This is a genomic window from Arthrobacter sp. 05T47 (assembly GCF_056395825.1).
Genome location: NZ_JBFTKG010000032.1, coordinates 1 through 50,747 on the forward strand (window position 1 = coordinate 1; position 50,747 = coordinate 50,747).

General features: G+C 65.4%; 47 protein-coding genes and 3 pseudogenes. 32 read left to right on the forward strand and 18 right to left on the reverse strand.

The features are described 5' to 3' along the window. Positions 1 to 337: 337 nt before the first annotated feature. Both AC1DEY_RS18020 and AC1DEY_RS18025 read right to left on the reverse strand, forming a co-directional pair. Positions 338 to 562, reverse strand: a pseudogene (locus AC1DEY_RS18020) (transposase); the annotation flags it as partial. A gap of 18 nt (positions 563 to 580) precedes the next feature. Continuing rightward, the gene (locus tag AC1DEY_RS18025; RefSeq protein ID WP_476869161.1) at positions 581 to 1,981 is read right to left on the reverse strand and encodes a dihydrolipoyl dehydrogenase family protein; all 1,401 of its coding nucleotides are present in this window, start codon (positions 1,979 to 1,981) and stop codon (positions 581 to 583) included. A 597-nt stretch (positions 1,982 to 2,578) separates the two neighbouring features. Between AC1DEY_RS18025 and AC1DEY_RS18030 the strand changes: the two genes are divergently transcribed. Next, entirely contained in the window at positions 2,579 to 2,926 is a 348-nt protein-coding gene (locus tag AC1DEY_RS18030; protein ID WP_476869162.1) for a nuclear transport factor 2 family protein, read from the forward strand. Between the two features lie 334 nt (positions 2,927 to 3,260). On the opposite strand, the gene AC1DEY_RS18035 is transcribed toward AC1DEY_RS18030, so the two are convergent. Beyond that, entirely contained in the window at positions 3,261 to 4,160 is a 900-nt protein-coding gene (locus AC1DEY_RS18035) for a LysR family transcriptional regulator (protein ID WP_476869163.1), read from the reverse strand. Between the two features lie 82 nt (positions 4,161 to 4,242). Here AC1DEY_RS18035 and AC1DEY_RS18040 point away from each other — a divergent pair, with 82 nt between their 5' ends. Both AC1DEY_RS18040 and AC1DEY_RS18045 read left to right on the forward strand, forming a co-directional pair. Continuing rightward, positions 4,243 to 5,523, forward strand: a complete 1,281-nt coding sequence (locus AC1DEY_RS18040) for an MFS transporter (protein WP_476869164.1) — start codon at positions 4,243 to 4,245, stop codon at positions 5,521 to 5,523. A gap of 21 nt (positions 5,524 to 5,544) precedes the next feature. Then, positions 5,545 to 6,183, forward strand: a complete 639-nt coding sequence (locus AC1DEY_RS18045; protein WP_476869165.1) for a hypothetical protein — start codon at positions 5,545 to 5,547, stop codon at positions 6,181 to 6,183. A 98-nt stretch (positions 6,184 to 6,281) separates the two neighbouring features. On the opposite strand, the pseudogene AC1DEY_RS18050 reads toward AC1DEY_RS18045, so the two are convergent. From AC1DEY_RS18050 to AC1DEY_RS18060, 3 genes and pseudogenes are all read right to left on the reverse strand, one after another. Beyond that, positions 6,282 to 7,360, reverse strand: a pseudogene (locus AC1DEY_RS18050) (IS30 family transposase); the annotation flags it as partial. A 252-nt stretch (positions 7,361 to 7,612) separates the two neighbouring features. Beyond that, positions 7,613 to 8,449: a sulfurtransferase gene (locus tag AC1DEY_RS18055; RefSeq protein WP_476869166.1), complete on the reverse strand. Its 837-nt coding sequence runs from the start codon at positions 8,447 to 8,449 to the stop codon at positions 7,613 to 7,615. Positions 8,450 to 8,524: 75 nt separating this feature from the next. Further along, complete coding sequence (locus tag AC1DEY_RS18060) at positions 8,525 to 8,683, reverse strand: DUF1059 domain-containing protein (protein WP_162159048.1); 159 nt, start codon at positions 8,681 to 8,683, stop codon at positions 8,525 to 8,527. 62 nt (positions 8,684 to 8,745) lie between these two features. Between AC1DEY_RS18060 and AC1DEY_RS18065 the strand changes: the two genes are divergently transcribed. Further along, positions 8,746 to 9,498 carry an AfsR/SARP family transcriptional regulator gene (locus tag AC1DEY_RS18065; RefSeq protein ID WP_476869167.1) on the forward strand — a complete coding sequence of 251 codons (753 nt, stop codon included), beginning with the start codon at positions 8,746 to 8,748 and terminating at the stop codon, positions 9,496 to 9,498. A 237-nt stretch (positions 9,499 to 9,735) separates the two neighbouring features. Here AC1DEY_RS18065 and AC1DEY_RS18070 read toward each other — a convergent pair. Beyond that, positions 9,736 to 10,376: pseudogene (locus AC1DEY_RS18070) on the reverse strand (transposase); the annotation flags it as partial. Positions 10,377 to 10,923: 547 nt separating this feature from the next. Next, complete coding sequence (locus AC1DEY_RS18075; protein WP_476869168.1) at positions 10,924 to 11,583, reverse strand: TetR/AcrR family transcriptional regulator; 660 nt, start codon at positions 11,581 to 11,583, stop codon at positions 10,924 to 10,926. Positions 11,584 to 11,781: 198 nt separating this feature from the next. On the opposite strand from AC1DEY_RS18075, the gene AC1DEY_RS18080 reads away from it, so the two are divergent. Together AC1DEY_RS18080 and AC1DEY_RS18085 are read left to right on the forward strand one after the other, a co-directional pair. Continuing rightward, on the forward strand, positions 11,782 to 12,702 hold the full coding sequence (locus AC1DEY_RS18080) for a putative antibiotic biosynthesis monooxygenase (RefSeq protein WP_476869169.1): 921 nt from the start codon (positions 11,782 to 11,784) through the stop codon (positions 12,700 to 12,702). Between the two features lie 531 nt (positions 12,703 to 13,233). After that, positions 13,234 to 13,620: a hypothetical protein gene (locus AC1DEY_RS18085; RefSeq protein ID WP_476869170.1), complete on the forward strand. Its 387-nt coding sequence runs from the start codon at positions 13,234 to 13,236 to the stop codon at positions 13,618 to 13,620. A 452-nt stretch (positions 13,621 to 14,072) separates the two neighbouring features. Here the strand turns inward: AC1DEY_RS18085 and AC1DEY_RS18090 are convergent, their stop codons facing one another. After that, on the reverse strand, positions 14,073 to 14,690 hold the full coding sequence (locus tag AC1DEY_RS18090) for a TetR/AcrR family transcriptional regulator (RefSeq protein ID WP_476869171.1): 618 nt from the start codon (positions 14,688 to 14,690) through the stop codon (positions 14,073 to 14,075). 244 nt (positions 14,691 to 14,934) lie between these two features. On the opposite strand from AC1DEY_RS18090, the gene AC1DEY_RS18095 reads away from it, so the two are divergent. The 3 genes from AC1DEY_RS18095 (at position 14,935) to AC1DEY_RS18105 (ending at position 19,630) form a co-directional block, all read left to right on the forward strand. Beyond that, positions 14,935 to 18,156 (forward strand): bifunctional cytochrome P450/NADPH--P450 reductase, encoded by a 3,222-nt coding sequence (locus tag AC1DEY_RS18095; protein ID WP_476869172.1) that lies wholly within the window; start codon positions 14,935 to 14,937, stop codon positions 18,154 to 18,156. An 84-nt stretch (positions 18,157 to 18,240) separates the two neighbouring features. Further along, complete coding sequence (locus AC1DEY_RS18100; RefSeq protein ID WP_476869173.1) at positions 18,241 to 18,420, forward strand: hypothetical protein; 180 nt, start codon at positions 18,241 to 18,243, stop codon at positions 18,418 to 18,420. Between the two features lie 163 nt (positions 18,421 to 18,583). Then, positions 18,584 to 19,630, forward strand: coding sequence for a zinc-binding dehydrogenase (locus AC1DEY_RS18105; RefSeq protein WP_476869174.1), 1,047 nt, complete (start codon positions 18,584 to 18,586; stop codon positions 19,628 to 19,630). A 205-nt stretch (positions 19,631 to 19,835) separates the two neighbouring features. Here AC1DEY_RS18105 and AC1DEY_RS18110 read toward each other — a convergent pair whose 3' ends face one another. Next, positions 19,836 to 20,528 (reverse strand): TetR/AcrR family transcriptional regulator, encoded by a 693-nt coding sequence (locus AC1DEY_RS18110; RefSeq protein WP_476869175.1) that lies wholly within the window; start codon positions 20,526 to 20,528, stop codon positions 19,836 to 19,838. A 130-nt stretch (positions 20,529 to 20,658) separates the two neighbouring features. Here AC1DEY_RS18110 and AC1DEY_RS18115 point away from each other — a divergent pair, with 130 nt between their 5' ends. The 6 genes from AC1DEY_RS18115 to AC1DEY_RS18140 are packed head-to-tail and all read left to right on the forward strand — an operon-like array spanning position 20,659 to position 27,153. After that, entirely contained in the window at positions 20,659 to 21,813 is a 1,155-nt protein-coding gene (locus AC1DEY_RS18115; protein WP_476869176.1) for a VOC family protein, read from the forward strand. Beyond that, entirely contained in the window at positions 21,810 to 22,748 is a 939-nt protein-coding gene (locus AC1DEY_RS18120; protein WP_476869177.1) for a fumarylacetoacetate hydrolase family protein, read from the forward strand. Before AC1DEY_RS18115 ends, AC1DEY_RS18120 begins: the two co-directional genes overlap by 4 nt. A 5-nt stretch (positions 22,749 to 22,753) precedes the next feature. Further along, positions 22,754 to 24,643 carry an acyl-CoA synthetase gene (locus AC1DEY_RS18125; protein ID WP_476869204.1) on the forward strand — a complete coding sequence of 630 codons (1,890 nt, stop codon included), beginning with the start codon at positions 22,754 to 22,756 and terminating at the stop codon, positions 24,641 to 24,643. After that, positions 24,640 to 24,987, forward strand: a complete 348-nt coding sequence (locus tag AC1DEY_RS18130; protein ID WP_476869178.1) for a DoxX family protein — start codon at positions 24,640 to 24,642, stop codon at positions 24,985 to 24,987. The genes AC1DEY_RS18125 and AC1DEY_RS18130 overlap by 4 nt, the downstream gene beginning before the upstream one ends. Then, positions 24,984 to 26,624: a bifunctional 3-(3-hydroxy-phenyl)propionate/3-hydroxycinnamic acid hydroxylase MhpA gene (gene mhpA, locus AC1DEY_RS18135; protein WP_476869179.1), complete on the forward strand. Its 1,641-nt coding sequence runs from the start codon at positions 24,984 to 24,986 to the stop codon at positions 26,622 to 26,624. Before AC1DEY_RS18130 ends, mhpA begins: the two co-directional genes overlap by 4 nt. Next, positions 26,527 to 27,153: a malonic semialdehyde reductase gene (locus AC1DEY_RS18140; protein WP_476869180.1), complete on the forward strand. Its 627-nt coding sequence runs from the start codon at positions 26,527 to 26,529 to the stop codon at positions 27,151 to 27,153. Before mhpA ends, AC1DEY_RS18140 begins: the two co-directional genes overlap by 98 nt. A gap of 272 nt (positions 27,154 to 27,425) precedes the next feature. Here AC1DEY_RS18140 and AC1DEY_RS18145 read toward each other — a convergent pair whose 3' ends face one another. Next, positions 27,426 to 27,737, reverse strand: a complete 312-nt coding sequence (locus AC1DEY_RS18145; protein WP_476869181.1) for an MmcQ/YjbR family DNA-binding protein — start codon at positions 27,735 to 27,737, stop codon at positions 27,426 to 27,428. Positions 27,738 to 27,936: 199 nt separating this feature from the next. On the opposite strand from AC1DEY_RS18145, the gene AC1DEY_RS18150 reads away from it, so the two are divergent. Next, positions 27,937 to 29,838, forward strand: a complete 1,902-nt coding sequence (locus tag AC1DEY_RS18150; protein WP_476869182.1) for an ABC transporter ATP-binding protein — start codon at positions 27,937 to 27,939, stop codon at positions 29,836 to 29,838. Continuing rightward, positions 29,838 to 30,857, forward strand: a complete 1,020-nt coding sequence (locus tag AC1DEY_RS18155) for a CHAD domain-containing protein (RefSeq protein WP_476869183.1) — start codon at positions 29,838 to 29,840, stop codon at positions 30,855 to 30,857. The genes AC1DEY_RS18150 and AC1DEY_RS18155 overlap by 1 nt, the downstream gene beginning before the upstream one ends. A gap of 637 nt (positions 30,858 to 31,494) precedes the next feature. Here the strand turns inward: AC1DEY_RS18155 and AC1DEY_RS18160 are convergent. Continuing rightward, complete coding sequence (locus AC1DEY_RS18160) at positions 31,495 to 32,001, reverse strand: COG4315 family predicted lipoprotein (protein WP_476869184.1); 507 nt, start codon at positions 31,999 to 32,001, stop codon at positions 31,495 to 31,497. Positions 32,002 to 32,275: 274 nt separating this feature from the next. On the opposite strand from AC1DEY_RS18160, the gene AC1DEY_RS18165 reads away from it, so the two are divergent. Continuing rightward, a complete protein-coding gene (locus tag AC1DEY_RS18165; protein ID WP_476869185.1) occupies positions 32,276 to 32,725 on the forward strand; it encodes a DapH/DapD/GlmU-related protein in 450 nt (149 codons plus the stop codon). A 178-nt stretch (positions 32,726 to 32,903) separates the two neighbouring features. On the opposite strand, the gene AC1DEY_RS18170 is transcribed toward AC1DEY_RS18165, so the two are convergent. Continuing rightward, positions 32,904 to 33,185 carry a DUF3040 domain-containing protein gene (locus tag AC1DEY_RS18170; protein ID WP_476869186.1) on the reverse strand — a complete coding sequence of 94 codons (282 nt, stop codon included), beginning with the start codon at positions 33,183 to 33,185 and terminating at the stop codon, positions 32,904 to 32,906. A 525-nt stretch (positions 33,186 to 33,710) separates the two neighbouring features. Between AC1DEY_RS18170 and AC1DEY_RS18175 the strand changes: the two genes are divergently transcribed. From AC1DEY_RS18175 to AC1DEY_RS18190, 4 genes are all read left to right on the forward strand, one after another. After that, positions 33,711 to 34,196, forward strand: a complete 486-nt coding sequence (locus tag AC1DEY_RS18175; RefSeq protein WP_476869187.1) for a hypothetical protein — start codon at positions 33,711 to 33,713, stop codon at positions 34,194 to 34,196. A 1,455-nt stretch (positions 34,197 to 35,651) separates the two neighbouring features. Then, positions 35,652 to 36,152, forward strand: a complete 501-nt coding sequence (locus tag AC1DEY_RS18180; RefSeq protein WP_476869188.1) for a DUF6328 family protein — start codon at positions 35,652 to 35,654, stop codon at positions 36,150 to 36,152. After that, positions 36,149 to 36,850 carry a DUF6766 family protein gene (locus tag AC1DEY_RS18185; RefSeq protein WP_476869189.1) on the forward strand — a complete coding sequence of 234 codons (702 nt, stop codon included), beginning with the start codon at positions 36,149 to 36,151 and terminating at the stop codon, positions 36,848 to 36,850. Before AC1DEY_RS18180 ends, AC1DEY_RS18185 begins: the two co-directional genes overlap by 4 nt. 586 nt (positions 36,851 to 37,436) lie before the next feature. Beyond that, positions 37,437 to 37,583 (forward strand): lmo0937 family membrane protein, encoded by a 147-nt coding sequence (locus AC1DEY_RS18190; RefSeq protein ID WP_476869190.1) that lies wholly within the window; start codon positions 37,437 to 37,439, stop codon positions 37,581 to 37,583. A gap of 36 nt (positions 37,584 to 37,619) precedes the next feature. Here AC1DEY_RS18190 and AC1DEY_RS18195 read toward each other — a convergent pair whose 3' ends face one another. After that, positions 37,620 to 37,883 carry a DUF5808 domain-containing protein gene (locus AC1DEY_RS18195; RefSeq protein ID WP_476869191.1) on the reverse strand — a complete coding sequence of 88 codons (264 nt, stop codon included), beginning with the start codon at positions 37,881 to 37,883 and terminating at the stop codon, positions 37,620 to 37,622. Positions 37,884 to 37,986: 103 nt separating this feature from the next. On the opposite strand from AC1DEY_RS18195, the gene AC1DEY_RS18200 reads away from it, so the two are divergent. From AC1DEY_RS18200 to AC1DEY_RS18210, 3 genes are all read left to right on the forward strand, one after another. Continuing rightward, positions 37,987 to 39,756 (forward strand): alkaline phosphatase D family protein, encoded by a 1,770-nt coding sequence (locus AC1DEY_RS18200; protein WP_476869192.1) that lies wholly within the window; start codon positions 37,987 to 37,989, stop codon positions 39,754 to 39,756. 224 nt (positions 39,757 to 39,980) lie between these two features. Continuing rightward, on the forward strand, positions 39,981 to 40,343 hold the full coding sequence (locus AC1DEY_RS18205) for a DUF1206 domain-containing protein (RefSeq protein WP_476869193.1): 363 nt from the start codon (positions 39,981 to 39,983) through the stop codon (positions 40,341 to 40,343). A 6-nt stretch (positions 40,344 to 40,349) separates the two neighbouring features. Continuing rightward, entirely contained in the window at positions 40,350 to 40,805 is a 456-nt protein-coding gene (locus AC1DEY_RS18210) for a DUF1206 domain-containing protein (RefSeq protein WP_476869194.1), read from the forward strand. Positions 40,806 to 40,917: 112 nt separating this feature from the next. Here the strand turns inward: AC1DEY_RS18210 and AC1DEY_RS18215 are convergent, their stop codons facing one another. From AC1DEY_RS18215 to AC1DEY_RS18230, 4 genes are all read right to left on the reverse strand, one after another. Then, positions 40,918 to 42,051, reverse strand: coding sequence for a YihY/virulence factor BrkB family protein (locus tag AC1DEY_RS18215; protein WP_476869195.1), 1,134 nt, complete (start codon positions 42,049 to 42,051; stop codon positions 40,918 to 40,920). A 116-nt stretch (positions 42,052 to 42,167) separates the two neighbouring features. Then, a complete protein-coding gene (locus AC1DEY_RS18220) occupies positions 42,168 to 42,764 on the reverse strand; it encodes a DUF3618 domain-containing protein (protein WP_476869196.1) in 597 nt (198 codons plus the stop codon). An 18-nt stretch (positions 42,765 to 42,782) separates the two neighbouring features. Beyond that, complete coding sequence (locus AC1DEY_RS18225) at positions 42,783 to 43,196, reverse strand: phage holin family protein (protein ID WP_476869197.1); 414 nt, start codon at positions 43,194 to 43,196, stop codon at positions 42,783 to 42,785. Further along, positions 43,193 to 44,038, reverse strand: coding sequence for a hypothetical protein (locus tag AC1DEY_RS18230; RefSeq protein WP_476869198.1), 846 nt, complete (start codon positions 44,036 to 44,038; stop codon positions 43,193 to 43,195). The genes AC1DEY_RS18225 and AC1DEY_RS18230 overlap by 4 nt, the downstream gene beginning before the upstream one ends. Positions 44,039 to 44,442: 404 nt before the next feature. Here AC1DEY_RS18230 and AC1DEY_RS18235 point away from each other — a divergent pair, with 404 nt between their 5' ends. From AC1DEY_RS18235 to AC1DEY_RS18265, 7 genes are all read left to right on the forward strand, one after another. Further along, positions 44,443 to 44,778, forward strand: a complete 336-nt coding sequence (locus tag AC1DEY_RS18235; protein ID WP_476869205.1) for a MarR family transcriptional regulator — start codon at positions 44,443 to 44,445, stop codon at positions 44,776 to 44,778. Between the two features lie 266 nt (positions 44,779 to 45,044). Continuing rightward, complete coding sequence (locus tag AC1DEY_RS18240) at positions 45,045 to 45,674, forward strand: HAD family hydrolase (RefSeq protein WP_476869199.1); 630 nt, start codon at positions 45,045 to 45,047, stop codon at positions 45,672 to 45,674. Between the two features lie 535 nt (positions 45,675 to 46,209). Next, positions 46,210 to 46,347, forward strand: coding sequence for a hypothetical protein (locus tag AC1DEY_RS18245; protein ID WP_476869206.1), 138 nt, complete (start codon positions 46,210 to 46,212; stop codon positions 46,345 to 46,347). 50 nt (positions 46,348 to 46,397) lie between these two features. Further along, a complete protein-coding gene (locus AC1DEY_RS18250) occupies positions 46,398 to 46,877 on the forward strand; it encodes a Dps family protein (protein WP_476869200.1) in 480 nt (159 codons plus the stop codon). A gap of 20 nt (positions 46,878 to 46,897) precedes the next feature. Beyond that, a complete protein-coding gene (locus tag AC1DEY_RS18255) occupies positions 46,898 to 48,031 on the forward strand; it encodes an acyl-CoA dehydrogenase family protein (RefSeq protein ID WP_476869201.1) in 1,134 nt (377 codons plus the stop codon). Further along, the gene (locus tag AC1DEY_RS18260) at positions 48,025 to 49,470 is read left to right on the forward strand and encodes a PIG-L family deacetylase (protein WP_476869202.1); all 1,446 of its coding nucleotides are present in this window, start codon (positions 48,025 to 48,027) and stop codon (positions 49,468 to 49,470) included. The genes AC1DEY_RS18255 and AC1DEY_RS18260 overlap by 7 nt, the downstream gene beginning before the upstream one ends. Further along, complete coding sequence (locus tag AC1DEY_RS18265; RefSeq protein WP_476869203.1) at positions 49,467 to 50,264, forward strand: glycosyltransferase family 2 protein; 798 nt, start codon at positions 49,467 to 49,469, stop codon at positions 50,262 to 50,264. Before AC1DEY_RS18260 ends, AC1DEY_RS18265 begins: the two co-directional genes overlap by 4 nt. Positions 50,265 to 50,747: the final 483 nt, after the last annotated feature.

Genomic DNA, 50,747 nt, shown 5'->3' on the forward strand with positions numbered 1-50,747 from the left:
GGTCCCAGGGGATCGGGGATCCCCGTCCTGACCCTGGACGAGGGGCACATGGTACACCTCACGAACCCAGGGCGCCTTGCCGCAACGCTCATSGAGGCAGAGCATGAGCTCGGCAGCCTGACGGAGTGAGGTGGTCCCGCTCGTCGTTGAATTCGGTGGACCGGGTGGGCCCTAGAAACACWGGCTRACTCATGACACGGGGTCCGGTCGGGCCCCACAGCGCGCGGTCGCATGTCGGGAGTCGCGTGGGCGAACAAGCGTGTGCAGTCGGGGACGCAAAAAAGAGCCCCGGGAAATCTGAACTGGTCCCCGGAAGTTGGACTGGTTTAGATAAAGCCTAGGCCGCGAGAGCCTGAGTTCGGTATTGCACCGGGCTCAGGCCCTCGAGCTTTGTCGAGATCCGTTCGGTGTTGTACCAACGGATGTACTCGTGCAGCGCTGATTCAAGTGCATCGGTGCTGAGGAACCTGACGTGGTGGAAGAGCTCTTCCTAGAGGTGGCCAAAGAAATTCTCCATCACCGCGTTGTCATAGCAGTTGCCCTTGCGGGACATTGACTGGACCGCGCCGGCGGGCGCTGCTCAGTCCTCGAGGTAGGCCGGTGTGAACAGCAATGTCAGGCCCTCGGCCATGGTGGGGTGGGTGATGATGGCGTCGCGCACGGCGGTGTATTCGGCTCCGGCGAGCATCGCCATCTGGATCACGGCAATGGTTTCGCTGGCTTCGGTGCCCAGCAGCGCCGCACCAAGAATCCGGTTGGTGTCCTTGTCGATCACCGCCTTCCAGATCCCGTCGAGATGTCCCACGGTCCGGGCCCGGGGAATGGCCGTGACGGGCATTTTCGCGAGGCGCACGCTGTACCCGGCATCCCGGGCCTGCCGCTCGCTCAGACCCACGCGGCCCAGCTCAGGGGTGGTGAAGACGCAGTAGGGGATGAGTCGCCCGGCGGTGCTCCGCAGCTGCCCCACGCCCCGGTGGGCCTCGAGGTTGGTCTGCAGCACCCGGTAGTCGTCGTAGGAGGCATGCGTAAACTGCGGGCTGCCGGCGGCGTCCCCGGCGGCCCACACGCTCCCGGCGGTGGTGCGAAGCGAGTCGTCGACCTTGATAAATCCCCGGTCGTCGAGTTCCACGCCGGCAGCCTCGAGGTTCAGGCCGTCGGTCATGGGCCTGCGGCCTACCGCCACCAGAATGTCATCGGCATACACGGTCTCCCCCGAGGAGAGCGTGAGCATGACGGTGCCGTCGGTGGCGCGCGTGACCGCTTGCGCCCTGTCCCCGAGCCGCACGGTGATGCCGGCGCGGGTGAAGTTCTGTTCGATGGCAGCGGCGATGTCCGCGTCCTCGCGGGCCAGCAACTGGGCGCCGGACTGGACGATGGTGACTTTGACGCCGATGGTGTTGAGCAGGTCCGCGAATTCGCAGCCGACGTAGCCGCCGCCGAGGATGATGATGCTCTCCGGCAGGGATTCCAGCTCCAGCAGGGTGTTGCTGGTCTGCACGCCGGACGCCGCCAGGCCCTTGAGCGGCGGCAGCAGCGGTTCGGTGCCCAGGTTCAGCACGACGTCGGTGCCGCGCAGGGCGCGCACCCCGCCGTCGTTCAGGGTCACCTCCACAGTCCGGGGTCCGGTGAACTTCGCCTCGCCGAGGATGAAGTCCATGCCCGAACCGGTGAAGGCGGCGAACTGGCCCTTCACCATGGTCTCCACGACGTCCTCCTTGCGGTGGCGCAGCAGTTTGAGGTCCATCCGCGGATCTTTGGCCCCGGAGATGCCGAATTCAGCAGCCCTGCGGACAGCGTTCAGGACCCGGCCACTGTTGATGAGGGTCTTGGTGGGGATGCACGCCACGTTGATGCAGGTCCCGCCGATCATCGAGCGTTCCACCATCGCGACTTTCCGGCCGGATCTGGCCAGGTCCATCGCCAGGGTCTTCCCGGCCTTCCCGCCGCCGATGACGAGCAGGTCAACATCCTCTATCTCCATGCGTTCCTCCTGTAGACGGTGCCCGGACCTGGCGGCCGGGTTCGTGCCTGATTCCCTGGCCACGACCGCAATACGGCCGTCGGATTCAGGGTACCGCCGAGGGCGCGGACTCGGTCCCGCATGGCCGGACCGCTGGCGGCTCCCGCTCCCGGTGCCCGGGGTCCAGGCTATCTGGCCGCCGGGGACACGGCAGCCAGGTGCTCTGGCCGTACCGGTGTCGTGTGCTGCCGGGGTGCTGCGGCCTCACCGATCGAGAGCGCCGCCCGCTCGAGATCCGTGAAGAGTTCCGTTTCCCGCCACACCGGCATGCTCTATATAGGATCCAACGTCCGCAAAACCCCATGACCCACCCCCCGACTCGAATTTCGTACAGACCGTCCAGCTAGCGCACTACCTCTCGGACGGTGATTCGACCGTCAGTGCAAAGGACTTCCGGCAATGACCTCGTCCTTTACCCGCCGGGGCCTGGGCGGCGCTGCCGCTGGACTCTGTCCATTCCCCTGGGCCGCCGGTAGACTCCCGGCGTCAGGACACCGACCCTGACCGAGAGTCCCAGGGCCGGGCCAAACGCTGTTAATACACAGAACGGAGGGGCTCATGGCAGAGGACCAGGTCCAACGCAACCTCAAGGGCATGGACGATCTCGACTTCACCGGCTGGAACAACGCCGACTGGAACGGGGTCTTCGCCCATCACCACACCGACGACGTCCTGGTGGACTGGAAGGGCCAGCAACCCACCCACGGCATCCAGGAACACATCGACGCCATGAAGGCCTATGTCGAATCCGCCGGCGGCACCCCGCCACAGATCACGTCCCACCCGATCGCCTTCGGATCCGGCGACTGGACCTGCGTCATCGGCGAATTCGAAGGCGGCGGCCGCATGGTCACCGTCGCCAAATGGAAGGACGGAGCAATCGCCGAGGAATACATCTGGGCCTAGCCCGGCCTAGACCGCGTCTCCAGCGAGTCACGGTGTCGGCCATTCCATCCTCTCCGTCTCATCAAAAGGGTCTTCTCTGCGCTGTCGACAACACGGTGAGACAAATTGATGAGACGGAGCAGGACCCGCGGCCCCGAGGCGGGGCTGTGAACTGCAACGCTATCTGGCCCTGATTTGGCGACGCTATGTGGCCTGGAAACCTCGTTAGAGGATTCCATCACCGCAAGCTTGTACCGGTCCAGGTAAGGTCCCTGCGATTCACAGTCCACGGAACCCGGGGAGACTGTCTTTTTCGATCGTTTGGGATCTGCGCCAGGCGCCATCCGTCAGGTATTTACTCCTTCGAGGGAGCGTCCATCGGGGTTTGACGGAATTGGCTGATCATGACCTGTTCAGCGGCGGTGGCCTGCCGGGTGGCGGAGCGGGCCAGTTGGATGCGCCACATCAGGGTCGTGGGAATGGCCCGGATGTCTTCCCCATGGTCGTGCTGCAGGGCCGACGCGGGCAGGAAGGCGACGCCCAGGCCTTCCCGAACCAGTTCGATGGCCATGGTGAAGGACACGACTTCGGTGTGGACTGTTCGGTTCAGTCCGGCCGCGGCGAAGGCTGCGTCCACGGTGGTGCGGTTTCCCCAGCCTTCGGGAAAGTCGATGAAAGGCTCGTCCGCGAGCTCAGCCAGGCTGACTCGCTTCCTGCCTGCCAGATGGTGGGTGTCCGGGCAAACAAAGACGATTCCCTCGGTGTGCAGCGGGTACAGCTCGAGGCCGGGCGCTGCCTCTTCGGGCACGGACACCAAGGCCAGATCCAGGGCGCCCGAGCGGACGTCGGCCAGGCTGGTGCGGGTTCCCTGAACGGTCTGGCGCAGCTTGATGACGATGCCCGGATAGTCCCGCCGGACCGTCCGCAGGATCTGCGGCACGTCGACGGAGGCGGAGTGGGCCAGCGTGCCCACGGCGACCGTCCCGCGGACCGTCCCGCGGACAGCGTCGACGGCGTCCCGCGCGGCCTGCACCTCGGCAAGGATGGCGCGGGCGCGCGGGAGCATGGCCTCCCCCGCGGGGGTGAGGCGAATACTGCGGCCCTGACGGATGAACAGATCGGAGCCCAGATCGTGTTCGAGCAGGCGGATTCCCGCGGAGACGGCGGACTGGACGATATTGACCCGCTGGGCCCCCCTGGTAAAGCTGAGCGCCTCGGCCACCGCGATGAAGTACTCAACCTGAAAAAGCTGCATAAACTCTAGTATCGCCGATGACGATGGTTATCAGCGTCAATAAACGTTGGACGCGATGTTTCCGGAAGCCAATACTGAAGCAATGACGCAGACTACAACTTCCCCCTCCCTTCGGGCCGACGCATCCCGCCAGGCGCACCGGCGCCGGCATGGACGCGGGTTCTGGATCGTCACGTTCGTCTTCATGATCACCATGGCGTTTGCTGCCGCGCCGGCCCCGCTCTATGTGCTTTACCAGCAGCGGGGCGGGTTCAGTGCCTTCACCATCACGGTCATCTTCGCTGCCTATGCTGTGGGTGTGGTGGTGAGCCTGTTCCTGGCCGGGCACATTTCCGACAGGTTCGGCCGCCGCCGCGTGATCGCGCCGGCCGTGCTGCTCAACGTCGTCGCGGCGCTCATCTTCCTGGTCTGGCCCAACCTGCCCGGCCTGATGCTGGCCCGTTTCATTTCCGGTCTCGGCATCGGCATGCTGACCGCCACCGCCACCGCCCACATGACCGAACTGCACAGTGCGGCACGCCCCGGCACAGGCTCCCGGCGCGCGGAAGTCATCTCCACCGCAGCCAATATCGGCGGACTGGGCCTGGGCCCGCTCATCACGGGCTTCCTCGCCGAGTATGTGCCGATGCCGCTGTACACCCCGTACGTGGTGTTCGCGTTCCTGCTGCTCGCCGGTCTTATGCTGATCGTCACCGTCCCCGAAACCGTCAACAACGCCGACGAAACCTGGGTCTACTGGCCGCAGCGCGTCGTCGTCCCCCACGCCGCACGCGGACAGTATGTGGCCGCGGCCATGATGGCCTTCGTCGGGTTCGCCATGTTCGGCTTCTTCACCTCCCTCGCACCGTCCTTCGTGGCCCGGCAACTGGGCATCACCTCCCATCTGATGGCCGGATTTGTAGCCTTCGTCGTCTTCGCCTCCTCGGCAGCGTTCCAGGTGCTGTCCTCCCGATGGGCACGCACCACGCAGTTCGTCGTCGGCCTGATCCTGCTGGGCGCAGGACTGGTCCTGGTCACCATATCCATCGCCGCATCCTCGTTGCCCCTGCTGATCGCCGGCGGCATCGTCGCCGGGTCCGGGGTCGGCGTGAGCTTCAAGTCCGCGATCGGCACCGTCATCGCCATCTCCGCTCCGGAGACCCGCGGCGAGGCTCTGGCCGGACTGTTCCTGGTCGGGTATGTGGGCATGGCAGTGCCGGTTGTGCTGCTGGGGCTGATCCTGCAGACGACCGCCCTGGTGCCGTCCGTAGTGATGTTCGGCGTGGTCATGCTGGCACTGATCGTCATCACCGCCCTGACCCTGGCGCGCACTTACGGCCGGGATCGGTCCCTGCCCGCCGGTTCGCCCGTATCCTCGAAGTAGCGATCCAAAGGAGAACGCATCATGGCTGACTGGCAGGACACCCTCCCTCTCTGGGCCGCCGCCTGGGCCGCCGTCCGCGGGCAAACCTCAGCGCCGAAGGACTCCGGAGTGGTCACCGCAGCGGCGGTGGAACACGCCCATCCGGAGTACATCCTCGCCTGGCCTGGCGCCAGCGCGGACCGTGCGGCGGAGACTGTCCGACAGCACCCCGGGGCGGTCCTGACCCTGGTCACCGCCGACTCCGGAGCTGCTCTGAGCTACGCCGCCGCCCAAGGCCTGACTCCCGTGGGCCAAGCCGTGTTGCTCACCGCCCCCACGGACGAGCTGAACGCTGCGCCGAATCTGCCCGAGAACGCCGAACTTGCCCAGGCACCCCTGGAGCTTTACGACGTCGTGGAAATATCCGTTTTCGACCATCCGGTCGCCAGCGGCCGCATCAGGATCGGGGACGGCGTGGCCTTCGTCGGCAGCCTGAGGACCGAGGCGCCGGCAGCCGGGAAAGGCTTCGAATCGGCAGTTCTGGCGGCGCTGGCCGACGAGGCCTACGTGCACGGCGCGGACACCCTATACACGGTCCTCGACCCGCAGGAGGTGGAACCCTTCACCGCGTCGGGATGGACAGTGGCCGCCCATATCGTCAGCCTCGGTGCCCCCAACTGAACCTTGAATCCCGACGGCCCGGCCCGCACCGGAAGACGCGAGCCGGAAACCCGACGAGTGCAGGGCCGCCCCCTACCGGCGTCGGGTAACGATCGTTGGTCGAGGTCTGTCGCGCTGTGGATGCTCAGGTCCGTGCCTTTCGGGAAGTACTGACGCAGCAGGCCATTCGTGTTTTCGTTGATGCCGCGCTGCCAGGGTGAGTGCGGGTCGCAGAAGTAGATGTCGATGCCGGCGTCTACTTTCACGCTCTTCCAGTCCTGCATTTCGATGCCTTGGTCCCAGGTGAGGGAATGCCTCAGCGCGTCGCGGAGCGTCTTGATCTTTGCTGCCAGGGCGTCGCGCATTTGTTCTGCTTTGTATCCATCCGGCAGATGAACGAGCATCGTGTAGTTGGTGGTTCTCTCCACGAGGGTCCCGATCGCGGACTGGTTGCCCTTGCCGATGATGAGGTCGCCCTCCCAATGCCCCGGCACCGCACGGTCCTGAACCTCGGCGGGACGCTCGGAGATATTGATCATCCCCGGGATCCGGTTCTTCCGCTGGCCGGCCTTCCTGCAGGGCTGCCTGAGTGCACGTCCGGTGCGTAAACACGCGGCCAGATCGCGGTTCAGCGCTCCGCGGGACTGAACGCAGAGGGACTGGTAAATGGTCTCAGGTGACACCCGCATCTCCGGCTCATCGGGAAACTCGACCCGCAGTCGTCCTGCAATCTGCTCCGGCGAGTACTTCTTTTTCAGGTCCTCTTCCACCTTCGCACGCAACACCCTGTTCGTGTGCAGTTTCGACGGTTTCGGCCGCGAAGCCCGCTCATACGCCAGCGCGTGAGCCGACGTCGCCCGGTAAGGCAACCCGGCCACCGAATTGCGCCGCAGCTCCCGGGACACCGTCGAGGCAGATCGGTCGATCACGACCCCGATCCGGCGCAGCGAGAGTCCTTGGGCGCGCATCACCGCGATCTCTTCACGCTGGGCGAAGGTCAGGCACCTGCCCTTCAGATCCCGGCCCCGGCGTGGCCTGACACCCCGGCCTCGACCAGGACCCGGCGCCCGGTCCGCCTGCTCGTATTGATCGGCACAACGGCATCGGTGATTAAATTACCGGCCTGCATCCCGGCCCAAAACAGCTGCAGAAGATCCGGTCTTACGTAAATTGAATACCGCGCCACGACAACACCCATCCGCTAAGTGTTGCAATCAGCGCAAGAACCCAAGGATCCGCTAACGGGACGGGCTAAAATAGCGCGTACGCCAAATAGCGCTGTGAAATACGAGCCATATAACCCTGCGACTCACGCGTTCACAGGATTGGCAGCCCCCGGCTTTTGTAGCGAAAACTCAGTGCTGGATTCTATCTGTGACTGTTGTCCCGGAATGGCGACTAAATCACGGTTTGAAATGGCGGTTCTGCCGTTCCGTTCTTGCGGATGAGTTCAGGTACTGCGTTCTCCTGTGTGTGCTGTGAGGTGCGGTGTCTCGACCGGGGTGTCGGGGCGAAGGCCCCATTCGGCCCAGGATCCGTCGTAGACCCGGATACGCTCGCGTCCGAGAATTTCGGTTAGCACGTACCATGCGGTGGCGGCGCGGCCCCCGACGGTGCAGTAGGTGATCAGCTCGTCGTCTCCTTCGAGCTCCGGCACGGGCATCGCCCGGCGCAGCTCGTCGACCGGGCGGAATGCGCCTTTCTGGTCGTAGAGATTGCTGAACGGCCGGTGGACAGCCGTCGGGATGCGGCCGGCGCGCCCTCCCGGCTCCATTCCGCCGGAGGGCCAGAACCGCTCACCGGCGTACTCGGACTCGGAGCGGACATCCAGAATCGTTGTTCCGGCGCGCCCGATGGCTTGCCGCACGGCCCTCATGTCGGCGAACAGCCGCTGGTCCCGTTCGTTGAGCTGGTACGGTGCCGCCTCCACAGGGATTGGTGACGTGCCGTGGGGATGTCCTTCGACGCACCAGGCGTCGCGGGAGCAGTTCAGGATGCGGACGTCGGCGTGCCCGTACAGCTTGAGCAGCCAGTAGCCGAGTGCCGGGGCGTAACCGTAGAAAACGACCGTCGATGCCGGGCCGATGCCTGACCGAGCCAACAGCCGTTCGATGGTTTGTCTGCCGACCGGGCGATACCGGTCGTCTTTAAGGTCGGCGTAGACGTTCCACAGCACGGCTCCGTCGATGTGCCATTGATTGAAGGCGGCCGCGGAAACATCCACTTCGACGACGCGGACCGCAGGATCGTACAGGTGATTTGCCAGCCAGATGGGTTCGATGAGCATGTCCACAGTCTGCCCGCTCGTCGTTGGAGCAGAGTTGGCACAACGTTGGCGCTACATTGGCGTCGGAGCGTCTGCCTATTCCACCTGGATCCAGCCCAGCAGATCCTCGCGGCTGACGGACCGGAGGAGCGCCGGGTGGTCGCTGGCGATGTGGCCGCGGATCCCTCCGATCACTTCCTCGTCGGTGTCGCCGCGGACGACGAACCCGCATTCGCACCGGATGAGCTTCGCCATAACGACCTCCCAAAACCTGGTGGGGCCCACTCCGGAATGAGGACCCATGCGATCATGGTGTCATGACCGGGCAGTCAGCGCTGCGTCTCCAGATCTGCGGGCCGCTGGTTGTGGAGCGGGACGGGCTCAGGCTCGATCACGGCCTGCCCGGCCGTCAAGGGCGCCTGCTGTTCACCTACCTCGTCGTCAACCGGCACCGTCAGGTGGCCCGCGACGAACTCGTCGAGGCGCTCTGGCGCTCCCCCGATTCCGTCGGGATCGACGCGCGCCTCAACTCGTTGATCTCTAAGCTTCGCCACGTTTTCGGCCCGGACGCGGTGGGTGGACGCGTCACTGTCCAGCTTCACCTTCCCGACGCGTGGATCGACCTCGAAGCTGCCGTGGAGGCAATTCACCGTGCCGAGTCCGCCGTTGCTCAGCAGGACTGGACCCGTGCCTGGGGACCGGTTCTGGTCGCCTTGTTCGTCGCCGAACGCGGATTCCTGCCTGGGGAGGATGCCGATTGGATCGACCAGACCCGCAACCAGCTCGCCGAGATCCGGCTGCGGGCCCTGGAATGTTACGCCGCCACCGAGCTCGGCATCGGCGGCGCCGAACTCACCGGTGCGCTGCGTGCCGGCCGCCGGCTCATCGCCCTGGACCCTCTGCGCGAAAGCGGCCATCGCTACCTGATGCAGGCTCACGCAGCCCAGGGCAACCTGGCCGAGGCGCTGACCGTGTACGGCCTGCTGTCCGACCTTCTCCGCGACCAGCTCGGCGTCTCGCCCAGTCCGAGGACCCGAGCGCTCTACCAGCAACTCCTCGAACAGACTTGACTTCCGGGGAAACCCTCCACTTTAGGACACCTTAGGACAGGCGTTCACCGAATACGGCCGAGGCTAGGAGAAGGGTGCCCCCTAGTGGCGCGGTGCCGAATGCGACCCACGTTGTGGCCAAAGGTTCGTCAAGTGCCACTTATTAGGCAATCGACATGTGCCCCGGTCAGGGATTCTTTACCGGACACAACCTGAACCGTAAATCAAACCGAAGCCCGCGATGCTCAACCGGTGCTCCTATTCCGGGTAAGGGTCTGCCCCGGCAACGTGGGATCGGGCCGGTTCCGCGGCGGCGTAAAGGGCGTTGAGCTGACGGTAGAGCGTTCGGGCGATGTAGCGCTTGAGGGATCTGCGGATTTCGCGGTAGCTTCGGCCTTCTTGGGTGCGTTTGGTCACGTAGTCCCGTGTTCCGGGGTCGTGGGTCATCCGGGTCATGGTGATGGTGTGCAGAGCTCGGTTAAGGCGTCTATCACCGCCCCGGTTGAGCCTGTGCCGGACAGTGTTGCCGCTTGAGGCTGGCAAGGGATTCACCCCTGCCAGTGAGGCGAAGGCAGCTTCGCTGCGAACCCTTCCTGGATGCGACCATGCTGTCAGGACGGTGGCGACTGTGACAGCCCCGGCGCCCACCATCTCCAGCAGCGGCGCCGCGGGGCTTGCTGGATCAGCTCTGTCATGCGCTTCTGGTTCGCAGCCAGCTGGATGGTCACTTCGAGAACGCGGCGCGCCAACCGAACTGCTTCCTCGCGCGCGATCGATAGTTCGATCTGCTTCTGTCGTTCCCGCCATCTCGTGATCGTGGCGATCTGGGCGGGAACCAGCGGTTTACGAGCATCGATTCCGAGATCGTGTGCCCGGAGTAAGGCGATGAGTGCATTGACATTGGCTGCCGGCAGGGATGGCCAACGAGGATTTGATCCCAAGTCRCAGCAAGTCATGCAGTTCCARGCGCYCCCGGCCATGAAGGAGTACCCAGCAACACCGCTGTCCAAGCCAAGAGAAGGAGCCGCCAAACCGTAACGGCCACCAACAAATATGGGCCCATAAGGGAGATTTGTACACATTCAGAGGCCAACRAGCCCCTGAACAGGGAAAACACGTGCCCGAGGTGGGACTCGAACTGCATTCCMKCCCCCGYAAACACTGGGCWCCCGCGGAAACATGCGGAATCCGGCCCGATCCGGCCCACATACGACCCAGTCCGAAGCCCAAAGTGTGSACTTTGTACACACCCCGAAATCAGCCAGTTCAACTCGTTGCGATCACCACCGACACGACCGTGGCGTCAAGCTAGCCGCAGCACGCCGCGCATCTGTAGTGGCCACGGAGAGGGCCTTTGCGGAAGTCAAGGGTGCCCCCTCGTGCGCGGCGGCCTAAGCCCGCCTGACCACGGGCAGGCTCAGACGGCAACGCTACAGGACTGCACAATCAGTGGTCGGCGCCCTGGAAGTCAGCATCGGCGCCCAGTTGGCTTTCCAGGCCCATGATGATCGTGTCCAGCGTCAGGCGGAAGACGCGGACGTCGTGGCCTGGAGGGGTGAGCCCGTCTTCGCCGACAGTGGGGGGTTTGAGGCTCGACCACCGGTGGAGCGCTCCGTTGAGTTCGGCCGTGACCACACCGGTGATGACGACACCCCCGAGAGCGGTGAACTGCGGGAGCTCCGAGTGCGGCACCCCTGCGGCGTCCAGGATCGCGGTGAGCGCAACCAGGAACGGGTCTTCGGGCTGGATGAAGTCCGCCTGGTGGCTGAACGAGTAGCCCATGAGCTTGGGGTGGCGGTGCGCCAGCGTCCGGAAATCCGTGGCGAGCTGGCGGATGCGCTCCTGCCAGGGAGCGTCCTCGAGCGTCACGGTGCGGAACTGGGTGCCGACCGTCCTGGCCACGCCGCGCAGCACGGCGGCCTTGTTCGGCACATGGTGATACAGCGACATCGGGTTCGCATCGACCGCCGTCGCGAGTTTGCGCATGGTGAGCGCCTCGACCCCGTCCGCGTCGATAAGCCGCAGGGCGGCGGCATAGATCCCGGCCTCGGTCAGAGGCACCTCCCTCTTCCTGGTGCCCCGCGGGGAGCTCTTCATCTTGTCCATACGGGGACGCTATCAGATTCATACGTTGTATGAAAAACGGCCTCGGTCGCAGGGTCGAATGGCAGTCGGCCGCACGGCTACCGATTGCGGTCAACTTTCATACACTGTATGTTTAAGCTTCCATACACCGTATGTTTCGGTGGCGCACCCCGCATCGGGGGCGCCGTCGCCCGTACTGCCTGTACCCAAGGAGCACCCATGACCGTACACACCACCGACCCGCCAACCAGCCCCTCTCCGCGCATCCACGGCATAGCCACCCCGTCGCCTCGAAAGAACCCCGTCAAAGCGCTGCTGTGTGTCGCCTGCGGCCAACTGCCCCATCCGTCGAAAGCCCGTCTTGCCCTGGCTAACGTCACAGCGATGCTGCCGATTGAGCTTTTGGTGCATGCCGCTGTGGTGAACGCGACACTCCCTTATGTTCTGAAGGTACTGATCCTGACGCTGACGGCCACAGTACTGGTGATCTGGGTCGCCGAGCCCTCCGTCCGGCGCGCATTGCGGGGCTGGCTGCACGCACCTGCCCTGCGCCACCGGCGCCGGCTGCACAACTCTGCTGCCCTGTGGCGGGTCCGCACTCTAATCGATTACAGCAACGAAGCCCAGGAGAAACTCGTAGAGGCCATCTCCCGTGTCGACGCCGAGATCCTCGTGTGCCGGAATCACACCGTCGCCGGCGGGATGCTGGACGAGCTGGTTGTCTCCGCGCCCGATCATGTCACCCACGCGGAACTGCTCGCTGCGGCCGCGGGCGGCGGAGGACGGGATGTCCGAGCGTGGCCGGCGGCAGCCCCGACCGTGGCGGACGGGCAGACCGAGGCCCTTGCGCTGGCCCTGCAGGTCGTGGAGGACCCGGGCGAACTCCAACTCGCGGTCGCCGAACTGCTCGACGCCGAACCCGTCGCGGCTCCCACGGGCGACAGCACCTCACCGGCGGCCAGCAAACCGGCATGTGATGGGACCGTCCTGAAAATACCATCCCCGCGGCATGGACCCCTCGGCTTCTCCCGCCCCAGGGCGCCGTTCACTCCGGCCGAATCCGCCCGGGCGCATCGGCTAGCCGAGCTCGCCGAGCTCACTGAATTGACCCGAAAACACCCAGTAAGGCCCCGGCAATAGAAAACCGGGAGGTGTCGTCCCCGCAGCGGGAACCGCATCGAAAGGAGTCAACCATGGAGACAGCCCAGTCCTCGCTTATCCGCTCATGCTCGGAACTTTCCTACGGAGACGAGATCGAAGCCTGGTGCTTCGGCAAGCTCCTGCACCGAGGAAGGGTGAACCGGACCCTGCCGTCCGTGGAGATGTTCTGGATCATTTGCTCAAGGACCGGAACATGCAAGCTTGTGGACATGGAGGGCGCCGCCATTCTCCGGATTCCGGCAGCGCCCCGAGATGCGAGATCCGCGGGACCGCCGTCGTCATCAACCTGGCGTGAGCCCCCCAGATCGGGCCGCAATATGTGCCAGCGAGCGCAAACAGACACCGTTGGGGCCAGCCAAAAGGCGATCCATGGGCAGATACAGGACGGAAATGACAATCTGCGGTATCCAGCCTCGCAGGAAAGGGCAGGAGACAACGTCCAATGTTAATCCACAAGAAGCCTTGCGGTGCCCAGTCGGCTCTTGGGCTGTATGGGAGCTCTGTTGCTCCGTGAATCATTCCCAACACCACCGTTCCAGCTCCTACTTTCCCCACTCGTCCCACAGGGATCTGCGGCTCAACGTAGTCGTCCGACTAGACGCCGTCGACGAGACAGCCAAAGTCAACGTTCGAGGCGTCGTGACGCACACCAACCTCCGGGCCCTCTACGTCGTCTGCCGCCGGGTCGTCACCAGGTTTCCGGGGTATGAGGTGGTGGTTAATCTCGCGCATGCCGGGGTGACGGCCGCGGCCTTCGATGAACTCCGCGAGCATGCCCGCCAGTCCAGTCTTTCCTCTGGCATCGACCCCTCGGCGACTCCCTGCCGGCTGCGGATCGTGGAGCCACCGGTCACCCTCAAAGTCCACGAACACGCCTATGCATTACCGAGCGCCTGATCACGGGCCACGCATTGCCGATATACAGCGACCGTTCGTCAGCTCCCTGATCAGAGGTACGGCTAAAGGGTTTCGCGGCTGCTGCCGAACTCCCCCAGCCATGCCGGCCTTGTGCCCCCTATCCCGCAGCTCCTCCGCCTGGCCCCGGGGCGGGTCCTTCGCCGAAGGCAGGCCACCGTCCCGATCAAGCAATCGGCGGTGCAATCAAGGGTGTCCATCGAGGCCACGAGCACCCGCAGACTTAGCCTCTTCGGCTTCTCCGCAGCCAGCCGGTAGATCTGGATGGCCGACAGGTGGACGACATGTTCGTTCAGGAGCGGGATCATCTTCGTGGTGCTGAAGAGTCCGCGCGAGGCCATGACCCCCTGCAGCCTTCCATTCCTAACGAGTTGCCGCCTGGGCTCGGCCAACCCACGGGCGCCCTCAGGCCGGAACGCTACAGGACCGCGCAATCAATGGCCGGCACCCTGGCTCTCAACAAAGGCGGCAAGTTGGCCTTCCAGACCCATGATGATCGTGTCCAGCGCCAGGTGGAAGACGCGGTTCTCGTCACGGTCTGGAGGGGTGAGCCCGTCTTCGCCGGCACTGGGCGGGTTAAGGCTCGACCACCGGTAGAGCGCGCCAGTGAGTTCGGCGGTGAGGACACCGTTCATGGCGAAGCCCACGAGAGCGGTGAAATGAGAGAGCTCCGAGTGCGGCACCCCTGCGGCGTCGAGGATCGCGGTGAGCTCACTCCAGAACGGGTCGTCGGGCTGAATGAAGTCCGACTGGAGGCTGAACGAGTAGCCCATGAACCGGGGGTGCCTATGGGCCAGCGTTCGGAATTCCGTGGCGAGCAGGCGGATGCGCTCCTGCCAGGGAGCGTCCTCCAGCGTCACGGTGCGGAACTGGGCGCCGACCATTCTCGCCACACCACGCAGCACGGCGTCCTTGTTCGGCACATGGTAGTAGAGCGACATCGGGTTCGCATCGAGCGCGGTGGCAAGTTTGCGCATCGTGAGCGCCTCAACTCCGTCCGCGTCGATGAGCCGCAGGGCTGCGGCGTAGATCCCGGCCTCGGTCAGAGGCACCTCTCTCTTCCTGGTCCCCCGCGGGGAACTCTTCGTCTTTTCCATACTCGGACACTATCAAATTCGTACAGCGTATGGAAATAACTTCGGCTTTGCGGCGGATTGAAGCCACCCGACATTCAGGGTTGCAATCGATCTTCCGTACGCTGTATGGTTACATTTCCGTACAGCGTATGTTTCGCCGGTGCATCTCCGCATCGCCGGTGCAACAGCCCATCCACGCCCTGCACAAAGGAACAAACTCATGACCACTCAGTTCAAGAACGAATCGCGACCCATCAGGTCTCCGCGCGGGGTTCCGCTCTTCGGCCACACGCCGCAAATCCCCAGCACCAACCCGGTGGAGTACTTCGGCGAACTGTCCAAGCAGTTCCCCGAGGGGCTCTACAGCATGGAGATCGCCGGCATCGAGCAGGTCTTCGTCTGGGACCCGGACCTGGTGGCCGAGGTTTGCGACGAGTCGCGGTTCTTCAAGCAGATCGACAAGACACCGCTGGCCCATGTCCGGGACTTCACTGGCGCCGGCCTGTTCACGGCCCACCAGCACGAGGAGGAATGGGGCATGGCGCACCGAGTCCTTCTCCCGGCCTTCAGCCAGCGGGCAATGAAGGGCTACTACGGGCAGATGCTGGAGATAGCCCAGAATCTTGTGGGCAAGTGGGAACGCAGGGAGGGCCAGCCGGTCAACATCACCGACGACTACACCCGGCTGACCCTGGACACCATCGCCCTGTCTGGGTTCGGTTACCGGTTCGACTCTTTCGCCAAGGAGGATCTGCACCCCTTCCTCAATGCGCTGCTGGAGTCGCTGGTTGAGTCGCTGCGGCGCACGCAGGAGCTGCCGATGATGACCAAATTGCGCAAGGCCGATGACAAGAAGTACCGCGCGAACATTCAGCAGATGCGGGACCTGGTCGAGAGTGTGATCAGGGAGCGTCGTGAGGGGAAGGGCACTGCTGAGGATGACCTGCTGGGTCTGATGCTGGAGGCTACCGACCCGGAGTCCGGCAAGGGGCTGGAAGATGACAACGTCCGTGACCAGGTGGTGACGTTCCTGATCGCCGGTCACGAGACCACCAGCGGCCTGCTGGCGTTCGCCACGTACTCGCTGATGCGCAACCCGCACGTGCTGGCCCAGGCCTACGCCGAAGTGGACCGACTGCTGCCGGGCGACACGGTCCCGGACTACGACACGATCATGCAGATGGACGTGATCCCGCGCATCCTCGAAGAGACCCTGCGCCTGTGGGCTCCCATCCCCATGATCGGCAAGTCCCCTCTGGAGGACACCGTCATCGGCGGGTGCTACGAGCTGAAGAAGGGAGCGAGGGTCAACATCCTCGAGGGCCCGCTGCACACCCACCCTAAGGCGTGGGACCGGCCGGAAGAGTTCGACATCAACCGGTGGCTGCCGCAGAACCGGGTCAACCATCACCCGCACGCCTACAAGCCGTTCGGCAATGGTGTGCGTGCGTGTATCGGCCGGCAGTTTGCGCTCACCGAGGCCCGTCTGGCCCTGGCGCTGGCGCTGCAGAAGTTTAAGTTCGCCGACACCAACGACTACAAGATGGACGTCAAGGAGGCGCTGACGCGCAAGCCCGGGGGCTTCGAACTGGAAGTGCGGTCCCGTCAGGAGCACGAGCGGACCGTGTTCGGCGCAGTAGACCTGCAGACCGGCGACACGCGGGCGCCGGCCGCGGTCAGCGGTGTCGGGGTGAACCTGACCGTCGCCTACGGCTCCAGCCTCGGCTCGTGCGAGGACCTGGCGCGCACTATCGCCGACCGCAGTGAGCGCTCCGGCTTCGGCACCACGCTGGTCGGTCTGGACGAGCTGGGCGACAACCTGCCCACCGAGGGACTGCTTGTCGTGGTGGCCTCCAGCTACAACGGCAAGGCCCCGGACAACGCGCAGCGTTTCGACGACCTTCTCGCCGCCGGACTCCCGGAGGGTTCGCTGTCGGACGTGCGGTTCGCGCTGCTGGGGGCCGGCAACACCCAGTGGGTGGCCACATACCAGGGCTTCCCCAAGCGGATCGAAGGAGGCCTGCTGGCCGCCGGCGCCACCCCCGTCATCGAGCGCGGCGCCGCGGATGCCGCCGGTGACTTCGACGGCATGGCCACCCGCTGGATGGAAACCCTGTGGGCCACGCTGGCAGAGGAGTACGCCGCCGACACCTCCGAGGCGAGCAGCCCGCGCTTCCAGGTGCAGTTGCTCACCGAGGCGGACGTGCGCCCCGCGATCGTCTCCGAGCAGGCCTACGCCCTCCCGGTGGTGGCCAACGAGGAACTCGTGGCCGACGCCACCGGCCTGTGGGACTTCAACCTCGAGCCACCGCGCCCGTCGGCGAAGTCCATCACCATCGGCCTGCCAGAGGGTGTCACCTACGAGACCGGCAACCACCTGGCCGTCTTCGCCAAGAACGAACCGGCCCTGGTGAACCGCGCCCTCGCGGCGCTCGGCGTCGACCGCGATCAGGTCCTGCGCCTGGAGCTGCCCGCCGGCGGCCGCACCCACCTCCCTGTGGGCACCCCTGTGACGGCAGGACTGCTGCTCACCGATTTCCTGGAGCTGCAGGACGTGGCCACCCGCTCTCAGATGCAGACGCTTGCTGAGCACACGGAGTGCCCGTGGACCCGACCGCAGCTGCAGGCCTACACGGCCGATACCGCCGAAGCCGAGGAGCGCTATCAGACTGAGATCCTGGGCAAGCGGGTCTCCGTACTGGGCCTGCTGGAGCGCTTCCGGGCGGTCGAGCTGCCGCTGGCGGTCTTCCTGGACATGATGGGCCCGATCCGCCCGCGGTTCTACTCCATCTCCTCCGCCCCGCTGGCCAACCCCCGCCACGTGCGCCTGACCGTGGGCCTGCTGGAAGGCCCGGCCCTGTCCGGTGACGGCCAGTACCGGGGCACCTGCTCGTCCTACATCGGCGGCCTTGAGCCCGGGGACGTCTTCTACGGCTACGTGCGCGTGCCCTCCCCGACCTTCGCCCCGCCGGCCGACCCCGCCACGCCGCTGATCCTCATCGGTCCCGGCACCGGCATCGCGCCACTGCGCGGCTTCCTGGAGGAACGCGCGGCGCAGCACGAGAACGGCACCGAGGTGGGTCTGTCGCAGGTCTTCGTCGGCTGCCGCCACCCGGAACACGACTACTTCTACCGGCAGGAGATGCAGGACTGGGAGCAGGCCGGGATCGCCCAAGTGCACACCGCCTACTCCGCGGTGACAGGCCACCCGGCCCGGTTCGTCCAGAACGCCATCGCCAACGCCGCCGACACAGTGTGGCAAGCCATCGAAGACGGCGCGCACATCTACGTCTGCGGCGACGGCCGCCGCATGGCGCCCGCCGTCCGCGAGGCCCTCGCAGCGATCTACCGCGAGCGGACCGACAGCGACGACGAGGCCGCCCAGCATTGGCTCGCCCAGCTCGAGGCCGATGCGCGCTACCAGCAGGACGTCTTCGCCTGATCCGCCAGACGCCGGAGGGTGCGGCGGTCCCAACAACCCCGCACCCTCCCGGCCACCACCCAGCAAACCAACAAAGGAGTCACCATGGCGACGGAAACCCAGGCCGCGGCCGCCTCTCAAGGCGGCATCCTGACAGCCACCGGCAAAACCGATGCAACGACATTACCGCCACCGCAACTTCCGCCTGCTCACCTTGAGCACCGGACGTGCGAGCTGACCCATACCCCATGGGCCGGCTGGTACTGCGAGACCGCAACTGACTGAACTCGCGGCGGTGCCCACACATTCGACTGAACCCCCACACGCCGGGAGTGCGGCCGACCCGACACCGCGCCCTCCGGCACCACCCGCTTGCGAAACACCACAACCACACGGCAGCCATTGGCCCGAACCGCCAGGAAATGCCGCTTAGAGAAAGCAGATCCCCATGAATACCATGCTCGCCGCACGCTTCCACTTGAACAGCAAGAAGTTCGCCGTGGAGGAGGTCCCCATCCCCGTTCCCGGTCCGGGTGAAATCCTGATTGAGGTGAAGGCCGCAGGCGTCTGCCTATCGGACGTCCACCTGCTCGACGGTTCACTCGTCCCGCTGTTCGCCACCTCCGACGCGGTCACCGTCGGCCACGAGGTCGCCGGTGTGATCCACACCCTCGGCCCGGACCTCAAGCGCGGCCTGACCGTCGGCACCCGCGTTACCCTAGAGGCCGGCAAGACCTGCGGCCAGTGCGCCGGCTGCGTACGCCGCCGCCCCTGTACCCAGATGCTCACCGCCGGCATCGACTACGACGGCGGCTGGGCCCAGTACACCCTCGCCCGCGAGGACACGCTCATCCCCATCCCCGACAACCTCCCCTTCGACCAGGCAGCGATCATCCCCGACGCGGTTTCCACCCCCTACGCCGCCGTCGTTGCCACCGCAGGGGTGCGCCCCGCACAGTCCGTCGGCATCTGGGGCGTCGGCGGAGTCGGCGCCCACAACGTCCGCGTCGCCCGCATGGCCGGCGCCGCGCCGGTCATCGCCGTCGACCCGCTGCCCAGCGCCCGCGAACGTGCGCTGGCCTTCGGTGCGGACTTCGCGTTGGACCCCGCCGCCGACGACTTCGCCGACCACATCCGCACGGCAACGGGCGGACGAGGCCTGGACTTCGCCTTCGACTGCGCCGGCGTGCCCGCCGTCCGGGAGCAGGCCGCCTCCGTACTCGGCCTCAACGGCGCCCTCATCCTCGTCGGCATCAGCCCCAGGCCCCTCACCATCACCGAGGGCCTGACCTTCAACTACCTCGGCAAGCAAGTGCGCGGCCACTACGGCGGCACGCCCGAGTCCGTCAGCGAACTTGTCCGGCTGGCCGAGGTTGGCCGTCTCGACCTCGCGCCCTCGATCACCGACCACTTCCCGCTCGCCGAAGCCGCTGACGCGGTGAATCGGCTGGCGAACAAGATCGGCGACCCGATCCGCTTCATCCTGGTGCCCTGACACCTGAACAGAAGTTCATCAAGACCRCCTCGGTAGGAGCGAGTGGGCGCCAGTGCTTGAGGGAGCACTGGCGCCGGCCTGTCGTGGACTGTCAGTTTCATTCCGGGTCTTCGGACTCACACAAGCGTCACTGACGCACCAACGAACCTTGTTCAGCGCACCTATTAACCTTGTGATCTAGGTCGGCATCCCTAGATCGGGCAATTCAGCGGACAGCCYCGTTCGCTGTCACCTCGTCGTCACCGCGCAACCCTGCAGTACGGAGTTCGGGGAGTGGACTGCGACATATTGCACGCGCCTCGTCGGCAGACACACCCAGCATTCGCAGCATCGCCTCGGTCGCCTGATCCGTCGTCTCGGCGTCGTCGCGGTCCGGTTCGGCATGGATGAGCTGTCCGAGAAAGGTTGCCGCCCCGACGGCGCACACCACGGCGACGTCGACGTCTGTCATTGTGAACCGACCGGATTCGACGCCAACCTCGATGTCACGCCGGACACGCGGCGTCAGTCCTTTCTGCGCGCCAAGGAGGTCAAGGGCGCTGTGCAGGATTACTTTGCTGAGCTGAGGTTCACGGCGGTGGAAGCGACCGGTCAACCGGAAGCTGGTCGCAAACGCGACGGCGGGGTCGTCGACGTCCGTGGTGAGCCCGTCGAGGACCGCGCCTAGGAGATCCATGACGTGCTCGACCGCTGCCTCGAACAGCTGGTCTTTCGACTCAAAGTGGTTATAGAAGGAGCCGATCCCAACATCCGCGGCCTGAGTGATCTCCAGCACCGGCGTGTTGGTCTGTCCTTGAGCCAGGAAGGACTGTGCCGCGCGGACCAACGCGGCCCGAGTCTGCGCCTTCCGTCGATGCGACCGGGTTGGTTCCGGGGACGAGGGTGGGGCTTGGGTCATCGCTGGCTCCTTGAAGTCATCCGGTCATAGGAATCTTACCAGCGCCCCATCAAGACTGAAGAAATCTTCAACTGCCCTTGACTGACGATATCTTCATAACCGAATATATATTCAGAAAGTGAGGCCATCCATGAACGACCACCATGACCACCCTGGGACCCACGGCGACCTGCACACTGACCTGCACAGCGAGCAAGGGGCGCTGCGAGGCGAGCACCGCGGACGGGCGGCGAACCCGATCATCAAGGTGCATGACATCGCCTGGCTCGAGTTCCAGAAGCCAGACCTGCTAGCTGCAGAGACCTTCGCGCACGCCTTCGGCTTCGCCACGAGCCTGCGCACCACTGACGAGCTGCACCTCCGGGGCACCGACACCGGAGCGCCGTGCGTGATCGTACGGCGCGGACCGAGATCGAAATACCTGGGGGCTGCGTTCACCGCGGCCGAGGCCTCGGACGTCCTTCGCCTGGCTAACGCGACAGGCAAGACCCCGAAAAAACTACCGGAGACCATCGGGGGCATAGGAGTCGACCTCGTGGATCCGAGCGGCGCCGCGATTCGCGTCGTCGCAGACACGCACAAACTTCCTTCGCTGCCGGCCCAGACGCCCCTCACGTTCAACGTCGGCCACGAGCTGACGCGGACCAACCAGACCCAGCGGCCACTGCTTCAACCCGCGACGGTTCAGCGCCTCGGTCACGTCGTGCTGCAGAGCACCAAGTACCGTGAAACGCTCGACTGGTACCTGGAGCACCTCGGCCTGATCGTCAGCGACTTCCTCTACTACCCCGGCCAGCGCGAGCGCGGTCCGACAATGAGCTTCATCCGCTGCGACCGGGGTTCCACACCAACCGATCATCACACCATCGCCATGACGCTGGGCCCGACGAATCGCTACGTGCACTCGGCGTATCAGGTCGCTGATATCGATGCCCTCGCCGCCGGCGGTGAACTTCTGCACGACCTTGGCTACCACCGTTCGTGGGGGATCGGCCGCCATATCCAGGGCAGCCAAATCTTCGACTACTGGCGCGATCCCAACGGCTTCCTGGTCGAACACTTCACCGATGGGGACATGTTCGACTGCACCCTCGAGCCCGGTTGGGCACAAATGTCCGCCTCCAATCTCGCCCAGTGGGGCCCTCCGGCGAGCAAGGACTTCCTCGGTATCTCCCCTGGCCGAGAGTCGCTGCGTGAGCTGGCCGCGATGGTCACCGCCCTCCGCGACGACAACGAGTTCGATTTCGCGCGCCTGCGCGGCCTGATGAAAGTAGTTTCCTCATGACCGTCTCCATCCTGCGTACCGCCGACGATTGGTGGGTCCACACGCCCACCGGTGCCGCCCGTATCGCCACTCCTGCGACTACCACGGGCGAGCTGATCGCCGATCGGGCGGCCATCCAAGCCGCGATCGGCGGCAGCGAAACTGTGCCGGTGGAAAACCTGGACCTCATCTCGCCGATCACAGTGCCGTGCCGCGTGGTGGCCCAGATGACGAACTTCGCCTCGCACGTGAAGGACGCCGGCATGGATCCCAAGAAAATCCCACTGACCTTCTTCCGCAAGTCCTCGGGCTCGATCAGCGGGCCCCATGACGACATCGTCCGGCCCGCGCACGTGCGGTTCCTCGACTACGAGGCTGAGATCGGCCTCGTGTTGGGCCAAGAGACCCCGGTCGGCTCGGTCATCACCGATGAGACGATCGCCGACTACGTCGCTGGGCTCGTGATCACCAACGACGTCTCGGCCCGCGACCTGCAACTCCCAAAGACCCAGTTCTACGAGTCCAAGTCCTACCCGAGCTTTACGCCCACCGGACCGACGCTCGTGCTCTTCGACGCCGAGGACTGGAACCGCTTTGGTGAGCTTCGGTTACGGCTGTGGGTAAACGGCGAGATCCGTCAGGACATGACGGTGGCCGACATGATCTACCTGCCCGTCGAGGCGTTGCGGGCACTCACCCGCTTCCAGCACCTCTCCCCCGGCGATCTGCTCCTGACGGGCACCCCTGTCGGCACCGCACTGAGCGCACCACCGAAGCCAGTCGAGATCATCAGCAATCTGCTCCCCCGGGCTACTAAGTGGCGCCTGTTCTTCAAGGCCCAGGGCCGCAATCGGAAGTACCTCAAGAGCGGTGACGTCATCGAGATCGCCATCAGCACCGACGACGGGAAGATCGACCTGGGGCGCCAGCGCACGACGGTGAGGGAAGCCCGGTGAACGGCATGCCTCTCTGGCCGCGGTACTCGAGCCCAGATGACGTCGTCGACATCGAGAGGACCCCCCTCTCCGAACGCGGACTTCCGGCGTCGACGTACGAGTTGCTGTGTCGAGCCGCCCGGCTCTGGCCGGACCGGACGGCGGCGGCCGTACTTGCAAACACCGAGCGCTGGCAGGAACCCGTCAAGCTGACGTTCGCTGAGCTTCTCGCCAATGTGAACCGGATAGCGAACCTGCTGAGAGAAATCGGGGTCGGCCGCCAGGACACCGTGGCCTTGCTCTCGCCCAACTGCCAGGAGCTCATCTGCGCGACCCTGGCCGCCCAGGCTGCCGGAATCGCCGTCCCGATCAACCCCGGTTTGTCCGAGGACCACATCGCCGAGTTGCTTCAGCGCTCAGGGGCGCGTGTGCTGGTGGCGGCCGGGCCCGATCTCGATCCCGTCGTCACCGAGGCCGCTTTCAGCCTCGCGAAGAAGGGCCTGGTGGACCATGTGCTTCTCATGTCACCGACCGGGCAGGCACCCGCCGGCCCGGCCTCGACCGTCGGATACGCAAGCGTGGACTACCTGGCACGCCGGGCAGCAAACGCGTCGTCCGAGCAGTTCCACGGCCATCGGTCCGGACCAGGCGATCTGGCGGCACTCTTCCACACTGGCGGCACGACAGGCACCCCCAAGCTGGCGGCACACACCCAGGCCAACGAGGTCGCCGACGCCTGGATGCTGGCAGCCAACGACCTCGTCGACGAGAACGCCGTGTACTTCGCCGCCCTGCCGCTGTTCCACGTCAATGCCCTCGTGGTAACCGTCCTCGCTCCCCTTTTCAAGGGCCAGACGGTCGTGTGGTCCGGACCGCTGGGCTACCGCGACCCTGCCCTCTACGGCGTCTTCTGGAAGCTGGTCGAGCACCACCGGCTTACCGCCATGAGCGCCGTCCCTACCGTCTACGCCACGCTCGCCGCGTCTCCCGTGAACGCCGACATCAGCAGCCTGCGCCACGCCATGGTCGGAGCCAGCCCCTTGCCCGCGGCCGTGCGTGCCTGCTTCGAGACAGCCACCGGCGTCACCCTGATCGAAGGGTACGGACTGACGGAAGCGACGTGCGTAAGCGTCCGGAGCTTCCCAGGCGCCACTAACAGTTCGCTCGGCTGCCGACTGCCCTACCAACAGATCAAGGCGGTGCACGTCGACGACGCCGGACACTGGCATGATGTCGGACCAGGCGTAACAGGCCGGCTGGTGATCAAGGGCCCGACGGTCTTTCCGGGCTATGTCATCGGTAACGGCCCCGACGGCCTCTTGCTCGACGGCCTCGGCAAAGTGCGGGACGGCTGGCTCGACACCGGCGACCTCGGGCAGGTTGATGAGGACGGATTCGTCCAGCTCACCGGTCGTGCCAAGGATCTGATCATCCGAGGCGGCCACAACATCGACCCGGCAATCGTCGAGGATGCCCTCCTCACCCACCCGGACGTAACGGGAGCAGCGGCGGTCGGCAGACCCGACCGGTATGCGGGAGAGGTACCTGTGGCCTACGTAACGTTGGCTGAGGGTGCGACCACCAGGACCGAGGACCTGATCCGGTGGGCGGAGGACCGGGTCGGGGAACGGGCGTCCTCGCCGAAATCGGTCACAATCGTCGACCAGCTTCCGGTCACTGCCGTCGGCAAACTCTACAAGCTCGCGCTTCGGGCGGACGCCACCAGGGTAGCGCTGAGCGCGGCCCTGCGGGAGATGGCCGCAGTCCACGCCGTGGAGACCGATATCGAGGACGGCACGATAGTCGTCACCGTGCGTGCTGACGAGGCGTCGCATGCAGCCGTCAAGTGCGCCCTCGACGAGTACGGCGTCCGATGGCGGATCACGCATAGGCCAGCACGAAAGGCGGAACGATGATCATCGTCCTCACGATAGCGCTGGTTGGATGCTTCACGATGCTCGGCCTGGCAAAAGTGGTCGGCGCAGCGGGGATGCCGGCCCGCGCCGCAGCTGTGGGCTTCACCAGCGACGCCTACAAGCGCATCGGCGCCTTGGAGCTTCTTGCCGTCCTCGGCCTCCTGCTCGGGCTGGTCTTGCCGTGGATCGGCCTAGCCGCGGCCGTCGGTCTCCTGCTTCTAATGACGGGAGCCTGCATTACCCATCTCAGGAAGGGCGACGGTCCACGTGAGATCGCCCCGGCGGTGGTCATGATGGCTGGACTCGTCGGCTATCTTGTTCTCGTTACGGCGGCAATAGTATGAGCGCCCACAACGACGGCRCGGCGCCGGTGGTCGTGGTCGGCGCTGGCCCGTCCGGGCTGGCTGTCGCCACCCTACTCGGCCAGTACGGCGTCGAGTGCCTCGTCCTGGACCGCTGGGAGGGTGTCTACCCGCTACCACGGGCGGTGCATCTCGACGACGAGGTCTATCGCATCCTCAACCGTCTAGGCGTGGGGACGCAATTCGCTGGGCTCAGCCGCCCTGCACACGGGCTACGTTTGCTCGCCCCCGACCACCGGGTGCTCGCGGAGTTCCAGCGACCGGCCGATGGCGGCGCCCACGGTTATCCCCTAGCGAACATGTTTGACCAGCCGGACCTCGAGCAGCTCATGCGCAACAACCTCCGGAACATGCCTTCGGTGACCCTGCGCGGAAATATCGAGGTTCTCCGTGTGACCCAAGGCAACGCGGCAGTCCAGGTGGACTTCACGGATCGTGCCACGGGGGCACGCGAGTCGGTCCATGCCAGCCACGTCCTCGGCTGCGACGGCGCCAACAGCATGGTGAGGGGGGCCATCGGCGCGGAGATGGAGGACCTGGGCTTCGAACAGCGCTGGCTGGTTGTCGACGTCGACACTTCGGCGCAACTGAACCAGTGGGAAGGCATCCACCAACTGTGCGACTCCCACCGCGCCGGTACCTACATGCGCGTCGGAGAGGTCCGCTACCGCTGGGAGTTTCGACTGCTGCCCGACGAGACCGCCGCCGACTTTGCGACGATAGATGCCCTCCATCCGCTGATCAAGCCGTGGACCGGCGACGTCCCGTTGGACGATCTGCGCGTGATCCGGGTCGCCGACTACACCTTCCGCGCCCAAGTCGCCAACAAATGGCGCGACCGCCGGGTCTTTCTCCTCGGCGACGCCGCTCACCTGAGCCCTCCCTTTATAGGTCAGGGCATGGGGGCGGGACTCCGAGACGCGATGAACCTGGCCTGGAAGCTCGCCGGTGTGCTTGCCGGCGACCTCCCCGCAACCACGCTGGCCAGCTACCAGACCGAGCGCAAGCGGCACGCGAGAAGAACCATCACCGTCGCAAAACTGTTCGGCCTCACCATGACCGCGGGTGGTCGCGTCGGTATGGCCCTGCGGAGGTTCCTCGCACCGGGCCTGCACCTCGTGGCAGGCCTTCCCGCACAGTCAGGGACAGCCACACCCCTCGGCTCTCGGCGCTCGGCGCTCGTCCGCACCTCCGCCGTCGGACGTCTCTGCCCCAACTCCCGCACCTCCGTCACCCCGGACGCCAGGCGATTCGATGACGTCGCCAGAGACGGATTCGCGCTGCTAGCTCTCGCGATCACTCCCGAGGAGCACGAACAGATCCTGCACATGGGCGCGGCGCCGATCGCCCCCGAGCCCGGGTCTGAGCTCCACCAGTGGCTCGTCCGGCATCGGATCGCTGCAGCGGTCATCCGCCCTGATCGCGTCGTTATGTTCACCTCCGACACCGTCGCCGGAAGCCTGACCCGCCTGCCGTCGTTCAACTCAACCGCCTCCCATACCCGAAAACTAAAGGAACACCATGAGCCCCACGACAACTCAAGCCAGGATCGACGACATTCTCGCCATCGACTCCGACAGCACCCAACGGCTGTTCCTCGAAGCGCGAACCGCCAATAGCTTCGCCTCCACACCGGTCTCAGCCGACACGTTGGCCGCGATCTACGAGTTGACGAAGATGAGCCCCACGATGATGAACAACCAGCCGCTGCGCATCACCTGGGTCCAGTCACCCGAAGCCCGCGAACGCCTCACCTCACATCTGGCCGAAGGCAACCAGGAGAAGACCCGCACCGCCCCGGCAGTCGCGGTGCTGTCCTATGACAGCGACTGGCACGAACATTTCCCGACGTTCTTCCCACCCTCACCCGAACGCAAAGCAATGTTCGACGGCGACAGAATCACACGCGCCGAAATCGGCAAGAACAACGTCTGGCTCCAATCCGGGATTTTCATCATGGCGGTACGCGCAGTCGGACTCCATGCAGGCCCCATGGGTGGATTCGACGCCGCCGGCGTCGACGCTGACTTCAACGCCGGCACGACACACCGGGCGTTCATGGTGGTCAACGTCGGGAAACCAGGCGAGGACGCCTGGTTCCCACGCCTGCCCCGCCTCTCCGCCGACATCGCCGTACGAACCATCTAACAGACCGCATGCCACAACAGGCAGGGTTTCCTCCTTCGACTCAGCGAAGGAGGAAACCCTGCCTTTTGCCGTGAATAGGTCCCCTCGGGGAGCACGTGCTTTGCCGCAGGACGTGCCTCTCGCCTTAAACCGGTGGCTCCTCACAGGCATCCTGCAAAAAGAATCGCGCTTGCGCGGAGCCGTCATCTCGGACTGGTGCGCCGTCAGCAACCGCATAGCCGCCTTGAAGGCGGGACTTGACCTGGAAATGCCCGGCACCGACGGCACGGCGCTTACCTGGCGGCTCCCCCGCCGGCCAAGCGATACGACTCCTGCAGCAGCTCGTCCAGTTCCTCGACGTCGATCCTTTCCAAGCGGACCAGCACCAGTTTCGGGGACCGTTCGTGGTGGGGCGTCCAGAAGTAGGTGTCGGGGCTGGTCCCTACGAGTGCTTCCCGTTCCTCGGTTTTCACGGTGAGGACGCCATCTTCCCAGATGCGTGCCATCAGGGTTTTCCCGAACCATGCCGGCTGGCCCCAACTGGGCCGCTCGCTGACCCCCGGCAGTCCACGGCAGATCTGCCGGACATCTTCCTCTGTGGCCATGGTTCACTGTGGCACCGGAGCCCCGACCAGGCAACGGCTGTCCTCCCTCGCGAGACTTCCAAAAATTGCTTCGACCACACGCGGTCGGTATTGCGGACGACCTTCCATACGTTGTATGGTTTAACTTCCATACGGCGTATGTTTCTGCGGTGCATCCCGCATCGTCGTTGCCCACACCCCCTGAACAGAGGAGCAACCCATGACCGTGCACTCCACGGACAACCTGCCAGCCAGCCCGGCTGACATCGACCCAGTCAAACCCCAAAGACACGGCGCCGGTCGACGTTCGCGCTTGGACCTCAGCACTCTGCGCGAGCTGTGGCGCTTCAAGGACTACGGCCGGCCCGAGCGGAAGTCGCTGGTCCTGGGTGTACTCATGAATGGTGGGCAAATGGCCGCCAATCTTGCCGCCCCCTGGCCGCTGGCGCTGGTCATCAACGACCTACTCCAGGACAAGGGACAAGGCAACGGCCAGGGCCAAGGCAAGAGCGGGATCCTGCACGCCGTCGCCGGGTGGTTCGGCGGTTCGTCGATGGCGATGCTCCTGGTCGCGGCGAGCGCCGTGGTGGTGATCACCGCTGCCGCTGGGATGTTCTCCTACCTGGGCGACATGTACATGAACGGGTCCGGCCAGCGGATCACCTCGCGCATCCGCGCGGATGTGTTCGCCTACACCCAGCGGCTGCCCATGGCCTTCCACGACCGGCAGAACGTCGGCGAGCTGACCAGCAGGGTTGTCTCCGACACGTCAACGGTGGAATCGACCCTGCGGGATGTGGGCACCGACCTCGTCCCGTCCGTGCTCACCCTGGCCGGTACCGCCGCCGTGATGGTCACTGTGGACTGGCGCCTCGGGCTGATCGGGCTCGTCGTCGCCCCGCTGGTATTCCTGACCGCCAACCACTTCGCCGGCCTGACCCGGCAGTACGCCCGTCGCAAGCGCGCCGCCACCGGATACCTGACCGGACTCGTCACTGAGTCCCTGATGGGCATCCGCACCGTGCACGCGTTCGGCAGCCAGCGGGTGCAGGACCAGCGGTTCGCCACGCAGAATGACAACGTGCTCAGCCTGTCGCTGCGCTCGGTCAAGGTCAGCGCCAAGTTCTCCCCCACCCTGCAGCTGGTCGCCGCCGTGGGCACCGCGCTGGTGTTGTTCGTCGGCGGATACGGAGCGCTGAACGGCTGGTGGCAGGTCGGGGTGCTGGTGGTCGTCACCAGCTACCTCAAGACCATGCTCTCGCCGATGAAGTCCCTGGCCAAGCTTGCACCTAGCTTCACCCAGGGCGCCGCCTCCGCCCAACGGATCGCCGACATCCTCGACCAGCCCACCGACCACCAGGGCACCGGGGAGCCGCTGCCGGCCCGCGTTGACGGCCGCATTGAGCTGCGCAAGGTCATGTTGGACTACGGCACCGGTCGCGGCCCGGTCTTCACCGACGTCGACCTGACGGTCACCCCTGGCGAGCGGATCGCCTTGGTCGGTGACAACGGCGCCGGCAAGTCGACCCTCCTGTCCGTGATCGGCGGCCTCTACCGTCCCACCACCGGCCAGGTCCTGCTCGACGGGCTCTCGGTCCCCGACGTCCCGGAGCACTGGCTGCACCAGCAGGTGGCCATGGTTCTGCAGGACACCTTCCTGTTCTCCGGCACACTGGTCGACAACATCCGTTACGGCCGCCCAGACGCCACGGACGCCGAGGTGGCTGCCGCCGCCGAGGCTGCCCTGGTCAGCGAGTTCGCCGATGACCTCCCCGACGGGCTCGACACGCCAGTCGGTACCGGCGGGACCGGGCTGTCCGGCGGGCAGCGCCAACGCGTCGGCATCGCCCGCGCACTGCTCGTCGACGCCCCCGTCGTGCTCCTCGACGAACCCACCGCCGGACTGGACGTTCACGCCGAGGAACTCGTTGTCCAGGCGCTGGGCCGGCTCGTCGAAGGTCGCACGATCATCGCAACGACGCATCGGCCCGCGGTCACTGCGCTGGCCACCCGCACCGTCTACCTGCGCCAGGGTGGCGTCCTTGACACCGAGCTGCCCGAGATCGTTCCGGCAGACTCTTCCGCCGACCGCACCCGCCTAACCACCATCGGAGCCTTCTAATGTCCATCACCGCGACGAACACCCGAGAGACGTCCAGCCGCTGCACCAAGTCGTCGAAGAACCAGACGGCGACCGCGGCCCCGCCCACGGCCGGCGAGGTGGTGCTGCAGGCCCTCCTCACCCAAACCAAGGCGCTTCGGGAGGCCGAGCGCAAGGTGCGGGACGGCGACCCGAAGGGGGTCACCAAGATGCGGGTCACCATCCGCCAGCTACGTTCCACACTTCGCGGCTTCTCCCGCATCCTCGATCGGCAGGTCACTCGACCGGTCTGCGCCGAGCTGGCCTGGCTGGGCCGCCAGCTTGGTGAGGAGAACGACACCCAGAGGACGCTCATCGAGCTGAAACGACAGCACGATGCCCTGCCGTCGGAGTTGATCGTAGGCCCGGTGGTCGACGACGCCAGGACCCAGCTGGACCAGCTCGCCGTCAGTAGCAGCCAGACCACCTATGCCACGCTTGACAGCGATCGCTACGCCGCGCTCCGTCAGGTGCTGGATTGGCCGCCGGCCGACCCGCCCTTCACCGAGCGCGCGGTGCGGCCCGCGGCGGAGGAGCTGCCAAAGAGCATCGCCAAGGCGCTGCGCACGCTCGACCGTCACCTCGTGGCCGCCCAGGCGCTTCCGGCGGGGACGGAGCTGGATGAGGCGCTGCACGACGCCCGCAAGGCCGACAAGCAACTCCGCTACTTGATCGACGTCGCCGCCCCCGTAGTTGGCAAACCCGCCCGGCGGCTGGGCCGGCAGGCCAAGAAGCTCCAGGACCTGCTCGGCGATTACCAGGACGCGGTCGTGACCCGCCCAGTGGTGCAGGAGCTCGGGTCCGCCGCGTCGGCCAAAGGTCATCCGGCCAGCACGTACTACCTGGTGGACGCTCTGGAGCAGGTCCGCACCGACCGTGTTCTGGAGAAGCTTCCGCATCGGCTAATCAGCCTCTACGACGAGGCCGACTGGCTGCCCAACGCCGACTTCCTCCAGTACCACCCGGGGACGTCAGCCGCGCGGACCGGGAGCGGGAACTGACACGCACCAGAGCTGCCAAAGCTCCGGTCGCGTAGCCTGACCCCGCGACGCGGCCAGAACCGGGGCGCCCTGTCTGGGGTTCAGAAATCGTCGTCGAACGAGACGGGACCGGTGATTCCGACCTGGTAGGCCCGTCGACCAGAGCGTWACCGGCAGGAGARGGCACGGCCCGGACTGAACGAAAGTCAGGCAGTTCCAAGCGCTCCCGGCATGAAGGAGTACAKAGCAACACCGCTGTCCMMGTCMAGAGAAGGAGYCGCCAGACCAGCCGCMACCAACAAAAATGGGCCCCCGCAGGGGCCCATCAAAGGAGATTTGTACACACTCAGCGGCYCACAAGCCCCTGAACAGGGAAARCACGTGCCCGAGGTGGGACTCGAACTGCATTCCCTCCCCCGCAAACGCTGGGCTCCCGCGGGAACATACGAAATCCGGCCGGATCCGGCACCAGTATGACCCGATCCGAAGCCCGAAGTGTGCACAATGTACACACCCCAAATTTTCTGGTCGACTCTGCCTCAATATTGCCGAACTTGCACCTCGCTCCACCGTCACACGGCACACTAATGCGGACACGATTGCCGGGGACGTGGCCCCGCAGCACACCGGCGAACCGGCAGGCCGAGTACCAGAAACCTCAGTACCCCATGGCGGCGCCCTTGATCATTTCGCCCGCCGGGCTTACCAGGTACCAGACGTCCTTGACGCCCTGGCCGAGGATGTCGCCCGGGGCCTTGTCGTTGACGAAGTTGTAGATAGGCAGACCGTTGATCGTCACTTGCTTCTTCCCGTCGGCGGTGGTGATGGTGCCGACGGTCCCGGTGACGCCTTCAACTGAGGGGGTCGCGGACGAAGTGGTCACGGCGGGCCACATCGCCACACAGGCATCGACGCAGGCGCTCTTGCCCGAATCTTTGACGTCCTTGGTGAAGACGTAGACGCTCATGCCCTTGCCGTCCACTACAATCTGGCCGGCGCTGGACGTCGCCGTCTTCAGTTCCGCGGCCGCCGAGGGCGCCGTCGAGGTCAAGTCGCTCGTCGCGGGTGCGGAGGAGCTGCTTGTGGTGCCGGCGGTGCCGCCGCAGGCACTGAGGACTGCGGCCAAGGCCAGTGCGCTGAGTCCCATACCGAGTTGCTTCTTCATGTCTCGTTCCTTTTGCTCAGACCCGGCCGAAAGAAGGCCGGACGCTAACCCCTACGACGCCACTGGGGGAAGAAAGGTTCACGGGACTGAACGTTAGGAGGCGGTTCCGGCCACGACGAACGTTTCTGGAGGTCTGCTTCGGTGGCGGACGAGATCACCTGCTTGTCCTTTGCCTGATCCGGCAGCGTTCCCAGATTGCCGGGCTTCTGGAATCAAATCTGAACAGGCCGCGTTAATTTCTTGTGGGCGTCATTGAGCGCCAGAAGGGAATGAAATGACAAGAAACATCGAGACCGTCGAAAACGAAAACGGCAGGTCCACTACTTACCGCCGGCATCCCAACGGAGGCGGCCTGATCGGTCCKGGCGCCCGGGCSGAAGGTGAYTCCTTCATCGGTGCAACCACCTATGTCGAGGCCGGCGCCCGMGTCGGGTCCGGCTGCCGTATTGGCCGSGGAGGCTGGATCGACCGCCGGGCCATAGTCGGTGACCATGTCTTCATCGGAGACAACGTCTACGTCGGAGCTGRAGCCGTCCTGGGCAACAGGGTCCATATCGCCCGCCACTCACGCATCGGGGCGGGCGCGCGTATTGGATACGGGGTCCGGCTGCCCGCGGACAGCCACGTGCCGGAGGGCACSCGCATCGCCGACGCCMRGCGCTCCCGGRACGCCTTGATCCGCCRGCRKMAGGCTCACGSYCCTGACTCCCGRATGGCRGCTTAGAGACCCYTCTCCGYAYRCCCGGCRGGGCCGAATCCCCGCAATATCCCGGATTGCTCCGGACGGTCACCACCCCAGGACGTGAGCCTCAATCCCCCCGAGGCTCACAACAACCCCTATTGTGCGCTTCCCGGCAGCACTGCCGTCCCTTGCGGCGCCGGGGCACCGTGAACTCCGCTCATCATCCCGGGCCTCCTGGATCAAGRGCCCAGCGCCAGGCGTACCCCAWGGCRTCKSCGAACACCAACAGAAATCCYAGGWCGCCKAGACCCGCAAGCTGGGCGGAWAACCCYAGAATCATCAATGCGCAGCCCCCGAGTGCCAGCACAATGCCGACGGACCAGTGAAGCGTTAGCCGGGAGGACCTGTCTTTAGCAAGTTTCCGGRCCAGGGCCGGGTCGTCCGCTGCCAGCTCCGCTTCGAGTTCATGGAGGCGCCTGCGCTCATAGTCCGACAGCGGCATGGCAAAGCGCGGCCGGCACACCCCTGGCCGTCCGGTATGAGGGCCGGATCTGGGCCATGGCAGCCGATCCGGTGCACTGGTTCGCCCGGGACGCCTGGTGGGACACCCGGCGCACGGCAGCCCTCGGCAGCGGCGACCTGGTCAGCATCCAATAATGGAAGGTGCAGGTCCGTCTTGGCTCCACCTCCGCGCTGCGGACTTTCACGCTGCGCCGGAACCCTCGCGAACTCCGTCCTCCGCCCTTGCTCCCGGACGGAGCCGCGGGCACGATGACAGATAAGAACAACAACCGGTCCGCCCGGACCGGCCCGATCAGCACCGTGGAGGATTCATGCGAAGGGAAATCAGTATCCACACGCTAGGGCGCTCCAGCGCCGCCGCTTACAGACTCGATGACCTGGACAAGGTCATCGGACTCGGCTGCGGCAACCGCGATCGGGCACCCGGAGAGCGGCAAGGCCCAGAGGGCTTCAGAGACTGCGATCAGCACGGCGGCCCCACCCGGCTGGGTATGGTGCCGCGGCCATGAGAATCATCCGAGCGCTGGTCACCGGGGCCTTGGCCGGAGCCGCAGGGACCACGGCGCTGAACACGATCTCCTACCTTGACATGGTCTGGAGGGGCCGTCCGGCCAGCAGCACCCCGGAGTCCACCGTAGAAAAGCTGGCAGACGTCACCGGAGTCACGATCCCAGGTACCGAAAACGAACGCGCGAACCGCGTCGCCGGGCTCGGCCCGCTGACGGGCCTCGCCGTGGGTGTCGGCATCGGTTGCGTCCTCGGGTTGGCCCGCATGGCCGGATACCGACCTGGGCTCATCGGTTCTTCACTTACCGCTACGGCCGGCGCACTCATTGGCAGCAATGCGCCAATGACTGTCCTCGGAATAACAGACCCCCGCGCCTGGTCCGCGATGGACTGGGCGAGCGACATCCTCCCGCATCTGGCCTACGGGCTCGTGACCGGCGCCACGCTGCAGGCACTAGACCCGGTCGCCTCCCGCCGGACCTGACGGCCCAACCCAGGCTCAGCACGACCCCGCAGACGTTCGGCCCATTCCATGGCGGCTACGAGATGACCCCCCGTTGGGACGGTTGCCCAGCCAGATTGCCGTCGTTCCGGTACCAGCCCAGTCAGGGGTGGCCTACCATTCCTGACGTTCGCGGGTCAGTCCGAAGGGGACGGCATCGCTGAGATCGACCGTGAAGGAGGCGGGACCATGTTGGGTGACCAGGATTCCCTGACGCCCTTCGCGCATTGCCTGTGTCAAGGCGGCACCGACGGCTTCGTCGAGCTAGCGTTCGATGCTGGCCCGGTCGGTTGCCGTGACGGCCACCGGGAGGTCAGTAGTTGTATTCATGTGGATCYGACTTTCTTGTGTGTCGACAGTAATTGGGCTTTCACAGGCGCCCCTGACCGGCAGCTGACGGTATGTCAACCAATTTAGTTGAATGCTGAAGTATCGAAGATTCGTTCCGCTTCATCAAGTGGCTCGGCTGGCGCCGTTCGTCACTACTCGATGGTTGCGCTGCCCAAGGTGCACATCAGAGGTGGTCAGCCAGCCAGGCTTGGGCATGTCAGCCAACCAAGAGTGCTTCAGCATTGCCCGGGCGGCAGACGCTCGGCGTTCGTGCTCTCGCTCGAAGGCGAACGAAAGTTACTTTTGAAGTCTCCGCCTCTTGCCTCAAGTTAAATGAAGGGCATTCATATTAGAATAGCTCATCCGGGCAACACCGGCGGCCAGTCCGGTCCGCAGTGGTCGGCCTGCCGACGGTCAGGCAGCGGCGGTCGGCGCCCGGACGCCAAGGAGTAATGGCCATTCACGCAGCCTGACCCACACCGGAGTTCGTGAAATTCCTGATGGACAAAGTGCCACCAACCTCGCCGCTCACCAGGGGTGACTGCCCGGCGACAGAGCCCTTCAATGGGCACCGGTACCATCCACTGCCGCGCCATTAATGTCTCGGTCCTTCGGTATGCAAATGTCTACCTCCCTAACAGCGTGCTGGCTCTTATCTGAATCGCTGACCTGGAGTGGAGTGCCTTCTCGACTGCTCCAGGCGAGCCAAAGTACTGCGCCGGGATGTGGCTGCCCCAAGGCAGACAGCGTGCTCACCGCCGATGGACAGGCCGATGCCCAGGAGTGGTGTGGCCGTGGGCGGTGAAGGTGCATGACGTCTGGACACAGCTCCCAGGGGCATGCTTCCCGTCTGACACTTCCCACTCCCTCTGGAGATCGCTCTCAGGCCGGTGTGACATGTCGAAGAACGAGGACATTGTGTCTGCTGTCGTGGAAGCCGACTGTTCCCGTCTGAGGTTGGCAAAACTTGCAGTTTTCGCCCGCCTCAAAATATTCAGCAAACTTACTACCGGCTTGTATTTTGGCAACTCTCAAGCCTAGGTTGAGGGTAGGGCCGCAGGCTGCGGCAGGTTCATCACGGTTTCGGGATTGCACGGAGGAGTACCGATGACAGGCCCAGTGGCGCCGAAGGACGACGGCCGGGACGAATCGCTCGCTGAGCGGATGGACCGCAACTGGGTGGAGCTGCTGCAGGAACTGCGCGTGCTCCAGACCGGGGTCCAGATTCTCGCCGGCTTCCTCCTGACGCTGCCGTTCCAGTCCCGCTTCGAAACGCTGGACGATTACCAGATCCGGCTCTACCTCGCCAACGTTGTCCTGGCCGCCCTCACCACGGCCACGATCCTGCTACCGGTCAGCGTGCACCGCCGGCTCTTCCGGCAGGGGCTGAAGGAAACGCTCGTGGCCAGCGCCGACACCATCGCTAAGATCGCGCTGGCCGGCGTCGCGCTGCTGAGCGTGGGAACCACGTCGCTCATCTTCGACGTCACTATAGGCCGGACGGCGGGCGTGATCGCCGGCGTCGGACTGCTGGCCGTACTGATACTGCTACTGGTTCTTGTGCCTGCCAGGCTCCGCCAAAAAGGCCGCGAGGAGGAAACACCATGACCGACGTTTCACGCGGGCGGCGCACTGGGCGAACCACGGGCCAGTGGGTCAAGGAGCGCGGATTGCTGCTGGCCAATATTGGGCTGTTCGCCGTGTTCTTCGCCGGCATGATCCTCAGCGGGGCGAACACCTACAGCGACGAGCAGCTGACACATGGGGAGCCGGCCGTGAACGTCCTGCAGTACCTCGGCACCGGGAACTTCCTGGAGGCGACTTTCGAGAACTGGGAGTCGGAATTCCTGCAGATGGGCATGTACGTCATCCTGACCGTCTTCCTGTTCCAGAAAGGGTCCTCCGAATCCAAGCCCATGGGCCGCACCGCCCCGCCGGACCAGGACCCGCGGCAGGCAAAGCTCAAGGCATCCACCCCGTGGCCCGTGCGGCGCGGCGGCTGGCTGCTCAAGCTCTACGAACACTCGCTCTCGATCATGTTCCTCCTGCTGTTCCTGGCGTCCTTCGTCCTGCATGCGGTGGGCGGGGCTGATGACTACAACGGTGACCAGCAGGCGCACGGTCAGCCCACCGTGACGGTGCTGGGCTATCTGGCCACGAGCCGCTTCTGGTTCGAGTCCTTCCAGAACTGGCAAAGTGAGTTTTTGGCGGTGGCGGTGCTGGTGGGCGCCTCTGTCTACCTGCGCGAGAAGGGCTCCCCCGAGTCCAAGCCGGTGGCCGAACCGCACTACGAGACCGGCGCCTGAATCCCGGCCGGTATTTTTGGCCCACGTGGTGACGGCGTTCGGAGCCGGGGCGTGATTTCCCAATGCCGCACCGGGTTTATGGATGGGCATGTGCGGCGCGGCGGGCGCCGAGGCGGTCAGACCTCTGCAGCTGTGCCGCTGCGTCCCGGTATCCGTAATCGGCATCGCAGTAACCGGTCAATAGCGGGAACATGCAAATCAGCTCCGGCTCAGAGAGGCCGTAACGTAAGTGCGTCAGACAGAACCGTCCCGGGGCACACACCAATGTGGAGCTGCGAGTGACCGTTCCTTGGAGAGCCTTGCCGGGTGGCAGTCTCTTCTTGGTTGCCATTTTCAAGAACGCGGTCCTGGAATAAGGTGAAGCGCACCACGCGATAGACGCGTGGCCCTTTGGCCGGAATCGCGAACTTGGATCTTGGGGAATGGATGCGACATCAGGGGTGATGAGTACGACGGGGCGACTGGCCGTCACTGCCCCTCAGCGTGCCTCCGTCCATAATGTCATGCCCGCCGTGCGCCAAAATGACGAGACCGGCCAGAGGCAAAAATCAGCATTTCCATCCGCAGACACACAAGGGAGACTCTCATGTTGCTATGGATAGCCATCATTATTGCTGTTCTCTGGCTCCTCGGATTGCTTGGCGGCATCGGCGGCGGGCTCATTCACCTGCTGCTGGTTATTGCAGTGGTAGTTCTGGTCTTCCACTTCATCCGCGGCAGGGCCCGCACTTAGATAAGCCGAACAGCGGTTGGCGGCGACTGGCGGGTGTCAACGAACGATGGTCACCAAGAAGATCAGGGCGAAGATATCGGCCACCAGCATCGCCGCCCCGGGGTTGCCGAGGTTCAGAGTCCATCCAATGCCGAACCGGCGCGGCACAAGCAGTGCACGGCCTAGTGTTTCCCAACGGTCTCGCCCTCCGGCCCGGCACCAGCGGCTCGGGTTCGATAGGGCAACTGGCTGCCGTCGCGTTTGCCGCCCAGGAACAGCACGAGCGTCCGGGCGTTCGCGGCGGGGGTCGCGACGGGTCATGTCGAAGGCAGGTTACGTGAGGCATCAGGCTAGCGCAGGGGTCCAGGGCCTGCCTTTCCCGCCGGGAATGGCTGCATCCGGGCCGGGCCGGTACAACTAAGTTATGACGACCTCTCCCCTGGTGCTCGGCCCGATGATCCGGTACGTGGATGAGACCTCGGCGAGCGTGTGGGTGGAGACCCCGGCCGATGCCCGCGTCTCCATCCGTGCCGGCGGCAGGGACTGGGCGGCCAGGACGTTCGCGGTCCACGGCCACCACTACGCGCTGGTGGAGTTGGACGGCCTGCAACCTGGAACGGTCACGCCCTACACCCTTGACGTCAACGGAACACGGGTCTGGCCCGACCCTTCGTCCGGGTTCCCGCCGTCGATGATCGCGACACTGAAGCCCGGCAGGCCACTGCGGATGGCCTACGGCTCCTGCCGGACCAGTGTGCCGCACGATGAGTCCGGCAACCGGACCCACGGCGTCGACTCGCTGCGCGCCTTCGCTCTGGGGATGGCGGCCGGCCGTGAACTGCCGCGGCCGGATCTGTTGGCCTTCATCGGGGACCAGGTGTACGCCGACCTAACCAGCGCGCAGATGCAGGAGTTCATCCGAGCACGGCGGGACATCAAGGCACCACCCGGCGAGGAGCTAAAGGACTACGAGGAATACGCCCATCTGTACTATCTGGCCTGGTCAGACCCCGCGAACCGGTGGCTGCTCTCCACCCTGCCCACCGCCATGGTCTTCGATGACCATGACATCCGCGACGACTGGAATACCTCGCTGAGCTGGAAGAAGAAAATGGAAGCCACCTCCTGGTGGCATGGGCGGATTGTTGCGGGGCTGGCCTCGTACTGGGTGTATCAGCATCTGGGGAACATGTCACCGCAGGATCGGGCGAAGGATGCCCTCTGGCAGCAGATCGCCCGGCACACGGGCGAGGACGAAATCGACGTCGGCCCGCAGTTGGACAGTTTCGCGGACCGGGCTGATCGGGACCCGAGATCCTACCGGTGGAGCTACTGCCGGGATTTCGGGGACACGCGGCTGATAGTTGTGGACTCCCGTGCTGCCCGGGACTTGACGCCGGACGATCGCGCCCTGGTCGACAAGGCCGAAATGGCGTGGCTCGACGACCGGATGCGCGGCGGTTTCCGCCACCTGCTCGTGGCGACTTCGCTTCCTTTCCTGCTGCCGATGGGCCTGCACTACGTCGAGTCCTGGAATGAGGCCGTTTCCCAAGGCGCGTGGGGAAAACGTGCCGCCCGCGCCGGCGAGAGTCTGCGCCAGGCGCTGGACCTTGAACACTGGGGTGCCTTCCAGAACAGCTTCCGGGAGGTTGCGGCCATGGTGACCGAGGTTGCCGACGGCAAACGCGGCGCGGCACCGGAAACTATCGCCTTTCTCTCAGGGGACGTCCACTACTCCTACGCTTCGGAGGTGCAGCGTGCCTCGGGCAGCCGGATAGTGCAGGCCGTCTCCTCCCCCATCCGCAACCCGCTGCCCCGGCTGATGCGGTCCTTTGCGGCCATCATGTCCTACGGGCTGGCCGCCCCGGTCGGCGTCCTGGTGGCGCGCTCGGCCAAGGTCCCGGACCCGCCCTTCCGCTGGGCCGGGATCAGAGGCCCCTGGTTCGACAACAACCTGGCCTTCCTCGAGGTAGCACCGGAAGGGCTGAAACTATGGTGGCAGACCGGCGTCGTGGACGCCGGCGACCACATGCACCCCCGGCTGGAACGCATCGCCTCCGTCACAGTGGCGCCGCGGAGCCCCGCCACGAGTTCCCGGCCCGGCATGGAGTCGCCGTTCCCGCCAGAACCGGGGAAGCACACGACCGATACCAGGACCGCACGGTGGCGACACCGGAGGAAAGGCCGGCCATAGGCCGATCGCAAACCGCCGCCGAAACACGCGCTTTCGTGTCGCCGGAGATGAACCAAACAGCGTCCGAGTACCCGCCTCCTATTGAGTGTTCAGATAGCGCCATTCCTCCCTGTCGGGCTGCTTCCCGGGGTCTGTCGGGACGGCCACGAATGGATTTAGACTGGAGCATTCCGCGACGCTGAGCGGGCAACAGGAGATCAAGTTCATGTCGGGAGGGGCTGGCCATGAGCGATGCCTCGCAGAAGGCTAATCGAGCGGTGTCCGAAGCGGCGTCGGCGAGCCGGGGCCCCGCCTTGCGAGTTCTGGCTCGTGCCGGATTCGTCTTCATCGGCCTCCTCCACATCTTGATCGGATTCATTGCCCTCCAGATCGATAGGGGTCAGGGCGGTGAGGCCGACCAGTCCGGCGCGATCGGATCGCTCGCCTCGAAACCGGGCGGCCCGCTACTGCTCTGGGCCGGGGTTGTTGGCTGCGCCGCACTGGCCCTATGGATGCTGACTGAGGCCATCTTCGAGGCCCGCTCTGAAGCCGATTCGAAGAAGAAGCTTCAAGGGGCAGGTGTGGCCGTGGTAAAGGCCGTGATATAGGGTTTTGTGGCCTTCACGTTCGCGGCCTTCGCCTCGGGCGGCGGCAAGAACTCCAGCCAGTCGACCAGTGATTTCACCGCGAAGATGATGGGGGCCCCTGGCGGCGTGGTGCTGCTGATCGCGGTCGGTCTGGCGATCATTGCGTCCGGCGCCTACTACGTCTATCGGGGCGTCACACGGAATTTCATGAAGGACCTGCAGGACCCCGGCAGCGCCCGCGCAGCGGTCGAGTGGATCGGGATCGTTGGCTATGCCGCCAAGGGCGTGGTGCTCGTCGTCGTCGGCGTCCTGATCATCGTTGCCGCGGCCACCGCGGATCCATCGAAATCCACCGGCCTGGACGGGGGCCTGAAGACCCTCGGCGTCCAGCCGTACGGGGTGTTCCTTCTCGCCGCTGCCGCGGCAGGGTTGGTGTGCTATGGCGTGTACTCGATGGCCCGCGCACGCTACTGGAGGTTTTGAGTACTACTCAAAGGTGCGACCTAGACCATCGGGGGTCGTCCGTGCACCAGACAAGGCACACCGTGGGCGCGCCGGAAAATAGCCCTTGACTTCGCCGGACCGGGCTTCGAGATCAGCTGCGGTCCATTCTTGTGGCGCCGCTGGGTGGAACGCTCCTGTCCCTGTGGTCCGGCTGGTCCTCGTCTGGGCCGCCGTGCTGTTCCCGCAGTTCCCGTCCGCGGCGGATGTCCTCTTCCTCGCGGGCCTGGAGTTTGTCGCTCTGTTTCGTGTCCCGTGGTGGCAGCTGGATGGTCTCTTCGGCCGCGATGCCGGCCTGGAGCTGGCGGCCGCGTTCCATTTCGGCGTCGAATTCGGCACCGAAGAGCAGCGACATGTTCAGGATCCAGAGCCACAGCAGCGAGATGATGACGCCGCCGATCGCACCGTAGGTCTTCTCGTAGCTGTTGAAGTTGGCCACGTAGAAGGCGAAGGCCAGGGACGCGAGCAGGAAGATCACCAGGGCGATGGTGGATCCCAGGCTCATCCAGCGGAACTTGGGTTGCTGTACGTTCGGGGTGGCGTAGTAGAGGATGGCGATCACCAGGATCACGAGCAGCAGGATCACCGGCCACTTGAGAATGTTCCACGCCGTCAGGACGGCTCCGCCGAGGCCGATGGCGTTGCCGACCGCCTCCGCCACCGGGCCGCTCAGGACCAGCATGGCGCAGAGTACGAGGACGATCAGCACGGTGGCAATCGTGACCAGGAGCATCGTGCCCCGAAGTTTGATGAACGCCCGGCCCTCATCGATTTCGTAGATCCGGTTCATGGCSCGGCCAAACGCCCCGACGTAGCCGGAGGCGGACCASAGGGCGGTGAGGATGCCAAGCACCAGGGTGAATCCGGCAGCGGAGGAGCTGCTGAGCTGCTCGACTGGCTGGCGGATGGCGTCCACAGTGCCACCCGGTGCGAACCCCTGGACGATCTCCAGGAGCGCAGACGTGCTCTTCCCGGCCTGCCCGAAAATGCCCAGCAACGACACGATGGCCAGCAGCGCCGGAAATATGGAGAGGACCGAGTAGTAGGTCAGGGCCGCGGCGAGATCCGGGCACTGGTCCTTGGTGAATTCACGCAGGGTCTTCTTGGCGATGTACTTCCAGGACGGCTTGGTGACGTCGGTGGGGCTGTCCGGTTTGCGGGCGTCGTCCGGCGCCGGCGCCGTGCGGGCCTTGGCGGTGCTGCTCTGGGCTGTTTCGGGGCCGGTCATKGASTCATKTTCTGGATTGGCAGGGTTCKTGGCCACGGAARATCCTTCTTGGGTTAAGCGRSSTRGCCGGCCGCCCAGCGCWYGAGCGAGGGCTGCCGGCCGTTGTCCGATGCGGMTTAGGCCYGCTGAACGTTGTCCTTGGCCTCGGCGGCCCGGTCTTGGACGTCTGCCACAGCGGTTTGGCCTTCTGCCTTGAGGTGMTCGGYGGCGTCGACGGCGGTTGCCTTGACGTTCTCMATGGCTTCCTGGRCGGGCKCYTTGAGKCCCTCGGCCACATGCTTTGCSGCGTCCGTCAGTTCCGTCGTGAGCGGCTCGGCAGCGGTCTTCAGCGCGTCGGCGGCTTCCCGYTCCTTCTGRCTGGCAGGGAGCAGGGAGGAGASCAGCAGGCCGGCGCCGAAGGCGATCAGCCCGGCAGCGAGSGGGTTTCCYTGGGTTTTKRTCTTCAGCTGTGCCGGCGCGGYGGCGACGGYGGATCCCGCGTCRCTGACATGMGCTCCGGCGTGTCCTGCGGCGGAGTGAACGTTGTCGGCGGTGTCCTCGGCGGCTCCCATGACCTTTTCCTTCACTCCGAAGACGGCGTCCTTGACCTTGTCGGTTTGCCGYTGGACGATGTGCGACGGCGTGACYTTGTCGGCGACGGCGTCCACGTTGGTGCCCAGGCGGGCGCGGGTKGCTTCAATATCTGCTCGGATGACATCCGGGTTTTCACTCATCGTGTTTCCTCGCTGGATTTAGRTGTTGGGTTTAAGCGTGGGTGGGATTTCCTGCAGGGTCTSGGCGGTCTGCGGCATGCCCTTGATSGYGTTGAGTTCCTTGCGGCCSCTGGTTGCSAGGACGGCGCCGGCGATTGCCCAGATGACGGCGACAAYAACGCCCGACCAKCCMAGCCCCATCAGTGTTCCCAGCGCCCACCAGAGCGCCAGTGACAGAAAGAGGAGCGCRAAGTGGCCCGCGACGCCGGCTCCGGCCAGCATTCCGGCGCCCTTTCCGGCACGGGTGGCGGACTGYTTGAGTTCGACCTTGGCAAGTTCCACTTCCTGCCGCATCAGGGTGGASATGTCCCGYGTAACCTCACCCAGGAGATCACCCAGGGTCGAGKTTTCGGCCTTGGCGTGGGCGGSGGTGGGAGGCGTTTCGCTGCTCATCGATGGCCCCCGTCAAACGGGTCCCCGCGCAGCGGATCGGCCGTCCGCAGGGGCTCACCGACRCCGGGATCCGCGGCCCGGCGTCCCATCCCGCCGTCCCTGATCGAGTCCGGGGCGCCCACGGTTCCCAACTCGGAGTCCARSGGATTCGGCGGATAGGTGTCCGCAWAGCCYGCCGTCSTCGTTTGYGGTGCCGGCATCTGTACCGGTGGAGGCGGGACAGCTACCCCGGTGTCGGGGATCCGGCTRACGGCCGGCRTRCCCGCRGCCGGGGTGCCCGTGGCGTCGGGGGCMCCGGCACTGAGGCTGCGGCTGAGCCTGCCGGCCAGCACACCGGCTCCGGCSGCGAGCAGGAGGAAGGTGCCGGGCCGTTGRCGGGCAAAGGACTTTACCTCCGTCAACARSGAACCCGGATCCCGGCCATCGAGCCAGGACGCGACAGCGGAGGAACGTTCGGCGGCCTGGCGGACGAGGTCCGTGGCCACKCCCGGCTGCTCGGAGGCGGCCGCCATGGACTGCAGTTCGCCGGCGACGGAGCGCAGKCCTTCTGCGACCTTCTGCTGCTGCGTWCCTGCCTGCTCGGTCAGATCCGACTTGGCCTGGTGCAGCAGGTCCCGGGCATTGGTCTTGACCTCGGTGGCCACGTTGGCTGCCTCCGTCTTGGCCGTCTCGGCGACGTTCTGGGCCGCGTCCGTGGCCTCGTGCTTTACCTCTATGGCTTCATCCTTCGCAATCTCCCGCTTGAACGACGGGTTTTCCGCGTCGGCGGGGCGCGCCGTTCCGACGGCGTACTCATCCGTCGAGGCCCGGGGGGCTGCCTGGTTCCATGGGTTCTGGGTCATCGTTGCTCTCTTTCAGAAAGGGTCCGCGGGATCGTGACTGCGGTGCCGGATGAAATTAGTAAGCACGGTTACTAAATCGATAGTAAGCACACTTCCCATCCATGCCAAGGCCTTTTCGCGAAATTAGTAAGCATGCTTGCCAAAGTGATGGGTGGAGGTAGGGTGGAGCTCTCAGAGGCGGCGTATTGTTGCGCCATCCTGACCGCGTGACCCTCAGTGCCCACAGTGCCCACAGCAGGAAGGCTCTCCACGTGATCCTCCCCCGTGAGCCCCACGCCCGGGACGGCTACCGGCTCCTGACGGCGGCGGCCCGCATTGTCCAGCGGCTTCACGACGAGGCGCTTGCCCCGCTGGGACTGACCCGCGCAGCCGTCATCGCCCTCGAAGCCGCCGCGCCGGGCCCCATGAACCAGGAACAGCTTGCCGCCAAGGTTCATGTCCAGAGCCAGACACTCGGCCGCGTCCTCACTCGACTCGAGGCGGCAGGACTGGTCACCAGGACCCGGAACCCGGCCGACCGAAGGCAATTCCAGGTCGAGATCACCCSGGCCGGCARTGSYGCCCTGCAGGCSGCCCGCCGKGCCGAGMGTGSRGCCGTKCCCGCMGACTTCGACGGRTGGGAAACCCTSTCRGAACARCTCRCCCGGTTTGTAGACTTCTTCCGAACCCGACAMCAGGCTWCTCCCGGCTCCGRCCCCCTCCGGCAGTCAAAGCCGCCCTCCGCCTGGCAGGAACCATGACCAGCATGTCGAACGAGAACRTATCAGGGGCGAGGAGGTTGGAGTGGTCTCATATTTGGCATYKGCRGATTCRCTGGACAATGGWKATCGCGYTCTGACGGTGGWTGCCGGGTATCTTCYGRACCTCGGGCCCGAAGAATCCGTGATGGTGYGGGATGGTGCGGGTACGGCGTTCGCGGGCGCTCTCAACCTAAGGTGGGRTAACAGTGGYATCAGGSTCAARWTCCGGAAMSAAACGCGGYGTCCTRTTCGATGTCGATGGGACCTTGATTGACTCCAGCTATTTCCACGCYCTTGCGTGGTGGCAKGCGTTCCGGCGGGAGGGTCTGGACATCCAGGTCTCCGCCATCCACCGCTGCGTCGGCATGGGCGGCGACAAACTCATCGAACATCTGGTTCCCGAGTKSACCAGGGACATGCAGGAAGACCTGAAATCCGCGCACGGTGCCGTGTTCTCCACGTTCTGGCCTTCGCTGCGGCCCTTCGACTGTGCCCGGGACCTCCTGGCCGCCTGCTCTGACGCCGGGCTGGCTGTCGGCTTGGCATCATCAGCGCAGGAGCGGGACCTGGACGTCGCCCGGCGCCTCTTGGACGCCGGCAAGTCCATCGACGCCTGGACCAGCTCCCATGACGCCGACGAGAGCAAGCCCTCCCCCGACATTCTCCTTGCGTGCTTGGAAAAGCTTGCCCTCAGCCCGTCGGACGTTGTCTTTGTTGGCGATGCCGTCTGGGACGTGAAGGCCGCCGCGGCAATCGGAATTCCCTGTATTGCCCTGACCTGCGGCGGAATCAGCGAAGGTGAACTGCGGGATGCCGGTGCCGCGGAGGTGTACGACAATCCGCGGCACCTGTTGGAACGCCTTGAGGGCAGCGCCATCGGAAAGCTGAGCGCCTGAGACATGGGCACCTAATCGCAGGGGGCCAAGAGCCGYTCCCACCGGCYTTCTTGTTCCACCCCCCACGAACTGTGCGATGACAATGATCCGGGCAGCTCGACCCCCCACCACCTTCTCACCGGTCCAAAACCGAACTCACCCTKGCACTCCGTGGCTTGTTCGCGTCGATGTGGCRACACACSAGCAGGGACGGCTCCGGGTCGTTCAGCCGGCATWTTGTCCGGTTGCCCTTGCGCCTTSCGGACYGCTGCCGGGCTAGSGGGYYKGATGGGCGTCGACTGCTCGGCCGTKCCACGAGTCGTCGCTCCAGATCCCGCTACACAGTTCGCGGCGATGGCAAAGGCAACCCACCGGTCCAGGTAACAACAACAGGGCTGACGCACACAGCGGGGGGCGCCCGGTTGCTCGGGGCATCGGGCTCTCGGTCCGGCGGCTACATCCCGTTCGCCGCGAGCGTCGCCGCTTTCCTGGTGCCCCGGCCTTCGACTTCATCCGAATGGCAGCCGTCTCCCAGACCAGCATTCGGCTCGTCGGCATGCACGCCGGAGTCGAAATCGGCCAGGACGGCCCGCCGCAAACGGCGCTGGAGGACTTCGCCGCCATGCGGGCCGCGCCATTGATTGACTGCCGTGCCTTTGAACCACCGCCCCGTCAAGATGCTAAGTATGCTTAGAATGAAACGGCCGGACGGTCCTGTCCTGCTTGCCTGCACTGGAGTAAGTAATGAAAGCTTCACCGACCCTTGCCAGCAATCTTCAGAAGGTCCTCACGGACCTGATCGAGCTGCACCTGCAGGGCAAGCAGGCACACTGGAACATCGTGGGTACCAACTTCCGCGATCTCCACCTGCAGTTGGACGAAGTTATCACCAACGTCCGGCTGTTCGCGGACGAAACCGCCGAGCGTATGCGCGCCCTGCACGCCCTTCCGGATGGCCGAAGCGCCACGGTCTCCGCGCAGACCAGGCTAGGGCAGTTCCCCGACGGAATCATCTCCACCAAGGACGCCGTCAAGCTGATTACCGCGCGGCTGGAGCGCACCGTTAAGACAATGCGTGAGGTCCATGACGAGGTGGACGAAGAAGATCCCACCAGCGCTGACCTGCTCCACGCCGGCATTTCCCGCCTGGAACAGCTGACCTGGATGGTGAACGCCGAAACCATGACCGCATCAGCCGCTGTCACCGCGCCCGAACACGGCTGACGGCCAGAACGGCAGACGGAATGGATCCCCGCCCGCGGCCGGTGCAGATCAGTTCGGCGCCCGGCCGGCTTGAAGCAACARTCCCGCAACTTGAATCGGTGCGCGACGCCGTCGGARATATCCCGGCGCTGCTGGCTCTGGCACAGAATATCGGGCAGAACGCTCCGCGGCCCGGCGAYGGCGACACCGCCCACCTGTGGGAACTGCTGGCGTCCGTGACAGCGGTGGATGTGGCTGCCGGACGGGTGCTCGAACCGCACCTTGACGCCATCGCCATCCTCGCACAGGCACGTTCCGGCGCCGGCACTCGGGCCACGACCGGCTCCTGGTCGGAGSYGCCYGGCCCMGCCCCCGACGCGGCGGACGGAGCCTGGGGGGTGTTCGCCGCCGAAGGTGCCGGTCTGCGGCTCAACGCGACGCCGGACGGCSCCGGCCGTTAYGTCCTGAACGGATCCAAGCCGTGGTGTTCGCTTGCYGCGCAGCTGGACGGGGCTGTCCTGACTGCACGCCTTGGTGCGGGAAACACCGAGAACCCCGGGACAGGCGCCCGGGCGGCCTTCGCCGTCAATCTCCGTGACCCAGGGGTTTCCTGCGAAACACCGCCGTGGTCCAGCCGCGGCCTGCGGGAAATCCCCAGCGGGACCGTGCACTTTGAGGRTGTCCGTGCCGTGYCGGTGGGAGGTCCGGGCTGGTACTTCGAACGRCCSGGCTTCGCCTGGGGCGGCATGGGCGTGGCGGCCTGTTGGCTGGGCGGGGCCGTTGCCGTGGCACGTGACTTTAGCTCCGCACTGAAAAAGGCCGCTGAGGGCGGGCGTGAACCGGATCAGATTGCCCTGGCTCACCTTGGCGAAACGGACCGGATCATCGCATCCCTGACGGGCTATTTCGCGCGGACAGCGGAGCGGATTGACGGCGGGGACCTGTCCGGCTCCGGTGCGTGGAGCGAGGCGCTCCGCGTGCGCGGCGCCGTTGCCGCCGCCGTCGAACGCATCCAGASCATRGTGGCCCAGAATCTGGGGCCGGGCCCCTTGGCCTTYAACGAACCCTACGGAAAACGGATGGCGGACCTGTCGCTCTACATCCGCCAGCACCACGCCATGCGGGACGACGCCCAGCTTGGCGCCCTGACCCTGAAKGGGGACCGCTCATGGTGACCTTCTCGCACGCGGATACCGGCACTGCCGAGACCGAATGGGAGGCCAGCGGGCTGTCCCTCCTTCCGGAGCTTCCGCTCGGTWCGGCCGAGCTGGCAGCCATGACCTTCATAGTGCTGGCGGCACATCCGGATGATGAAACCCTGGGTGCCGGCGGATTGCTCTCCTTGTTGCACGCCGCGGGAGCCGGCATTGAGGTGCTGCTGTGTACCGGAGGGGAAGCATCCCACCCCGAATCGAGAACCACGACGCCGGAGCAGCTCGCCGCCGTGCGGCTCGGTGAATTCGATGCGGCAATACATGAACTGGCACCCGGCTCCCCCTGGCGGTTCCTGCACCTGCCGGACGGCCAGCTTGCCGCACGAAGTGACAGCATCGCTGCAGCGGTCMGGGACTCGATTGCAGCCTCAGGCCGCCCGGCGAACCGCGTGGTCATCGTGGCACCGTACCGCTCCGACGGGCACACAGACCACGACACCCTGGGTTCGGTGGCGGCCGAGGCTGCCGCAGCCGGCGGCCACGGGCTGCTCGAATACCCCGTCTGGTACTGGCTGTGGGCCGTGCCCGAAGACACCGCCTGGCGGTCCTGGGTTCGCGTGCCGCTGACACCCGAGCAGCAGGACGCCAAGGCCTCGGCCATGCGGGCCCATGGCTCGCAGACCAAAGCGCTGTCAGCCCAGCCCGGCGACGAAGTGCTGCTTGCCGGGAGTTTCCTCGAACACTTTTCCCGCCCCTGGGAAACGTTCGCATGGCACGCGCCCGCCGGCGGGAGCAATGGCGCCAATGACGCCGRGCGCRTCTTCGACGCCGTGCACAACCGGAACGGTGACCCGTGGGGCTATGCCACGAGCTGGTACGAAAAGCGAAAACGGGCGCTGACACTCGCCATCCTGCCAGCGGAAACCTACGGCTCCGGGCTGGAAGTTGGGTGTTCCATAGGGACGCTCAGCGCKGACCTTGCCCAGCGCTGCAGGCAATTCCTGGCAGTCGATGCCAGCAGCGCCGCGCTCGCCCAAGCGACGCARCRATTGTCCGGCCACGCCTCCGCGCAAACGCGGCATCTCACGGTTCCGCATGAGTGGCCCAARGGAGCCTTCGACCTGGTCGCAGTCTCCGAGATGGGCTATTACCTGACGCCCGGCGAACTGGCCCGGCTGTTCACCCGCGTGCAAGCCTCCATAAAGCCCGGCGGAACCCTGCTCCTCTGCCACTGGCGGCACCCGGTGGAAGGCTGGGAACTCGACGGGGACACGGTCCATGAACTTGCCCGCCGGCAACTCCGCTGGCCGACCGCGGCCCTCCACCGCGAGAAAGACTTCGTCCTTGAAGTTTTGGTGGCCCCGGAAAAAGTCCCGGCCGCAGCCCAGCAACCCGCAGAAATCCGYGAGCGGGCGTGGGTCCGGGAACCGGACCGCGGATCCGGAAGCCCGCTGGCATGACCGAACCTGCGCCGGACCGCTCGGAAGGAGATTCCCTTCCGTCGCGGCCAAGAGTCGGCCGGGTGGCGGTGGTCATGCCGGCCCACAACGAAGACCGGCACCTCCACCGTGCGCTGACCGCCCTACGCGCGGCCGCCGACGCAWTGGAACGGTGCCATCCCGAGGTGACGACCTCCATCACGGTGGTGCTGGACAGCTGCACGGATCAATCGGCAGAAATCACGGCCCGGCATGTCTCTGCCGACCCACGACTGTCGGCGGTAGAAGTCCGGCTGCGCAGCATCGGCGCCAGCCGGGCGGCCGGGGTCAATGCCGCCCTGACCCCTCCCAACCTCACCAACGGCCGCATCTGGTTGGCCAATACCGATGCCGACTCCGCCGTTCCAGAGCACTGGCTGGTGCGTCAGGTTGAACTGGCCGACGCCGGAACGGACGTCATTCTGGGTTCCGTGGAACCGGACCCCGCCGGAATGGACCCGCTGATCCTGCGCCGCTGGCTGGCGCGGCACCCGTTCCGCGAGGACCACCCCCACATTTACGGCGCCAACTTTGGCGTCCGSGCGTCCGCCTACTTCGCCGTCGGCGGGTTTCCTCGGCTCCACGCACACGAGGACCGGACCCTCGCGGAACGCCTGCGACTCCACGACTTTGCCGTGACAGCTACGGACTCTGTCCGGGTCCTGACGTCCGGTCGGACGCACGCCCGCGCACCACAAGGGTTCGGAACCTACCTGCGGGCCCTCGGAAGGGAAMTGCCCGCCGCAGCCGGCCTGCTGGAAGCCAAAGACCTTTGACGACGTCGGCCCCGTTGCCTTCTTGAGCCGGAACGCGCAGACCGACACGCCCGCACGATCTACTGCCGCACTGCGCAACGGATCGGCCCCCGGATGGACCGTGGCGTTCTACTCGCTGGGAGAAGTGTCTGTTGTCAGGCCCCGCGTATCCGGGAATTCGCTGTCTCGGTCCCCGGCCGGGCCGGGGGCTCTGGTCACATCGTCTGGCGCACCCGAGCCATCCGACGCCCCTGGCACCTCCGTGAGTATGTCAACTATCTTTGGCCCCGGTGGGACGGTTATTTCTGGCCCCGCTTCATCGGCTTAGCTCGCTGATTGTGGGTTAAGCGTGCGCAGAGGCGGGCGCGGCCCTCACGACTTGAGCGTCTGGGGGTTAAATACTGGGACATCCCCTATGTCGACATTTAGGATGCAGGCATGTTCACCTGCAATTTGACCGTCGTCCGTCAGAGTGGCATGGATCTCACGGTCCAGACTTTGGAG

What these genes read in the sequence shown, in the direction of transcription:
- AC1DEY_RS18025 (WP_476869161.1), bottom strand. Translation starts at nt 1,981, where the DNA reads ATGGAGATAGAGGATGTTGACCTGCTCGTCATCGGCGGCGGGAAGGCC.
- AC1DEY_RS18030 (WP_476869162.1), top strand. Translation starts at nt 2,579, where the DNA reads ATGGCAGAGGACCAGGTCCAACGCAACCTCAAGGGCATGGACGATCTC.
- AC1DEY_RS18035 (WP_476869163.1), bottom strand. Translation starts at nt 4,160, where the DNA reads ATGCAGCTTTTTCAGGTTGAGTACTTCATCGCGGTGGCCGAGGCGCTC.
- AC1DEY_RS18040 (WP_476869164.1), top strand. Translation starts at nt 4,243, where the DNA reads ATGACGCAGACTACAACTTCCCCCTCCCTTCGGGCCGACGCATCCCGC.
- AC1DEY_RS18045 (WP_476869165.1), top strand. Translation starts at nt 5,545, where the DNA reads ATGGCTGACTGGCAGGACACCCTCCCTCTCTGGGCCGCCGCCTGGGCC.
- AC1DEY_RS18055 (WP_476869166.1), bottom strand. Translation starts at nt 8,449, where the DNA reads ATGCTCATCGAACCCATCTGGCTGGCAAATCACCTGTACGATCCTGCG.
- AC1DEY_RS18060 (WP_162159048.1), bottom strand. Translation starts at nt 8,683, where the DNA reads ATGGCGAAGCTCATCCGGTGCGAATGCGGGTTCGTCGTCCGCGGCGAC.
- AC1DEY_RS18065 (WP_476869167.1), top strand. Translation starts at nt 8,746, where the DNA reads ATGACCGGGCAGTCAGCGCTGCGTCTCCAGATCTGCGGGCCGCTGGTT.
- AC1DEY_RS18075 (WP_476869168.1), bottom strand. Translation starts at nt 11,583, where the DNA reads ATGGACAAGATGAAGAGCTCCCCGCGGGGCACCAGGAAGAGGGAGGTG.
- AC1DEY_RS18080 (WP_476869169.1), top strand. Translation starts at nt 11,782, where the DNA reads ATGACCGTACACACCACCGACCCGCCAACCAGCCCCTCTCCGCGCATC.
- AC1DEY_RS18095 (WP_476869172.1), top strand. Translation starts at nt 14,935, where the DNA reads ATGACCACTCAGTTCAAGAACGAATCGCGACCCATCAGGTCTCCGCGC.
- AC1DEY_RS18100 (WP_476869173.1), top strand. Translation starts at nt 18,241, where the DNA reads ATGGCGACGGAAACCCAGGCCGCGGCCGCCTCTCAAGGCGGCATCCTG.
- AC1DEY_RS18105 (WP_476869174.1), top strand. Translation starts at nt 18,584, where the DNA reads ATGAATACCATGCTCGCCGCACGCTTCCACTTGAACAGCAAGAAGTTC.
- AC1DEY_RS18115 (WP_476869176.1), top strand. Translation starts at nt 20,659, where the DNA reads ATGAACGACCACCATGACCACCCTGGGACCCACGGCGACCTGCACACT.
- AC1DEY_RS18120 (WP_476869177.1), top strand. Translation starts at nt 21,810, where the DNA reads ATGACCGTCTCCATCCTGCGTACCGCCGACGATTGGTGGGTCCACACG.
- AC1DEY_RS18125 (WP_476869204.1), top strand. Translation starts at nt 22,754, where the DNA reads ATGCCTCTCTGGCCGCGGTACTCGAGCCCAGATGACGTCGTCGACATC.
- AC1DEY_RS18130 (WP_476869178.1), top strand. Translation starts at nt 24,640, where the DNA reads ATGATCATCGTCCTCACGATAGCGCTGGTTGGATGCTTCACGATGCTC.
- AC1DEY_RS18140 (WP_476869180.1), top strand. Translation starts at nt 26,527, where the DNA reads ATGAGCCCCACGACAACTCAAGCCAGGATCGACGACATTCTCGCCATC.
- AC1DEY_RS18145 (WP_476869181.1), bottom strand. Translation starts at nt 27,737, where the DNA reads ATGGCCACAGAGGAAGATGTCCGGCAGATCTGCCGTGGACTGCCGGGG.
- AC1DEY_RS18150 (WP_476869182.1), top strand. Translation starts at nt 27,937, where the DNA reads ATGACCGTGCACTCCACGGACAACCTGCCAGCCAGCCCGGCTGACATC.
- AC1DEY_RS18155 (WP_476869183.1), top strand. Translation starts at nt 29,838, where the DNA reads ATGTCCATCACCGCGACGAACACCCGAGAGACGTCCAGCCGCTGCACC.
- AC1DEY_RS18160 (WP_476869184.1), bottom strand. Translation starts at nt 32,001, where the DNA reads ATGAAGAAGCAACTCGGTATGGGACTCAGCGCACTGGCCTTGGCCGCA.
- AC1DEY_RS18175 (WP_476869187.1), top strand. Translation starts at nt 33,711, where the DNA reads ATGAGAATCATCCGAGCGCTGGTCACCGGGGCCTTGGCCGGAGCCGCA.
- AC1DEY_RS18180 (WP_476869188.1), top strand. Translation starts at nt 35,652, where the DNA reads ATGACAGGCCCAGTGGCGCCGAAGGACGACGGCCGGGACGAATCGCTC.
- AC1DEY_RS18185 (WP_476869189.1), top strand. Translation starts at nt 36,149, where the DNA reads ATGACCGACGTTTCACGCGGGCGGCGCACTGGGCGAACCACGGGCCAG.
- AC1DEY_RS18190 (WP_476869190.1), top strand. Translation starts at nt 37,437, where the DNA reads ATGTTGCTATGGATAGCCATCATTATTGCTGTTCTCTGGCTCCTCGGA.
- AC1DEY_RS18195 (WP_476869191.1), bottom strand. Translation starts at nt 37,883, where the DNA reads ATGACCCGTCGCGACCCCCGCCGCGAACGCCCGGACGCTCGTGCTGTT.
- AC1DEY_RS18200 (WP_476869192.1), top strand. Translation starts at nt 37,987, where the DNA reads ATGACGACCTCTCCCCTGGTGCTCGGCCCGATGATCCGGTACGTGGAT.
- AC1DEY_RS18205 (WP_476869193.1), top strand. Translation starts at nt 39,981, where the DNA reads ATGAGCGATGCCTCGCAGAAGGCTAATCGAGCGGTGTCCGAAGCGGCG.
- AC1DEY_RS18245 (WP_476869206.1), top strand. Translation starts at nt 46,210, where the DNA reads ATGCACGCCGGAGTCGAAATCGGCCAGGACGGCCCGCCGCAAACGGCG.
- AC1DEY_RS18250 (WP_476869200.1), top strand. Translation starts at nt 46,398, where the DNA reads ATGAAAGCTTCACCGACCCTTGCCAGCAATCTTCAGAAGGTCCTCACG.